At 65.9% G+C, this 56,028-nt stretch carries 50 protein-coding genes and 1 pseudogene (1 of these 51 only partly in view); 21 read left to right on the plus strand and 30 right to left on the minus strand.

The window, feature by feature from the left end; translation table 11 throughout:
* Positions 1-105: 105 nt before the first annotated feature.
* Positions 106-870, minus strand: a complete 765-nt coding sequence (locus AC1DQR_RS01815; protein WP_006160016.1) for an SDR family oxidoreductase — start codon at positions 868-870, stop codon at positions 106-108.
* A gap of 341 nt (positions 871-1,211) precedes the next feature.
* Between AC1DQR_RS01815 and AC1DQR_RS01820 the strand changes: the two genes are divergently transcribed.
* Positions 1,212-1,985 carry a TraB/GumN family protein gene (locus AC1DQR_RS01820; RefSeq protein ID WP_416052516.1) on the plus strand — a complete coding sequence of 258 codons (774 nt, stop codon included), beginning with the start codon at positions 1,212-1,214 and terminating at the stop codon, positions 1,983-1,985.
* Positions 1,986-1,994: 9 nt separating this feature from the next.
* On the opposite strand, the gene AC1DQR_RS01825 is transcribed toward AC1DQR_RS01820, so the two are convergent.
* Entirely contained in the window at positions 1,995-2,852 is an 858-nt protein-coding gene (locus AC1DQR_RS01825; RefSeq protein ID WP_416052517.1) for an arylamine N-acetyltransferase family protein, read from the minus strand.
* A 62-nt stretch (positions 2,853-2,914) separates the two neighbouring features.
* Positions 2,915-3,625, minus strand: coding sequence for a Crp/Fnr family transcriptional regulator (locus AC1DQR_RS01830; RefSeq protein WP_416052518.1), 711 nt, complete (start codon positions 3,623-3,625; stop codon positions 2,915-2,917).
* A 160-nt stretch (positions 3,626-3,785) separates the two neighbouring features.
* On the opposite strand from AC1DQR_RS01830, the gene AC1DQR_RS01835 reads away from it, so the two are divergent.
* On the plus strand, positions 3,786-4,283 hold the full coding sequence (locus AC1DQR_RS01835; RefSeq protein ID WP_309409184.1) for an Mpo1 family 2-hydroxy fatty acid dioxygenase: 498 nt from the start codon (positions 3,786-3,788) through the stop codon (positions 4,281-4,283).
* 19 nt (positions 4,284-4,302) lie between these two features.
* Here the strand turns inward: AC1DQR_RS01835 and AC1DQR_RS01840 are convergent, their stop codons facing one another.
* Entirely contained in the window at positions 4,303-5,202 is a 900-nt protein-coding gene (locus tag AC1DQR_RS01840; protein WP_416052519.1) for a LysR substrate-binding domain-containing protein, read from the minus strand.
* 134 nt (positions 5,203-5,336) lie between these two features.
* On the opposite strand from AC1DQR_RS01840, the gene AC1DQR_RS01845 reads away from it, so the two are divergent.
* A complete protein-coding gene (locus tag AC1DQR_RS01845; RefSeq protein WP_416052520.1) occupies positions 5,337-6,356 on the plus strand; it encodes a DUF1338 domain-containing protein in 1,020 nt (339 codons plus the stop codon).
* Between the two features lie 60 nt (positions 6,357-6,416).
* On the opposite strand, the gene AC1DQR_RS01850 is transcribed toward AC1DQR_RS01845, so the two are convergent.
* Genes AC1DQR_RS01850 through AC1DQR_RS01860 form a run of 3 tightly spaced genes read right to left on the minus strand, consistent with a single transcriptional unit; the run spans position 6,417 to position 8,789 of the window.
* On the minus strand, positions 6,417-7,745 hold the full coding sequence (locus AC1DQR_RS01850; RefSeq protein WP_477132407.1) for a sensor histidine kinase: 1,329 nt from the start codon (positions 7,743-7,745) through the stop codon (positions 6,417-6,419).
* A 3-nt stretch (positions 7,746-7,748) separates the two neighbouring features.
* Entirely contained in the window at positions 7,749-8,450 is a 702-nt protein-coding gene (locus tag AC1DQR_RS01855; RefSeq protein WP_477132408.1) for a response regulator, read from the minus strand.
* 6 nt (positions 8,451-8,456) lie between these two features.
* Positions 8,457-8,789, minus strand: coding sequence for a PepSY domain-containing protein (locus AC1DQR_RS01860; protein WP_416053255.1), 333 nt, complete (start codon positions 8,787-8,789; stop codon positions 8,457-8,459).
* A gap of 201 nt (positions 8,790-8,990) precedes the next feature.
* Between AC1DQR_RS01860 and AC1DQR_RS01865 the strand changes: the two genes are divergently transcribed.
* The 6 genes from AC1DQR_RS01865 to AC1DQR_RS01890 all read left to right on the plus strand — a co-directional run bounded on the left by AC1DQR_RS01865 (position 8,991) and on the right by AC1DQR_RS01890 (position 15,804).
* Positions 8,991-9,233: a hypothetical protein gene (locus tag AC1DQR_RS01865; protein ID WP_416052523.1), complete on the plus strand. Its 243-nt coding sequence runs from the start codon at positions 8,991-8,993 to the stop codon at positions 9,231-9,233.
* Positions 9,234-9,421: 188 nt separating this feature from the next.
* Complete coding sequence (locus AC1DQR_RS01870) at positions 9,422-10,384, plus strand: cyclase family protein (protein ID WP_416052524.1); 963 nt, start codon at positions 9,422-9,424, stop codon at positions 10,382-10,384.
* A gap of 132 nt (positions 10,385-10,516) precedes the next feature.
* Positions 10,517-12,199, plus strand: a complete 1,683-nt coding sequence (locus AC1DQR_RS01875; RefSeq protein ID WP_477132409.1) for a class I adenylate-forming enzyme family protein — start codon at positions 10,517-10,519, stop codon at positions 12,197-12,199.
* A 346-nt stretch (positions 12,200-12,545) separates the two neighbouring features.
* A complete protein-coding gene (locus tag AC1DQR_RS01880) occupies positions 12,546-13,010 on the plus strand; it encodes an HU family DNA-binding protein (RefSeq protein ID WP_150984488.1) in 465 nt (154 codons plus the stop codon).
* A 177-nt stretch (positions 13,011-13,187) separates the two neighbouring features.
* Positions 13,188-14,150 carry an alpha/beta hydrolase fold domain-containing protein gene (locus tag AC1DQR_RS01885; protein ID WP_416052526.1) on the plus strand — a complete coding sequence of 321 codons (963 nt, stop codon included), beginning with the start codon at positions 13,188-13,190 and terminating at the stop codon, positions 14,148-14,150.
* A 64-nt stretch (positions 14,151-14,214) separates the two neighbouring features.
* Positions 14,215-15,804, plus strand: a complete 1,590-nt coding sequence (locus tag AC1DQR_RS01890; protein ID WP_477132410.1) for an FMN-binding glutamate synthase family protein — start codon at positions 14,215-14,217, stop codon at positions 15,802-15,804.
* A 9-nt stretch (positions 15,805-15,813) separates the two neighbouring features.
* Here the strand turns inward: AC1DQR_RS01890 and AC1DQR_RS01895 are convergent, their stop codons facing one another.
* From AC1DQR_RS01895 to AC1DQR_RS01910, 4 genes are all read right to left on the minus strand, one after another.
* Positions 15,814-16,728 (minus strand): helix-turn-helix domain-containing protein, encoded by a 915-nt coding sequence (locus AC1DQR_RS01895; RefSeq protein ID WP_416052528.1) that lies wholly within the window; start codon positions 16,726-16,728, stop codon positions 15,814-15,816.
* A gap of 103 nt (positions 16,729-16,831) precedes the next feature.
* Complete coding sequence (locus tag AC1DQR_RS01900; protein ID WP_477132411.1) at positions 16,832-17,878, minus strand: tripartite tricarboxylate transporter substrate binding protein; 1,047 nt, start codon at positions 17,876-17,878, stop codon at positions 16,832-16,834.
* Positions 17,854-18,885 carry an NADPH:quinone oxidoreductase family protein gene (locus AC1DQR_RS01905; RefSeq protein WP_416053256.1) on the minus strand — a complete coding sequence of 344 codons (1,032 nt, stop codon included), beginning with the start codon at positions 18,883-18,885 and terminating at the stop codon, positions 17,854-17,856. The genes AC1DQR_RS01900 and AC1DQR_RS01905 overlap by 25 nt, the downstream gene beginning before the upstream one ends.
* Positions 18,885-20,153, minus strand: a complete 1,269-nt coding sequence (locus AC1DQR_RS01910; protein WP_416053257.1) for a CaiB/BaiF CoA transferase family protein — start codon at positions 20,151-20,153, stop codon at positions 18,885-18,887. The genes AC1DQR_RS01905 and AC1DQR_RS01910 overlap by 1 nt, the downstream gene beginning before the upstream one ends.
* Before the next feature lie 100 nt (positions 20,154-20,253).
* Between AC1DQR_RS01910 and AC1DQR_RS01915 the strand changes: the two genes are divergently transcribed.
* A complete protein-coding gene (locus AC1DQR_RS01915; RefSeq protein WP_477132412.1) occupies positions 20,254-21,216 on the plus strand; it encodes a LysR family transcriptional regulator in 963 nt (320 codons plus the stop codon).
* 91 nt (positions 21,217-21,307) lie between these two features.
* Here AC1DQR_RS01915 and kdgD read toward each other — a convergent pair whose 3' ends face one another.
* Positions 21,308-22,222 (minus strand): 5-dehydro-4-deoxyglucarate dehydratase, encoded by a 915-nt coding sequence (gene kdgD / locus AC1DQR_RS01920; RefSeq protein ID WP_006160033.1) that lies wholly within the window; start codon positions 22,220-22,222, stop codon positions 21,308-21,310.
* 510 nt (positions 22,223-22,732) lie between these two features.
* On the opposite strand from kdgD, the gene AC1DQR_RS01925 reads away from it, so the two are divergent.
* The 3 genes from AC1DQR_RS01925 to AC1DQR_RS01935 all read left to right on the plus strand — a co-directional run bounded on the left by AC1DQR_RS01925 (position 22,733) and on the right by AC1DQR_RS01935 (position 27,417).
* Positions 22,733-24,088, plus strand: coding sequence for an MFS transporter (locus tag AC1DQR_RS01925; protein ID WP_477132413.1), 1,356 nt, complete (start codon positions 22,733-22,735; stop codon positions 24,086-24,088).
* Between the two features lie 78 nt (positions 24,089-24,166).
* Entirely contained in the window at positions 24,167-25,762 is a 1,596-nt protein-coding gene (gene garD / locus AC1DQR_RS01930) for a galactarate dehydratase (protein WP_416052532.1), read from the plus strand.
* A gap of 272 nt (positions 25,763-26,034) precedes the next feature.
* The gene (locus AC1DQR_RS01935) at positions 26,035-27,417 is read left to right on the plus strand and encodes an FAD-binding oxidoreductase (RefSeq protein WP_416052533.1); all 1,383 of its coding nucleotides are present in this window, start codon (positions 26,035-26,037) and stop codon (positions 27,415-27,417) included.
* Positions 27,418-27,429: 12 nt separating this feature from the next.
* Here AC1DQR_RS01935 and AC1DQR_RS01940 read toward each other — a convergent pair whose 3' ends face one another.
* The 6 genes from AC1DQR_RS01940 to AC1DQR_RS01965 all read right to left on the minus strand — a co-directional run bounded on the left by AC1DQR_RS01940 (position 27,430) and on the right by AC1DQR_RS01965 (position 32,619).
* Entirely contained in the window at positions 27,430-27,951 is a 522-nt protein-coding gene (locus AC1DQR_RS01940) for an OsmC family protein (RefSeq protein WP_416052534.1), read from the minus strand.
* A gap of 92 nt (positions 27,952-28,043) precedes the next feature.
* On the minus strand, positions 28,044-28,970 hold the full coding sequence (locus tag AC1DQR_RS01945; protein ID WP_150984497.1) for a LysR family transcriptional regulator: 927 nt from the start codon (positions 28,968-28,970) through the stop codon (positions 28,044-28,046).
* 8 nt (positions 28,971-28,978) lie between these two features.
* Positions 28,979-29,770, minus strand: a complete 792-nt coding sequence (gene garL, locus AC1DQR_RS01950) for a 2-dehydro-3-deoxyglucarate aldolase (RefSeq protein ID WP_416052535.1) — start codon at positions 29,768-29,770, stop codon at positions 28,979-28,981.
* 143 nt (positions 29,771-29,913) lie between these two features.
* On the minus strand, positions 29,914-30,288 hold the full coding sequence (locus AC1DQR_RS01955) for a 5-carboxymethyl-2-hydroxymuconate Delta-isomerase (protein ID WP_043355096.1): 375 nt from the start codon (positions 30,286-30,288) through the stop codon (positions 29,914-29,916).
* 45 nt (positions 30,289-30,333) lie between these two features.
* Positions 30,334-31,428 carry a malate/lactate/ureidoglycolate dehydrogenase gene (locus AC1DQR_RS01960; protein ID WP_477132414.1) on the minus strand — a complete coding sequence of 365 codons (1,095 nt, stop codon included), beginning with the start codon at positions 31,426-31,428 and terminating at the stop codon, positions 30,334-30,336.
* Between the two features lie 123 nt (positions 31,429-31,551).
* Positions 31,552-32,619, minus strand: a complete 1,068-nt coding sequence (locus AC1DQR_RS01965) for a Bug family tripartite tricarboxylate transporter substrate binding protein (protein ID WP_416052537.1) — start codon at positions 32,617-32,619, stop codon at positions 31,552-31,554.
* 280 nt (positions 32,620-32,899) lie between these two features.
* On the opposite strand from AC1DQR_RS01965, the gene AC1DQR_RS01970 reads away from it, so the two are divergent.
* On the plus strand, positions 32,900-34,603 hold the full coding sequence (locus tag AC1DQR_RS01970; protein ID WP_416052538.1) for a thiamine pyrophosphate-binding protein: 1,704 nt from the start codon (positions 32,900-32,902) through the stop codon (positions 34,601-34,603).
* Positions 34,604-34,658: 55 nt separating this feature from the next.
* Positions 34,659-35,447: pseudogene (locus AC1DQR_RS01975) on the plus strand (FAD-binding oxidoreductase); the annotation flags it as partial.
* A 134-nt stretch (positions 35,448-35,581) separates the two neighbouring features.
* On the opposite strand, the gene AC1DQR_RS01980 reads toward AC1DQR_RS01975, so the two are convergent.
* The 3 genes from AC1DQR_RS01980 to AC1DQR_RS01990 all read right to left on the minus strand — a co-directional run bounded on the left by AC1DQR_RS01980 (position 35,582) and on the right by AC1DQR_RS01990 (position 38,662).
* The gene (locus AC1DQR_RS01980) at positions 35,582-36,154 is read right to left on the minus strand and encodes an MFS transporter (RefSeq protein WP_416052542.1); all 573 of its coding nucleotides are present in this window, start codon (positions 36,152-36,154) and stop codon (positions 35,582-35,584) included.
* A gap of 150 nt (positions 36,155-36,304) precedes the next feature.
* The gene (locus AC1DQR_RS01985) at positions 36,305-37,111 is read right to left on the minus strand and encodes an oxidoreductase (RefSeq protein ID WP_416052543.1); all 807 of its coding nucleotides are present in this window, start codon (positions 37,109-37,111) and stop codon (positions 36,305-36,307) included.
* Positions 37,112-37,201: 90 nt separating this feature from the next.
* Entirely contained in the window at positions 37,202-38,662 is a 1,461-nt protein-coding gene (locus AC1DQR_RS01990; protein WP_477132415.1) for an efflux transporter outer membrane subunit, read from the minus strand.
* An 85-nt stretch (positions 38,663-38,747) separates the two neighbouring features.
* Between AC1DQR_RS01990 and AC1DQR_RS01995 the strand changes: the two genes are divergently transcribed.
* The 5 genes from AC1DQR_RS01995 to AC1DQR_RS02015 all read left to right on the plus strand — a co-directional run bounded on the left by AC1DQR_RS01995 (position 38,748) and on the right by AC1DQR_RS02015 (position 45,377).
* Positions 38,748-39,362: a TetR/AcrR family transcriptional regulator gene (locus AC1DQR_RS01995; protein WP_416052545.1), complete on the plus strand. Its 615-nt coding sequence runs from the start codon at positions 38,748-38,750 to the stop codon at positions 39,360-39,362.
* 87 nt (positions 39,363-39,449) lie between these two features.
* Complete coding sequence (locus AC1DQR_RS02000) at positions 39,450-40,565, plus strand: efflux RND transporter periplasmic adaptor subunit (RefSeq protein ID WP_416052546.1); 1,116 nt, start codon at positions 39,450-39,452, stop codon at positions 40,563-40,565.
* A complete protein-coding gene (locus AC1DQR_RS02005) occupies positions 40,562-43,693 on the plus strand; it encodes an efflux RND transporter permease subunit (RefSeq protein ID WP_416052547.1) in 3,132 nt (1,043 codons plus the stop codon). The genes AC1DQR_RS02000 and AC1DQR_RS02005 overlap by 4 nt, the downstream gene beginning before the upstream one ends.
* Before the next feature lie 148 nt (positions 43,694-43,841).
* The gene (locus AC1DQR_RS02010) at positions 43,842-45,002 is read left to right on the plus strand and encodes a porin (RefSeq protein ID WP_416052548.1); all 1,161 of its coding nucleotides are present in this window, start codon (positions 43,842-43,844) and stop codon (positions 45,000-45,002) included.
* 60 nt (positions 45,003-45,062) lie between these two features.
* On the plus strand, positions 45,063-45,377 hold the full coding sequence (locus tag AC1DQR_RS02015; RefSeq protein WP_477132416.1) for a hypothetical protein: 315 nt from the start codon (positions 45,063-45,065) through the stop codon (positions 45,375-45,377).
* Between the two features lie 160 nt (positions 45,378-45,537).
* Here the strand turns inward: AC1DQR_RS02015 and AC1DQR_RS02020 are convergent, their stop codons facing one another.
* From AC1DQR_RS02020 to AC1DQR_RS02030, 3 genes are all read right to left on the minus strand, one after another.
* Entirely contained in the window at positions 45,538-46,374 is an 837-nt protein-coding gene (locus tag AC1DQR_RS02020; protein WP_416052550.1) for an IclR family transcriptional regulator, read from the minus strand.
* Positions 46,375-46,410: 36 nt separating this feature from the next.
* Positions 46,411-47,955, minus strand: a complete 1,545-nt coding sequence (locus AC1DQR_RS02025; protein ID WP_477132417.1) for a class I adenylate-forming enzyme family protein — start codon at positions 47,953-47,955, stop codon at positions 46,411-46,413.
* Positions 47,956-48,088: 133 nt separating this feature from the next.
* The gene (locus tag AC1DQR_RS02030; protein ID WP_477132418.1) at positions 48,089-49,693 is read right to left on the minus strand and encodes a methyl-accepting chemotaxis protein; all 1,605 of its coding nucleotides are present in this window, start codon (positions 49,691-49,693) and stop codon (positions 48,089-48,091) included.
* A gap of 288 nt (positions 49,694-49,981) precedes the next feature.
* Here AC1DQR_RS02030 and AC1DQR_RS02035 point away from each other — a divergent pair, with 288 nt between their 5' ends.
* A complete protein-coding gene (locus AC1DQR_RS02035) occupies positions 49,982-50,731 on the plus strand; it encodes an EAL domain-containing protein (RefSeq protein WP_416052553.1) in 750 nt (249 codons plus the stop codon).
* On the opposite strand, the gene AC1DQR_RS02040 is transcribed toward AC1DQR_RS02035, so the two are convergent.
* The 6 genes from AC1DQR_RS02040 to AC1DQR_RS02065 all read right to left on the minus strand — a co-directional run.
* Positions 50,718-51,443 carry a response regulator transcription factor gene (locus tag AC1DQR_RS02040; protein ID WP_416052554.1) on the minus strand — a complete coding sequence of 242 codons (726 nt, stop codon included), beginning with the start codon at positions 51,441-51,443 and terminating at the stop codon, positions 50,718-50,720. The two genes, AC1DQR_RS02035 and AC1DQR_RS02040, sit on opposite strands and share 14 nt — an antisense overlap.
* Before the next feature lie 377 nt (positions 51,444-51,820).
* Positions 51,821-52,924: a sterol desaturase family protein gene (locus AC1DQR_RS02045; protein WP_416052555.1), complete on the minus strand. Its 1,104-nt coding sequence runs from the start codon at positions 52,922-52,924 to the stop codon at positions 51,821-51,823.
* The gene (locus AC1DQR_RS02050) at positions 52,921-53,553 is read right to left on the minus strand and encodes a phosphatase PAP2 family protein (RefSeq protein ID WP_416052556.1); all 633 of its coding nucleotides are present in this window, start codon (positions 53,551-53,553) and stop codon (positions 52,921-52,923) included. Before AC1DQR_RS02050 ends, AC1DQR_RS02045 begins: the two co-directional genes overlap by 4 nt.
* An 8-nt stretch (positions 53,554-53,561) precedes the next feature.
* Positions 53,562-54,860: a F390 synthetase-related protein gene (locus AC1DQR_RS02055; RefSeq protein ID WP_416052557.1), complete on the minus strand. Its 1,299-nt coding sequence runs from the start codon at positions 54,858-54,860 to the stop codon at positions 53,562-53,564.
* Positions 54,860-55,666, minus strand: a complete 807-nt coding sequence (locus AC1DQR_RS02060; protein ID WP_477132419.1) for an MBL fold metallo-hydrolase — start codon at positions 55,664-55,666, stop codon at positions 54,860-54,862. Before AC1DQR_RS02060 ends, AC1DQR_RS02055 begins: the two co-directional genes overlap by 1 nt.
* Positions 55,644-56,028 carry the 3' portion of an NAD-dependent epimerase/dehydratase family protein gene (locus tag AC1DQR_RS02065; protein ID WP_416052559.1) on the minus strand. It continues 632 nt past the right edge of the window, so 385 of the gene's 1,017 nt are visible here — the last part of the coding sequence; its start codon lies beyond the right edge, outside the window; the stop codon is at positions 55,644-55,646. Before AC1DQR_RS02065 ends, AC1DQR_RS02060 begins: the two co-directional genes overlap by 23 nt.

Genomic DNA, 56,028 nt, shown 5'->3' on the forward strand with positions numbered 1-56,028 from the left:
GCAATGCATGCGGGCACGAAGTGCCCCGGCTCAGGCCTCAGGCATCGGGCTTTGCGCCCTGGCCCTGGAGCGAGCCCGGAACGGGAACAGCAGGTGCGCGGCGGCTCAGATCGTGACGCCGCCGTCCACCACCATGGCCTGGCCGGTCATGAAGGTGCTGGCCGAGGAGGCCAGGAACACCGCGGCGCCGGCAATCTCCACCGGCTCGCCGATGCGGCGCAGGGGCGCGCCTTGCGTCGACAGCTTGTAGCGCTCCGGATCCTCCCAGAGCGCCTTGGCGAAATCGGTGCGGATCAGGCCAGGGGCGATGCAGTTCACGCGCACATTGCTCGGGCCGAACTCCACCGCCAGGTTGCGCGCCAGCTGGAAGTCGGCCGCCTTCGACACGTTGTACACGCCAATGGTGGGCGAGCCGCGCAGGCCGCCGATGGAAGACACGATGATGATCGAACCGTCCTTGCGCTCAAGCATCTGCGGGGCCACCATCTGGATCAGCCAGTGGTTGGAGATGACGTTGTTGTCCAGCACCTTGCGGAACTGTTCGTCGGTCACGCCGCTCATCGGGCCGTAATAGGGGTTGGACGCCGCGTTGCAAACCAGTACGTCGATCTTGCCGAACGTGCTGTTGGTTTGGTCGACCAGGCGCTGCAGGTCTTCCTTGGAGGAGATATTTGCGGGCACGGCAATCGCGGTGCCGGCGCCATGCTTGGCATTGATGGCATCGACGACTTCCTGGCAGGCCTCGGCCTTGCGCGAGGAAATCACCACTTTGGCTCCTTGCACCGCCATCTGCTCAGCGATGGCGCGGCCGATGCCGCGTGAAGAGCCGGTGACGACGGCAACCTTGCCGGTCAGGTCGAACAATGACATGCGTGTCTCCTGGTGTCCTGGCCCTCGCGGGGCGGGGCCAGATGATCTTTAAAAGGCGCTGGTGCATCTGCATCTTGGCAGCACGGCCCGGCGAGTTCTGCACAGCGGTTCATGCAGGGGCTTGTCAGTACCATAGTGCTACCGGCCGGTACATTATGGTTGGGAGGCATGGCTCAGTCCACAAGCAAATCGGCAGCCGGCCCGGCTTATCAGAGAATTTTCTGTTGGCAATGCATTCGGTGCATGACGTCGGCAAGACAGCGGCATGATGTCCGCACCCACAAACGGCGAACAGGTCGTAACAGGCTGCAACAGGCCACAAAGGACGAGGAAAGCGTTTCATGCTTTGGCAAATCAAGGATACCGAGGTCTACCTGCTGGGGGCGATCCACGTGCTGGATGCGCCCTTGCCGGCACTGGTGCCGGCCGCGGAGCGCGCCTACCGCGCTTCGGCGCGGGTGGTCTTCGAGGTGGCGCTGGACCAGGCACCGGACTTCGCGCCGGCGTATTTCCCGCAAGGCGATAGTCTCAGCCGCCATCTGCAGCCGGCCACGCTTGCGCAGGTGCGGGCGCTTTGGCTGGATTTCGGGTTGCCCGGCCCGGAACTGGAGCGGCTGCGCCCCGTGTTCGCCGCGATGCATCTGCAGTTCGCGGTGGCCGCCAGGCACGGCATCCTGGCACAGCATGGTGTCGATCGGTTCTTGTGGGCGCGCGCCGCTGTCGATGGACGGGCAACGGATGCGCTGGAAGATGGCACCGAGGCGCTGCGGATGTTGCAGTGCGTGCCGCTGGCCGAGCAGGTGTCGATGCTGGCATTCTTTGCCGAGCAGCCGGAACTGGCCGCAGCGGAGCCGGCGGATATGGTGCGCTGGTGGCGGCAAGGCCAGGCCGGGCCGTTTGGCGCGCTGCTGGCGCAGCGCCGCGCACAATGGCCGGACACGCTGGCGGTCCTGGTCGACGCACGCAACCAGCAGTGGATGCCGAAAATCCAGGCGCTGGTCGCGGATCGCGTGCCAACCCTGATCGTGGCCGGTGCCCTGCACATGGTGGGCGACGCGGGGCTGCCGGCGCTGCTTGGGGCCGCCGGGCTCGAACTGCTGCCCGAACCCTGGTGAAGCGAACGCCTATCTGTTGCTGCGCGCCTTGATCAGCGCGGGCAATAGCTGGGCTAATTGCGCCTCGCTGGCAAGATCCAGCGCCAGCCCGAAGCGATCCCTCAGCGCTTGGACAATGGCAGCCGGCGTCTCCAGTTGCTGGCGCTGCACGCTGCCATCTACCGCGCGCACGGCAAAGTCGCCGTTGATCAGCGTCAGCCGGGTGTCGCCTTGCGAGCGCGCCAGGGTCAGGGCGTTGCGGAACAGGCTGTCGGGATGGGTGGAGGTGAACCAGTTGCGCGGCTCGAAATCGATCGCCTGCTGCGGCGATAGATCGAACTGGTAGAGCTTGAACCATGCGCTTGCGGTCTTGACCTCCAGGTCGTACACGTGAAAGGCCGCACCTGTCGCCTCCACGCAGGACAAGCGGTACGGGAACGACGGATCGGCTTGCTCCGCCTGCGGCAGCGCCATGGCGCGATACGGGGTAGGGCCGCCAAAGCCCACGTCCACGATATAGCTCTGATGCGCGGCCTCCACGCGCAGCAGCATGTGCGATTGCATGGTGGGCACGTCTTCCGGCACGTTCCAGCGCACCCGCGCAGCCAGCGGCGTGACCACGTAGCCAAGCGCACGCAGCGCGGCGGCAAGCAACGTGTTTTGCTCGAAGCAGTAGCCGCCGCGCGCGTTGGTGACCAGCTTGTCGAACACCGCGTCCAGGCCGATCTTGATCGGGCGCTGCAGCAACACGTCGACGTTTTCAAAGGGAATCCGCGCCAGTTGTGCCGCGATCAGGCTGTCGAGCGTGGCGAGGTCCGCCTGGCTCGGCAGCGGGTGGCCGATGCGGCTGAGATAGGCTTGCAGGCGGGTGTCATCTAGATAGGTCATGGCGATGGATGTTTGGTTTGCGCTGCCAGCGCAGGCTGAAGGGATCGGGCAGGGCGGCACTGTCAGGTCAGCGCCAGCAAGGCCGGCAGGTCGATCAACTCGATGTCGGCATAGTGCAGCCGCAACAGCCCGCGCGCTTCGAGCTCGCGCAGGGCCTGGTTGACGGTCTGGCGCGACAGCCCGAGCATCTGCCCGAGTTGTTCCTGCGGGATATGCACGGAGCGGCGCTCGAGCCCGGGCAGGTCGCCGTAGGCCTGGGCAATGGCCACCAGCCGGCGGCCGGTGCGCGCCAGCGGCGGCAGCAACTGCGCCTCTTCGACATAATGAAAGGCCTCACGCGTCTTGGCGGCGAGCAGCTTGCCGAACTCGCGCCACCATTCAGGATGCGCCGACAGCATCGCGTAGAGCTTGTCGCGCTGCAGGTGCAGCACGGTGGCCGCGCTGGTGGCATGGGCGTCGTGGGTGCGCGCCAGCCCGTCGAACAGGCAAATCTCGCCAAACCAGCTGCCCGGCCCCAGCAGGCCGATCAAGGCGGCCTTGCCGGACTCGCTGTGGGTGTCGATCTGCACCGTGCCGGCAGTCACGCCGTAGATGCCGTCAAAGGCGTTGCCGCGGGTAAACAGCATCTGGCCGGCCGCCAGCTTGCGCGTGGCCGCGTCCCGCAGCAGGGTGTCTTGCATGGCCGCCGGCAAGGCGCCAAACCAGCTCCCGCCGCGCAAGGCGCGCAGAGGATCCAGGGCCGGATCCTGCTGGCCACGGGTTGCCAGGCGCATGATGGTCTCCTTGATCGATGCTCTTGCCGACTGTCAAAAACCGGACAGACGGGCTTTTTGCTGGCTATTAATATACGGCCACAACGCGTAGCCACAGTACGCGACGACAAATACGCGGACACAAATACGCGGCTACAACGACGCCCCGGCAGGAGACCCTGTGAAGACACTGATCGACCACCTGGCTAACTACGCAGCCTATCACCGCGACGCGCGCAATGTGTTCAGCCATTTCATCGGCATTCCCATGATTGTGCTGGCCGTGACCACACTGCTGGCCCGACCGGCCATGCCGCTTGACGCCGGCCCGGCGTACCTGACGCCGGCGATGGTCGTTTATGGTCTGTCCTGCCTGTTCTATCTGCGCCTGTCGGCGGGATTCGGGCTGGCGATGACGGTGATCCTGGCTGGCTTCGTCTACGCCGGCGGCGCCATCGCTGCGCTGTCCACCGGCGCATGGCTGGCTTGGGGCATCGGCCTGTTCGTGGCGGGCTGGCTTATCCAGTTCATCGGGCACTACTACGAAGGCCGCAAGCCTGCATTTGTGGATGACCTGGCCGGGCTTCTGGTCGGGCCGCTCTTTCTGGTGGCCGAAGTGGCTTTCGCCATGGGCCTGGCGCGGGACACCCGCGAGGCCGTCAGCGCCCATGCGCATTGACCTTCGGCGCGCCCGGCAGCTAGGCGCCGTGTTCCAGCAGCCAGTCGCGCAGTTGCAAAACCTTGTCGTCGGGAGGCAGGCCGCGCCGGTGGACGAAGTAATAGGCCTTGCGATTGTCGGTCTCCGCCGGCAGCGTGGCTAGCGGCACCACCAGCCGCCCCTGCGCCAGTTCCTCGGTGATCAGAATGCGTGGAATCAGCGCCACGCCGATGCCGGCTGCGGCCGCCTGCGCCAGCATGGTGTAGAGATCATAGCGTGGGCCGCGCAAGGCCTGCGCCGGCAGTGCCGCGCCCGCTGCGGCGAGCCAGTCGCTCCATGCGCGCAAGCGGGTGTTCAGGTGCAGCAGCGGCAATTCCAGCAACTGATCCAGGTCCAGGCGCTTGCGGCGCCCGAGCAGGGCGGGGCTGCACACCGGCACCGATGGGCCTTCCTGCAGGATCCGCTCGCCCTGCGTGCCCGGCCACAGCCCTTCGCCGTAATAGATGGCCGCGTCGAACGCGGTATCACTGAGCTCGAATGCCTCGGTGCGCGCCGAGAGATGCAGCGTGAGATCGGGCAGGGCGCGTGCCAGTAGCGGCAGGCGCGGGATCAGCCACTGGCTGGCAAAGGTGGGTCCGATGGCCAACTCGATGGCGCGCCCGCGCGGGCGCTGGGCCATCACATCCAGCGTCACCTGCTCGATCTGGTCGAGCCGTTCCCGCACTTCTTCGGCATAGGTCCCGCCAGCCGGCGTCAGCACGATGCGCTTGCGGATACGGTGGAACAGCGGCACGCCAAGCCGCGCTTCCAGCCCTGCGATCTGCCTGCAAACCGCGCTCTCCGTCACCGCCAGCTCGTCCGCGGCGCGGGTAAAGCTGCCCAGGCGCGCCGCGGCCTCGAACATCTGGAGTGCCGTGAGGCTGGGTATGCCCTTGCGCATAGTGCGTTTTTGGAAGGAAGTTGGTGCGAAGTTATCAATTGTACGAACTCTGCCGCAGTCGCACAATAAGCCCCATCCGGAGGCCGTCGGCCCCCGCCATCCCCCGAAAACAAACACATTTCAGCGTATTGACCATGACGAAGCCGAATCTGCAACGCCTCCTCGAGACTGTTTGTGGCGAAACCCAGGCAGCCGAGTTGCTGCAATTGATGAATGTTTCCCCGCAACTACTGTCTTCTACTAGCGAACAGGCCAGCCGTGCCGAAGTGGCGCAGGCGCTCAATATGGTGCTGTTCGCCGGCATTCTCGAGCGCGTGCCGACCGGCATGGCTTATACCCGCGACGTGATCCAGGCGGGGGGGCAAGTGGTGTTCGACCACGGCGCGCTGCGCACGGTGAAGTGGGATTGCGGCAGCCTGCCCTCGGGCGAGATCGCGTTCACCCGTATCCTGGGCCCGCTGGGATACCGCCTCAACGGCACCTATCCGCTCGAGCGCATCGGCATGACCGGCCGCTCCTACGCGCATGCCGACCTGCCTGACGACATCGCCCAGTACTTCCTGAGCGAGCTGCATCCCGAGCGTTTCAGTGCCGATTTCCAGTCCGCCGTGTCGCGCGTGGTGTCGAAGTCCGTCGATCCGCTCGGCGACGATGCCGTCGCGCAACTGGCCCTGCTCGAGCGCGATGCGAGCCTGCCGATGGCCGAGGCGGCGCGCCTGGTGCCGCAACTGGCGGCCTGCTTTGCCCGTCAACATGCCGAGCCGGCGCTGGCCGACTATGAATTGCTGCTGAAGGAATCGGCCGAAATGGCCTGGATTTCCACCGAGGGCAATGCCTTCAACCACGCCACCGACCGCGTGGCGGATGTGCGTGCCGTGGCGGACGCGCAGCGCAGCCTGGGCCGCCCGATCAAGGACTCGGTGGAAGTATCGCGCTCCGGGCGGGTCCTGCAGACGGCATTCAAGGCCGATCCGGTGGAGCGCGGGTTTGTCGGCGCCGACGGCGTCGTGGTCAAGCGCAGCGTGCCGGGCTCGTTCTACGAGTTCATCACGCGCGATTTCGTGCCCGCGACGGAGGCAGCTGGCGGCACGTTGGATCTGTCGTTCGATGCCGGCAATGCGCAAGGCATCTTCAAGATGACGGCGGCCTGCTAACGCGGGCAATGCGGTAGCAGGAGAAAGTGAAGGGGCCGGCTCGTCCGGCTTTTTCTTTGTTTACGGCTGGCCAGCCGGCAGGCGCAGGCGAGCCAGCAATCCACCCAGTTCACTGTTGCCTAGCTCCAGCCCCCCCTCATAAAGGGCGGCCATCTCGCTGACGATGGCCAGGCCCAGTCCGCTGCCGGCAGCGGACTCATCCAGCCGCCCATAGCGTGCCGTGGCCAGTTCGCGGGCCTCGGCCTGCATGCCCGGCCCGTCGTCTTCGACCGTGACCTCAAGCATGCCGCCGCGCTCCGCGAGCTTGACGCGAACGCGCGAGCGTGCCCATTGGCAGGCGTTGTCGAGCAGGTTGCCGAGGATCTCGATCAGGTCCTGGCGGTCGCCGGCGAAGTGCCCGTCGCCATCCACCTGGATATCGATCTCGCGGCCGCTGTGCAGGCGGGTCAGCGCGCGTGCCAGTTCGCCGGCCGCGGGGCCGGCGTCGATGCGCGCCCCGTGCGTGCTCGCTGCTCCTGCCGCCCGTGCGCGCGCCAGGTGGCGGTCCACCTGCCGGCGCATGGCCTCGACCTGGCTGGCGGCGGCGCGGGCCGCCTCGCCGGGCAGGTGCTCGGCTTCGTTGGCGAGGATGGCCAGGGGCGTCTTGACGGCGTGCGCGAGGTCGGCGGCCTGGCGCCGCGAGCGCTCCAGCGCACTGGCGTTACGCGCCAGCAAGGTATTGATCTCGGTGACCAGCGGCACCACCTCGGACGGCCACGTGCCTCCCAGACGGCTCTCGCGGCGTGCCTGCAGGGTAGCGAGCGCCTGGCGCAGCCGCGCCAGCGGCGCGAGGCCGAACTTCACCTGGGCCGCCACCGCCAGCAGCAGGCCCGCGCCCAGCGCCGTGAGCGACCAGCCCAGCAGCCGGTTGAAGGCCTGGCGCGCCGCGCGCAGCTCGGTGCGATCCAGCGCCACCGACAGCATCACCGGCGTATCGGCCGACGCCAGCACGATGGGGCGCGACACCACCAGCAGCGATTGCCCGTTGGGCCCGGGCCGGATCTCGGCATGGCTGCCCGCTACATTGTTGCCCACCGTGGCGGGCATCTCGGCATCCCAGAGCGAGCGCGAGCGCAGCGTGGCGCCCGGTGCCTGCGCCTGCCAGTAGGCGCCGGAGTAGGGGAGTTCAAAGCGCGGGTCGGCCGGGGCGCGGGTCAGGGCGAGCTTGCCGTCGGCGCCCCAGTCCAGGGCGGCGGCGAGGCTGGTGAGCTGATTGTCGAGCTGGCGCACGTAGGTGTCGTTGACGTGGCGCGCGAACAGCGTGGAGAGCAGCCAGCCGGTGCCACCGAGCGCGGCGGCCAGCCAGATGGCCGCGACCCCTAGCAGGCGGATGGCTAATGACTGGCGCATGGGTCAGTTGGCTGCGTTTATGGTGGGTGCGGGGGCCTCGGGAGACGCCGGCGGGCGCAGGCGGTAGCCCTGTCCGCGCACGGTCTCGATGACGTCCACGCCGAGTTTGCGCCGCAGCCGTCCGATGAAGACTTCGATGGTGTTGCTGTCGCGGTCGAAATCCTGCGCATAGATGTGCTCGGTCAGCACGGCCTTGCTGATGATCGCGCCCGGGTGGTGCATCAGGTAATCCAGCACCTTGAACTCATGGGCGGTCAGCACCACCGCGGCGCCGTCGACGGTCGCCACGCCCGTGCGCGCGTTCAGGCGCACCGGGCCGCAGGCCAGCTCGGGCGCGGACATGCCATGGGCGCGGCGGATCAGCGCGCGGATGCGGGCCAGCAACTCCTCCATGCGAAAGGGCTTGGCGAGATAGTCGTCGGCCCCGGCATCGATGCCTTCCACCTTGTCGGTCCAGCTGTCGCGCGCGGTCAGGATCAGCACCGGCAGGTTCACCTGCGCCGCGCGCCAGCGGCGCAGCACGGAGAGCCCGTCGAGCCCCGGCAGGCCAAGGTCGAGCACCACGGCATCGTAGGGCTCTTCTGCGCCCAGGTGCCAGGCATCGATGCCGTGCGCGGCGGTATCGACCGCGTACCCCGCGCTGACCATGCTGGCGTGGATCTGAGCGGCCAGCATGGCCTCGTCTTCTACCAGGAGGATGCGCATGGGGGATCAGGGTTTCTTGCGGGCTTGTTCAAGATCGCGCCCTTTGGCCTTGAGAAGGGTGGCGGTCCTGGCGTCGTACTCGAGCTTGGCCACCGAGCCGCTTGCCAGCAGCAGCTTGACTTCGTACTGCCAGACGCCATCGTCGCGGTCGAGCTTGACGCCGATCACGTCGCCCGTGTATTGCGCCGACACCGCCTCCAGGATGCGCGTGAGCGGCAGGATCTCGCCCGACTGGACGGCGGCGCGGGCGCGGTCGGCGTCCTTGTCGGCATGGGCGGGCGCCGGGGCCGCCAGCAGCAGCGGCAAGGCGGCTAGCAGCGGCAGCAGAGCGCGAGGCAGGGATGAGGTGCGGAACGAAGGCAATGGCGTGAGCGAGCGGGGCAATACGGTTGTGAACAAGCCTTGAAGGAACGAAGCAGTCTGCCGTGCCTTGCCTGAACGCAAGCTGAATGGCGCGCTCAGCATGGGTTCAGGCAGGGATCACCACAATGGGCGCCATTGCATTGATCGTCATCGTCACAGTTTTCCAGGAGTCTGGCCATGCAAGGTGTGCGCATCTCGAATGATAGCCCTTCCGAAATCCACCGCCGCGCCACGCGCGACGGGATCGCGCTGGCCGCGGCGGTGATCGTCGTCCTGCTGGGCGTTGTGTCCCTGTTCTGGGCGCAGGTCGACGCTCGGGCCGTGCTGCATGAATGGAAGCACATGGACAGCGGCCTGTCCATGATCGTGCTCGGGGCACTGGTGCTCGGGCCGCTGCTGGCCTTCGGGCTGGACGATTGAAGCTGGCCCCTGAAACCCTCGGCGGGTTTTCCATGCCTGGACATGCGCCTGCGGCTGGTCCTACACTCGATCCACAACAAAACGCACGACCGTTCTTATTTATGTTCTCCACGCATGGTCGACCATGCGCCACGGACATGACCGGCACAGTGCGATCCCTCAGGGTCAATCCAAAAAGGAGACATGGCATGGAATCGAAGAACGTCCCGCTGGTAGCCGAGTTGTTGCGCGATGCACCGAAGAACTGGGGCAAATGGGGGCCGGATGACGAGGTCGGGTCGCTGAACTATCTCACCCCGGCCCAGGTGCTGCGCGGCGTGGCTTCCGTGCGCTCCGGCAAGACCTTCACCTTGCAGATCCAGATGGGAAACCCCGCCGGCGACCCGGTCTGGCCCGGGCGTTCGCAGGCGCGCCGCCTCAACGTGATGGACAAGGGCCATTATCTCTGCGGCAAGGGCCCGAAGTTCCCCGGCGAGGCCGAGTACGCCGACGACATGATGATCATGTACCTGCAGGGCTCGACCCAGTATGACGCCCTGGGCCATGTCTGGTACGGTGATCAGCTATGGAACGGCTACGACGCCAAATCCACCATCGGCGGCCTGGAAAAAGCCAGCATCCTGCCGATCGCGGAGCGCGGCGTGGTCGGGCGCGGCGTGCTGATCGACATGGCGCGCCACCGCGGCAAGGACGTGCTCGCCCCGGGCGAGACCTTCACTCACCTCGACTTGCTCGCCGCCGCCGAGATGCAAGGTGTGCGCATCGAGAAGCACGACATCCTGGTGATCCGCACCGGCTGGATCGGCTCCTTCTACAAGCGCGACCAGGCTGAGTTTTATCGTGAGTTCGTCGAGCCGGGCCTGACCTACAGCCCGGAACTGGTCGAGTGGTTCCATCGCATGGAGATCCCCAACCTCGTCACCGACACGATTGCCAACGAGGTGACCGTGGACCCGGTCTCAGGCGTTGCCTTGCCGCTGCACAACGCGCTGATGCGCAACCTGGGTGTCACCCTGACCGAGATCGCCCAGCTGGACCCGCTCGCCGCGGACTGCGCGGACGATCAGCAGTGGACCTTCCTGTATACGGCAGCACCGCTCAAGGTAGTGAACGGCAGCGGCGCACCGGTCAACCCGGTGGTCATCAAGTAAGCCAGGCAAAAAGCCTGCCCTCGGCGCCGTCCGGTGGAGAAGCCTCAATGGCCTCTTGCACCGTACGGCGCCAGCTTCGTTTCGACCAAGCGCTATGCTTGACACTACCCGCCGTGCCTATCGAGGTGCCTCATGACGCCCTATGAAGAGAAGCCCTGGCTCTCCAGCTACAACGCCGGCCAGCCGCACACCATCACCCCGCAATTTACCGACGCATTGTCCATTTTCCGGGCCGCCGCGGACCGCGCGCCGGCCAGTCCGGCAATTCACTACTTCGACGCCACGCTCAGCTATGCCGAGGTGGATGCGCTCTCGGACGCGCTGGCGGTAGCGCTATCATCGCGCGGCTGCACGCGTGGCGAGCGGGTTGCGCTGTACCTGCAGAACGTGCCGCAGTTTGTCATCGGGCTGGTTGCCGCGTGGAAGCTCGGCGCCATCGCGGTGCCGGTCAACCCGATGAACCGCGCACGCGGACTGCGCCTGGTGCTGGCCGACTCTGGCGCGAAAGTGCTGATCTGCCACGAATCGCTCTACGCCGATGTGGTGAGCGGCCTGTTCGACGCCGAGCGGCGCGGCCAGGGCGACGCTGCCGCGCCCCTTGCGCTGCCTGCGGTGATCACCACGTCCGAGCTGGACTTCCAGACACGTGCCGATCCGCGCCTGTTTGCCGCGACCCGGCGCCAGCCCGCCGAGGGCGTGCCCGATCTGCTGGCGCTGGTGCAAGAGTACCTGGGCCAGCGCCCAGCGCCGGTCAAGCTCGCGGCAGACGATATCGCGATGCTGGTGTACACCTCCGGCACCACCGGCGTGCCCAAGGGCGCGATGAACACCCATGGCAATGTTGCTTTCAATGCGCAGGTGTACCGCGACTGGATCGGCTTGGCGCAGGGCGGCCCGATCCTGGGCGTGGCGCCGCTGTTCCATATCACCGGACTGGTGGGCCATGTGGCTGCGGCGTTCATCTGCGCCGCGCCGCTGGTGCTGGCCTGCCGTTTCGAGCCGGGCGTGGTTCTGGAGGCCATCCGCGACCGGCGGGTCGAGTTCACCATTGGCTCGATCACGGTCTTCATCGCGCTGATGAACCATCCCGAGGCGACGCGCGCGCATTTCGCCACGCTGCGCAAGATCTACTCGGGCGGCGCACCGATCCCGCCGAGCGTGGTGGAGCAGTTCCGCGCCAAGTTTGGGCACTATATCCATAACGGCTACGGCCTGACCGAGACCAACTCGCCCACCCACGTGGTGCCGCTGGGCCGGGAGGCGCCGGTGGACCCGGCCTCCGGCACGCTGGCGATCGGCGTTCCCGCCTTCAACGTTGACTCCTTCATCGGCGACGATGCGGGCGCGCCGGTGCCGGTGGGCGAGGTCGGCGAGATCATTTCGCGCGGGCCGATGATCGTGCCGGGCTACTGGAACAAGCCGGAAGAGACGGCAAAGGCCATGGCGGGCGGCTATTTCCACACCGGCGATGTTGGCTTCATGGACGCGCAAGGCTGGTTCTACCTCGTCGACCGCAAGAAGGACATGATCGTCGCCGCCGGCTACAAGGTCTGGCCGCGCGAGGTGGAAGACGTCTTGTATACGCATCCCGCGGTGCGCGAGGCGGCCGTGGTGGGCATCCCCGACGCCTATCGCGGCGAGACGGTGAAGGCCGTGGTCAGCCTGAAACCGCAGGCGAGCGTCACGCCGGAAGCGCTGCTGGCCTGGTGCAAGGAGCGCATGGCAGCCTATAAATACCCGCGCGTGGTGGAGATCATCGACGAGTTGCCGAAGACGGTCACGGGCAAGATCCTGCGGCGAGAACTGCGCGGCTGAGGGGGCCGTGCGCGCAAGAAGGCGGCTGAAATCGTCGGTGCGCGCGCGGCATCCGGCGTGGCAAAAAAGACAAAATCACGCGTTTACCCCTTGTATATAGAGTCCGCGGACGCATCCACTGCTGCGTCCGCGCGACACAACGGCAGGCTGCGCGAGACAAAACCTCAAAAAACCCCGGGGAAAACCCCGGTTTTTACACTCGCACACACGAAAACCCCTTGACGTCCCGTTGTTTCCGCTATGATTCAGTCGATGCCGCACGCCGATAGTCGATCGACGAAGCGTCGAGCGACATCGGATGCCACATCCCGTGCGACATCATTCTGTTCAACTCATATTTATCGATATGGCGACCAAAGCGAATCCGACCGCGAAGACTGCAACCAAGACCGCTGCCAAGAAGGCACCGGCAACCAAAGCCGCTCCTGTAAAGGCTGCTGCCAAGAAGGCCGCGCCGGCCAAGAAGGCTGCTCCGGCTGCCGCGGTGACCCCGCGCCCGCTGAAGGACACCTTCAACAAGTCGAGCCTGGTCGCTCACCTGGTAGCACAGACCCAGCTGGACGCCAAGGCCGTGAAGACGGTGCTGGCCCATCTGGAAAACACCATCGTCAGCGCGCTGCACAAGAAGGGCGCCGGCGAATTCACGCTGCCCGGCCTGATGAAGGTCACGGCTCAGCAAGTACCGGCCAAGAAGAAGCGCTTTGGCAAGGACCCGTTCTCCGGTGAAGAGCGTTGGTTCCCGGCCAAGCCGGCCAGCGTCAAGGTCAAGGTACGCCCGCTGAAGAAGCTGAAGGACGCAGCTGCCGCCTGATAGGGGCCCTGTTTCCAGCTTGAAAAGGAGCCGCTAGCCGGCTCCTTTTTTGTATCCGGCGAATGTGCAGCCGTGCCCGTAGCTCCAGCTTTTCCTGCTTTCCCCGCTGTTTTGGCAGTTTCCGTAGTTCCTCAGCCGGCCGCCAATGAAGCCGGCGCACCATTCCGGGAGATCGTCATGCCTAGCATCCAGTGCCGCCTGTGGCGGCTTGCCTTGCGCCTGGTCCGGCGCAAACAGCGTTTTTCCAGCGCGCAGGCGCTGCACGAGGAAATTCGCCGCCGCCGCAAGATCGGCCGCGCGAATCCCACGGCGCGCTTGCTGGCGCGCCATGCGGTGAGCATGGAACCTGTGGCCGGCGTCGAGGTCTACACCGTGCGCCCGCGGGGCAACGACAGCGGCAGGCAAATCCTCTATCTCCATGGCGGCGGCTACGTCTTCGATATCGTCAGCCAGCATTGGGACTTTATCGGCAAGCTGGTGGACGCGCTCGGCGCCACGGTGACCGTGCCGATCTATCCGCTGGCGCCCGAGCATACCCATCGTGAGGTCTTTGCCGGACTGCTGCCGCTCTACGACCAGTTGGTCCGCGGCAATCCACCCGCCAGCCTGACCGTCATGGGCGACTCCGCCGGTGGCGGCATGGCGCTCGCGCTGACGCAGGTGGCCCGGGATACGGGACGCGCGCTGCCTGGCCGCCTGGTCTTGCTGTCGCCGTTCCTGGATGCCACCGGCAGCAATCCCGCTATCGATGTGCTCGAACCGCTTGACCCGATGTTGTCGAAGCTCGGCGGCATCGAGTGCGGGCGCGTCTATGCCGGCGGCGATCCCGTCACGCTTGCGCAGGTCAGCCCCATCTACGGCAGCCTGCGCGGTTTGCCTCCGGTGACGCTCTTCATCGGCACCCACGACGTCCTGCTGCCAGACTGCCGCGCTTATCGCGCGCTTGCGCAGGAACAGGGCTTGCCGCTGCGCTATTACGAATACGAGGGCATGTTCCACGTGTGGATGCTGTTGCCAATGCCGGAATCCAATGCTGCCTTCGCGCAGATCGTCGCCGCGGTGGAGGCCGATGAAGCCCCGCAGCGGCCGCCGGAGGCGCGCGCCGGGCAGGGCGCTGCAACCGGGTATCAGCCGATGTAGCAAGGAACGGCGATAATCGCGGGGTTGCCGGCCAGGTGCCGGCCCAAAGTAGTTAGGAGTCCCCATGCTTTCTCGTCGTTACGGCGCGGTCTGGCTGACCGCGCTTGCTTTGCTGGTCCTTGCGGCGCTTGCCACCGGTCACTGGCTTTCCCCCGCATGGCTGGCTGTGCCCGTTGTGCTGCTGCTGGTTGGCTTGCATGACATCGGCCAGTCGCGCCACTCCATCCTGCGCAACTATCCGATCTGGGGCCACCTGCGCTTCTTCTTCGAGTTCATCCGCCCGGAGATCCGCCAGTATTTCATCGAGGACGACACCAACGAGATGCCGTTCTCGCGCCAGCAGCGCAGCCTGGTTTACCAGCGTGCCAAGAACGAGGTCGACAGCCGGCCCTTCGGCACCGAGATCGATGTGCGGCTGGCGGGCCACGAGTGGATCAGCCACTCGCTTGCGCCGACCCGCATCCCCTCCGCTGACTTTCGCATTACCGTTGGCGAGGGCCGTGCGCAGCCTTACTCGCTGTCGATCTTCAACGTCTCGGCCATGAGCTTTGGCGCGTTGTCCGGCAATGCGATCCGCTCGCTCAATCGTGGCGCCAAGCTCGGCGGTTTTATCCACGATACCGGCGAAGGCTCCATCTCGCCGTATCACCGTGCCGAAGGCGGCGACCTGATCTGGGAGGTGGCCTCCGGCTACTTTGGCTGCCGCCGCCCGGACGGTGGCTTCGATCCCGACAAGTTCGCCGAGCAGGCGCGCTCGCCGCAGGTCAAGATGATCGAGGTCAAGCTCTCGCAAGGCGCCAAGCCGGGCCACGGCGGCGTGCTGCCGGCGGCCAAGGTGACGCCGGAGATTGCCGCCACGCGCGGCATCGCCATGGGCGAGGACTGCATCTCGCCGGCCACGCACAGCGAGTTCTCCACGCCGCTGGGCCTGCTGCAGTTCGTCGACCGGCTGCGCACGCTGTCCGGCGGCAAGCCGACCGGGTTCAAGCTTTGCATCGGGCACCCGTGGGAGTTCTTCGGCATCGTCAAGGCCATGCTGGAATCCGGCATCCTGCCGGACTTCATCGTGGTGGATGGTGCCGAAGGCGGCACCGGCGCGGCGCCGCTGGAGTTTGTCGACCATATCGGCGTACCGCTGCAGGAAGGGCTGCTGCTGGTGCACAACACGCTGGTGGGCGTGAACCTGCGCGACAAGATCCGCGTTGGTGCGAGTGGCAAGATCATCACCGCCTTTGACGTGGCGCGCACGCTGGCCACCGGCGCCGACTGGTGCAACTCGGCGCGCGGCTTCATGTTTGCGCTCGGGTGCGTGCAGGCGCAGAAGTGCCATACCGACCGCTGCCCCGTGGGCGTGGCCACGCAGGATCCGGTGCGCCAGCGCGCCGTCGTGGTGCCTGACAAAGCGGATCGCGTAGCCAGCTTCCACCGCCAGACGCTGCATGCGCTGCTGGAAATCCTGCAGGCAGCTGGCCTGAATCATCCGGGCGATCTCAAGCCGCACCATATCGTGCGGCGCATCTCGCCCAATGAAGTGCGGCTGATGTCCGAGCTGCTCAAGTTCCTCACGCCGGGGGACCTGATCAACGGGAATTTCCGCTACCAGCTGTACGAGAAGTACTGGCCGCTGGCGCGCTCCGACAGTTTCTCGTTGTAAAGCACTGCGCTAGCGCGCGGCTTGGGGCGCCGGCAGGCGGGCGCGCCCATGCTGCCGGAATGCACTGGGCGTCTGCCCAACATGCTTCGCAAAGAAGCGCGCGAAATACGCGGCGTCCGCAAAGCCCAGCGTTGAGGCGATCTGCTTGATGTCGAGATCGCTATAGAGCAGGTCGCGCTGCGCCTCCACGATCAGGCGCGAATGGATCAACTGCAGCGCGCTCCTGCCGGCAAGCTGCTGGCAGATCCGGTTGAGCTGGGTGGACGAGATGCCGAGCGTGCCGGCATAGCCCGCCAGATCCTGGTGGTTCCGAAAACGCGCTTCTACCAGTTGCTGGAACTGCTGAAAATGGCGTGCGGTCCTGCCTGCCGGCTGCGCACCGGTTGCACCCGCGCCGCAAGCGCGCCGGGCAATGCCCACCAGCAACAAGGACAGCAGCGCCGACAAGGCAGCACCGCGCCACAGCGATACTGTGTTCATTTCCGCACGGAACAGTTCCAGCGCCCCGGCAAGCACGGTGGCGTCATCGCGCTCGCTGCCGGCCGGGTCACCGAACGGGTCATGGTAGGGCCGCTCGAACAGCGGTAGCGCATCCGGCACGCCAGCCAGCAGCGTGTGCAGGTAGTGGTCGGTCATGGTAATGACGATGCCATCCACGTCCGGCGTGAACCGAAAACCATGGACGCAACGCGGCGGCACCGTTACCACGGTGCGTGCGCCCAAGGGGTACTCGCGGTCGTCGAGCAGCGCGCGGCCGCCGCCCTGGTGCACGTAGAGCACCTGGAAGAAGCGTTCGTGGCGGTGTGGCTTGATTTCCCAGTCGTTGACGCCGCTGCGCTCCGGGATCGACTCGAAATGCAGCTGTTCCAGCAGGGGCTCATTGGAGTTGACCCCATAGAGGGAGTAGGTCGGGACGGTTTTCATGGGACGGGGGCGGGCACCGGGGTGGCAATTGTCCCGCCGGGGGACCGGATCTGTCCATCGGTGCTGCCGCTTGCCACGGCAGCGCACCGATGGCCACCGATGGCTATTGATCCGCCTTGGCGCCCGACTTGCGCACGATCTCGGCCCACTTCTTGCCCTCTGCCGCGGTATAGCGCGCGAACTCTGCGGGGGAGGAACCTACCGGTTCGGCGCCCATGTCGGCGTACTGGCGCTGCACGTCGGGCTGGCGCAGTGCCTGCGCGGCGTGGGCCGCGAGTTTCTCCACGATCGGCGCGGGCGTGCCGCGCGGCGCCCACAAGCCGTACCAGGTGCTGATATTGAAGCCGGGCAAGCCCGACTCCGCCACCGTGGGCACGTCCGGCAGGGCACGCGCGCGCTTGAGCGTGGTGACGGCGACGGCGCGCAGCTTGCCGGCCTTGATGAACGGCATGGCCGATGGCATGGAATCGAACATCAACTGGATCTGGCCGCCCATCAGGTCGGTCAGCGCGGGCGAGCTGCCCTTGTACGGCACGTGCTGCATCGAGACATTGGCGGCGAACTTGAACGATTCGCCCGCCAGTTGCTGGGCCGACGCATTGCCGGCCGAGCCGAAGTTGATGCTGCCGCCTTTGGCCTTGGCATAGGCGATCAGGTCCTGCACAGTCTTGACCGGCGAATCGTTGTTGACCACCAGCACCAGCGGCACATCGGCCAGTTGCGTGACGGGCACAAAGTCGCGGAAGGCGTCGTAGCGCATCTTGGGATAGATGCTCGGGTTGATCACATGCAGCGAGGCATTGGCCAGGATGGTGTAGCCATCGGGCGCAGCCTTGGCGACCATTTCCGCACCGATCATCCCGCTGGCGCCTGGCTTGTTGTCGATCACCACTGTCTGGCCAAGCGTGTCGCCCATCTTGACGGCGACCACGCGCGCCAGCAGGTCGGTGGGGCCGCCCGGCGGGTAAGGCAGCACCATGCGGATCGGGCGCTGCGGGAAATCGTCGGCGGCACGGGCCGGCGACGTGCCTAAGGCAGCAAGGGCGGTGGTTGCCAACGTTGCCAGCAAGGCAAGGCGCAACGCGGACCGTCGATGCTTGGTGTGCTGTGTACTGTGTTGCGTGTTCAGGACCCTGAATCGACTTGGCATGCGTTAGTCTCCTTGATTTTTATTGCGACTTTGCCGATGACCTGCCTGGCTTCCAACGCGTCCAGCGCCTCGGCCAGCCCGTTCATCGGGTACACCTTCGACACGGTCGGTCGGATCTTTCCTTCGCTGGCCCAGCCGCACAGTGTGTTCATGACGGCCTGTAATGCGTGGGCATGCTGTGCCCGCTCGTTGGCGGGCGTCCAGCCGATGTAGCGGCCTACGAAAAATCCATGCAGCGTCAGGTTCTTTACCAGCAGCAGATTCAGCGGCGCTTGCGGGATGCGGCCGCTGGCAAAGCCGATGCTGAGAATCCGCGCGTTGGCGGCCGCGGCGCGCAGCGCCTGGTCGAACAGGTCGCCGCCTACCGGGTCCACCACCACGTCGGCACCGCGCCCCCCGCTCACGCGCTTGACGGCGGCGGCCAGGTCTTCCGGCGCGAGCGCATGTTGGGCGCCGCGCCGCAGGGCCTGTGCGCGTTTCACTTCGGTGCTGGCGCAAGCAATCACCTGCGCGCCCAGCTGGTGGGCGATTTCCACGGCAGCCAGCCCCACGCCGGCGCCGGCGCCAAGCACCAGCACCGTGTCGCCGGGCTGCACGGCGCAGCGCCACAGCAGGCCGCAGTAAGCGGTGCCGTAGGAGAGTGGGATCGGCAGGGCTTGCAGCGCGTCGAGCGTATCGGGAATGGGGTAGACGGTGTACTCGGGCAGCGTGACTTCTTCGGCAAAGCAGCCCCAGTCGGCAATGGCAACCACGCGGTCGCCAGGGCGCAGGCGGGTTACGGCGGCGCCGCAAGCCACTACGCGGCCGACCGCCTCGGTGCCCGGCACGAACGGCAGCGGCGGCTTGGTCTGATAGCGGCCTGCCACCATCAGGCCTGTGGCGTGGCTTACGCTTGCGTACTCCACGGCCAGCGTGACGGCGTGCGGATCCGCCAATGCCGGGCGCGGGATGCTGGCAAGGCGGACGTCTTGCGCTTTGCCGAAATGCTCGCAGAGCAGGGCCCGCATCATGCCCTGGCTCCCGCGGCGGCGTTGCCCGCCAGGGGGCTGGCCTGCCTGACCACGCCCATCTCCAGCCATTGCGCGAGCTTGTCCGGGGTGACGCCGTACTCACGCAGCACGGCTTCGGTGTGTTCACCGACACGCGGCGCGGCGGTGGCTGCCCGCCGCATGCCCTTGGCGGGGATGCCGGCAAACGGCAAGGCACCCAGCCCCGCCTGCTCGACCATCTGGAAGGTCCCCTGCGGCGCCGCTAGCGGGTGGTCGAGCACTTGCTGGTAGTTGCGCACCGGCGCATGAAGGATGTCATGCGCCTGCAGCGTGCCGAGCCAGTGCGCCGTGCTTTTGCCGGCAAGCACCGCCGCCACGGCGTCCTGCAGCCAGGCCGCGTGCGCCATGCGGCTGGCGTTGTCCGCAAAGCGCGCATCTTGCGCCCAGCCAGGGCGATCCAGCGCGCGGCAGAGCCTGCCGAATTGCGCGTTGTTGAGCGCCAGCAAGGTGAGGCTGCCATCGCTGGTGGCAAAGACGCCATTTGGCGCGCTCACCGGCCCGGCGGCCACAGCGCCCTGGATGGCGTATTCGAGGATATTGTTGGCCTGCAGCGCCACGCAGGCGTCGAACAGGCTCAGCTCGACATGCGCGCCGGCACCGCTGCGAAAGCGCCTGCACAAGGCAGCGGCGGCGGCCTGCGCCGCGTACAGGCCGGTGGCCGCGTCCGCCAGCAGCATGCCGATGCGTCGCGGCGAGCCGTCCGCCATGCGGTTGGTGTGCATGAGGCCGCTATCGGCCTGCATCACCGAGTCCGAGGCCGGGTGGTCGGCATAGGGGCCGTCCGCGCCGTAGCCGCTGATGGACACATAGACCAGCGCCGGATTGCGCGCGGACAGCGCTGCGTAGCCAACGCCAAGGCGCTCGGCAACCTGCGGCCGGAAGTTCTGCACCACGATATCCGCCCGCAGCGCGAGGTCGAACAACAACGCCTTGCCGGCATCGGTGGCCGCATCGATGCAGACGCCACGCTTGCCGGCGTTGTACGCGATCGACAGCGCACTGTGCTCGCCACGTACCACGCCAACATGCCGGCCCCAGTCGCCAGCCGGCGGATCGACCTTGATGACGTCGGCGCCTTGCTGCCAGAGGATATGCGCGCAGTAGGGGCCTGCGATGCCCTGGCTGATATCCAGGATGCGCAGGCCGGAGAAGGGCAGGTCGTCGACAGCTTCGGATGAAGGCGGGGTATGCGAAGGTAGCGCGGATTGCAGGTCGGTCTGGGGCATCGGCAGGGATCTGGGAGTCGTCATGTCGCGTCGGATGCCCTATGCTAGGGCGTACTCCTGGCCGTGACAATCCGCCGGCCTGTGCCACCCGTGTTGACTCATGATTGACAATAATCCCAGCTTCGACCTGAACCTGATCCGGCTGTTCGTCACGCTGGTGGAATCCAGAACGCTCACGGCCGCCGCCGCGCGCGGTGGCATGACCCGCTCCAATGTCTCGCGCCGGCTCAAGGCGCTGGAGCAGCATATGGGCGCGCAACTGATGCGGCGCACCACTCGCCATGTGGAGCTGACCGAGGCCGGGCGGCTGCTGTATGCGCACGGCGTGCGCATGCTGGATGAGCTGCAAGCGGCGGGCACTTCCATCGACAGTCTCGGCCAGACCGTGCGCGGCGATGTGCGGATCCGCCTGCCCACAGGACTCGGGCACCTGTACCTGGCGCAGGTGTTACTGGAGTTCGCCCGGCAATACCCGGCCATCTCCCTGCGCGTGCTGATCAATGACTATATCGGTGACCTGATCTCCGCCGAGGTGGATGTGGCGTTGAAGATCACCTCCCTGCCGCCGGAGGATCATGTGGCGCGCAAGATTTGCGCGGTAGGCTGGTGCCTGTGCGCATCGCCCGCGTTCCTGGCGGAGCACGGGCCGGTCAGCCGCGTGGAGGATCTTGCCCACTGCGACCTGATCGCGCCGGCGTCGCTGGGTCGGCGCTTCGATCTCAAGCTGAAGCTGGCCGGCACGCCGCTGATCCTGCGGGTCGCCCCGCGCATCCAGTCCGGCGACTATCCCTTCCTGTTCGAGTCGATGATGACAGGACTCGGCGTTGCCTTGCTGCCGCGCTACGCCGTGTGGCAGCAGATCGGGCGTGGCGAAGTGGTGGAGGTGCTCCCCGAGTACGAGCCCGAAGGCGTGGGCGACAGCATTTACATGCTGACCGCGCCGAATCGGTTTCCCACGCTGGCCACCCGCACGCTGATGGACTTCATCCGCGCGCGGCTGGAGAGCCAGGCGGGGAACTGGGGCGGGCATAAGGCGGGCGCGGAGGTTGACGCCGCGCGATAGTTTGGCGGCGTTGGCGTGACGTCATTGGCGCGAGCAGCGCAGGCCTGCGCCAGCCGCGCCTGCGGCGGTTGGCTGGGCAAGCCCGTCTGGTTTACTGCGGCCCCAGCTTCTTGATCAGCGCATCCAGCATCGCCAGTTCCTGCTCGTCCAGGTCCGTCAGCGGCGCGCGGACCGGGCCGGCGTCATGCCCGACCAGCTTGGCGCCGGCCTTGACGATGCTCACCGCGTAGCCTGCGCGGCGGTTGCGGATGTCCAGGTACGGCAGGAAGAACTCGTCGATCAGGCGGTTGGTGGTGGCGTGGTCGTCAGCGGCAATCGCGCGGTAGAAGTCCATCGCCGTCTTGGGGATGAAGTTGAACACGGCCGACGAATACACGGGCACGCCCAGCGCCTTGTAGGCCGCGGCATAGACTTCCGCGGTGGGCAGGCCGCCCAGGTAGGACAGGCGGTCGCCCAGCTTGCGGCGGATGCGGACCATACCTTCGATCTCGCCCACGCCGTCCTTGAAGCCGATCAGGTTGGGGCAGCGGTCGGCCAGGCGTTCGAGCATGTCCGCGTTGATGCGGGAATTGCCGCGGTTGTACACGATCACGCCGATGTGGACCGACTTGCAGACTTCTTCGATATGGTTGGCAATGCCGTCCTGGCAGGCTTCGGTCAGGTAGTGCGGCAACAGCAGGATGCCCTTGGCGCCCAGGCGCTGGGCTTCCTTGGCGTAGGCGATGGCCATGCGGGTCGGGCCGCCGGCGCCGGCCAGGATGGGCACCTTGCCTGCGCAGGTTTCCACTGCGGTGCGGATGACATTGGCGTAGTCGTCCGGCGTCAGCGAGAAGAACTCACCGGTGCCACCGGCGGCGAACAGGGCGGTGGCGCCGTAGGGGGCCAGCCATTCCAGGCGCTCTACATAGGTCTCGGGGCGGAAGTTGCCTTGCGCGTCGAAGTCGGTCACGGGGAAGGAAAGCAGGCCTTCCGAGACGATCTGCTTGAGTTCTTGAGGTGTGGTCATGATGGCTGGTCCTGATACCCGCAAGGGCGGTGTTGGTTCAGTGGTTCTTGTGCATGACTTTTGTCCGCACAATTTTGAGATACGTCATCGTACAACTAGAGATTTGAATGCGCAAGTACTTTTGTTTTGGCAAAGGGATTCGGCCTTCGGCCTTGCCAGCGACCGTCAATATGAAGAGACGGGGTAGGGGGTAAAGCGGTTCGCGCACGGAATGGAACGCGTAGGGCAGAATCTCATGAATTCGCCTTGAAAGCTGGCTGAAAGCTTGGAGCGTCGCATCTTCCAGTCGGCGCACCCGGACCAACCGCGCCGCTGCAACGTCTAATGCACGCCCGCCAAAGCGGTTGTCTTGGTGCTAGGGTAAACACTCAATGTTGCCGATGAAATCGGATGCCTATAATTCAAGTTATACGATGACATATCACGTAAGCGGACAAGTAGGCGAGATGGCCGCGTGCCGTACCACGTAAGGTGACGCCCATCTCCAATCCGGCTCGTGCAGGAGACACCATGAATCTCAGCAATACCATCAGCGTGGCCGGCGAGGCCACCCGTCGCAGCCATGTCCGTTACTGGATCCTGCTGATGATCTTCGTGGTGACAACGGTGAACTATGCCGACCGCGCCACGCTTTCGATTACCGGCCCGGCGATGCGCTCGGAGTTCGGCTTCGATGCCGTGCAGATGGGGTTTATCTTCTCGGCCTTCAGCTGGGCCTATGTGATGGCGCAGATCCCGGGTGGCTGGCTGCTGGACCGCTTTGGCGCGCGCCGCATCTATGCCTGCAGCATTTTCCTGTGGTCGTTCTTTACCCTGCTGCAGGGCTTTATCGGCGTATTCGCCACCGTTGGCGCGGCCGTGACCACGCTGTTCGTGCTGCGTTTTGCCGTGGGCCTGGCCGAGTCGCCGGCGTTTCCGGCCAATGCCAAGGTCGTGGCCAGCTGGTTTCCCACGGCCGAGCGCGGCACGGCCTCGGCCATCTTCAATTCCGCGCAGTATTTTGCCGCGGTGCTGTTTACGCCCCTGATGGCCTGGCTGACCCACGCGCTGGGCTGGCACCACGTCTATCTGTGGATGGGCGCGCTGGGCATGGTGCTGGCCGGCCTCTGGCTCAAGGTGGTGCGTAGCCCGGCGAGCCATCCGGGCGTGAATCGCGCCGAGCTTGACTACATCAAGCAGGGCGGCGGCATGATCGAGATGAGCGGCGACGCTGGCAGGAAGGACAAGGAAGCCTCCGGCACGCGCTGGTTCTACGTGCGCCAGCTGCTCTCCAACCGGATGTTGCTGGGCGTGTACCTGGGCCAGTACTGCATCAACGTGCTGACGTACTTCTTCCTGACGTGGTTTCCCGTGTACCTGGTGCAGGCCCGTGGCATGTCGATCCTGAAGGCGGGGTTTGTCGCGTCGCTGCCGGCGATCTGCGGATTCCTGGGCGGCGTGCTGGGCGGCGTGATTTCCGACGGGTTCCTGCGCCGCGGCTACTCGCTGACGGTGGCGCGCAAGGTGCCGATCGTCGCCGGCATGCTGCTGTCGGTCAGCATGATTGCCTGCAACTACGTGGATAGCGAGTGGCTGGTGGTGGGCTTCATGGCACTGGCCTTTTTCGGCAAGGGCATCGGTGCGCTGGGCTGGGCCGTGGTGGCGGATACGGCACCGAAGGAAGTGATTGGCCTGGCCGGCAGCATTTTTAACATGTTCGGAAATATCGCGGGCATCGTCACGCCTATCGTGATCGGATATATCCTTGGCACCACCGGTTCTTTCAATGGCGCGCTGGTCTTTGTCGGCGCCAACGCGCTGGTGACGGTGATCAGCTACCTGGTGATCGTCAAGGAAATCAAGCGCGTCGAGCTCAAGCATCCCTGAAAGCCCTGAATTGAGTGGTGCCTGCTGCGCAGGTGCCGCCCCGGCGCAGCGGCCAAGTGTTTCGCAAGGAAAAAAGACATGTCGGTGATCGATATCAAAGTAGAACAGCCAGGCGGTTCGCAGCCGGCTGCGCAGGTGCAGGGCACTGCGCTGTACATCCGCATCCACGAACTGGATAACGTGGCGATCGTCGCCAACGATGGCGGCCTGCCCGAGGGCACGGTGTTTCCCTGCGGGCTGACGCTGCGCGAGCGGGTGCCGCAGGGCCACAAGGTGGCGCTGGTGGACCTGGCGGCTGGCGATGCCGTGGTGCGCTACAACGTGGTGATCGGCTACGCGCTGCGCGACCTGCCCAAGGGCAGCTGGGTCAACGAGCGCGTGATCGAGATGCCGGTGGCGCCCGGGCTGGACAATCTGCCTGTCGGCACGCGCGTGGCGGAACCGCTGCCACCGCTGGAAGGCTATAGTTTCGAGGGCTTTCGCAACCCGGACGGCTCGGTCGGCACCCGCAACATCCTCGCCATCACCACTACCGTGCAGTGCGTGTCGGGCGTGGTGGAGCACGCGGTGCGGCGCATCAGGGCCGAGCTGCTGCCGCAGTATCCCAATGTGGACGACGTGGTGGGGCTGGAGCACACCTACGGCTGCGGCGTGGCCATCGATGCGCCGGACGCGATCGTGCCGATCCGCACGCTGCGCAATATCGCGCTGAACCCGAATTTCGGCGGCACCGCCATGATGGTGAGCCTGGGTTGCGAGAAGCTGCAGCCGGAGCGCCTGCTGCCGGCCGGCAGCTTGCCCGGCGGCCTGGATGTTGGCGTGGTGTGCCTGCAGGACGACGAGCACGTCGGCTTCGAGAGCATGATCGATTCCATCATGGCAATGGCGCATACCCACCTGGCCAAGCTGGACCAGCGCCGCCGCGAAACCTGCCCGGCCTCGGAGCTGGTGGTGGGCGTGCAGTGCGGCGGCAGCGATGCTTTTTCGGGTGTGACCGCCAATCCCGCCGTGGGGTTTGCCACCGACCTGCTGGTGCGCGCCGGCGCCACGGTGATGTTCTCGGAAGTCACGGAAGTGCGCGATGGCATCGACCAGCTCACCGCGCGCGCCGCCACGCCGGAAGTGGCGCAGGCCATGATCCGCGAGATGGACTGGTATGACCGCTACCTGGAAAAGGGCCGGGTCGACCGCAGCGCCAACACCACGCCCGGCAACAAGAAGGGCGGCCTGTCCAATATTGTCGAGAAGGCCATGGGCTCGATCGTCAAGTCGGGTAGCACGGCCATCACCGGCGTGCTCTCCCCTGGCGAAAAGCTCAAGCAAAAGGGCCTGATCTATGCGGCCACGCCTGCCAGCGACTTTATCTGCGGCACCCTGCAATTGGCCGCCGGCATGAACCTGCACGTGTTCACCACCGGTCGCGGCACGCCGTATGGCCTGGCCGAAGTGCCGGTGATCAAGGTGGCAACGCGTAGCGATCTGGCTCGCCGCTGGCACGACCTGATGGACGTGAATGCGGGCCGCATCGCCACCGGCGAGGCCACCATCGAGGATGTGGGCTGGGAGTTGTTCCGGTTGATGCTGGATGTGGCGAGCGGGCGCAAGAAGACCTGGGCCGAGCACCATAAGCTGCACAATTCGCTGGTGCTGTTCAACCCGGCGCCGGTGACCTGACCCGATAGCCCGGCCAGCGCGGCCAAGAAAATCGATGCGGCGATACGCGGCCGGGACCAGTGTCCCGGCCGCTTTACATTCGCCGGGGGCCAACCTTAAATGAGGAAGGATTCGGCCCTTCTCCTGGCTACCACGCCTGTGGCCTTCCCCCTTCAGTTCGCCATGCCATCCTCTGCCCGACATGACGCCGGAGACGGATCAAGCCTTGCTTGGTGGCGCGCGGCCAGCGCCGCGGCCGAACCCCTATCCGGGATTCCGTCGCGAGGTGCATCATGGCCGATTTGTCGAGTGAGCTGGTCAATGGGTTGAAGTCGAAACTGAGAGGCCAGGTGCTGCAACCTGGCGAGCCGGGCTATGAGCAGGCGCGGCAAGTCTGGAACGCCATGATCGACCGCCGTCCCGCGCTGATCGTCAAAAGCGCCGGCGCGGCCGATGTCATCGATACGGTCACGTTCGCGCGGGACAACGGCGTGCCGCTGTCGGTACGCGCCGGCGGTCACAACATCGGCGGCCTGGCGCTTTGCGATGACGGCGTTACGCTGGACCTGTCGGGCATGAAATCGGTGCGGATCGACCCCACCGCGCTGCGCGCCTATGTGGAGCCCGGTGCCACGCTGGGTGATTTCGACCACGAGGCGCAGGCCTTCGGGCTTGCCACGCCGCTTGGCATCAACTCCACCACCGGCGTGGCCGGACTCACCCTGGGCGGCGGCTTTGGCTGGATCAGCCGCAAGTACGGTACCACCGTGGATAACCTGGTCAGCGCCCAGGTGGTGACAGCCGATGGCAAGCTGGTGCACGCCAGCGCCACCGAGCATCCCGATCTGTTCTGGGCCATTCGCGGCGGCGGCGGCAACTTCGGCGTGGTCACCATGTTCGAGTTCGCCCTGCGGCCAGTCGGCCCGGAAATCTATGGTGGCCTGATCGTCTATCCGCTGGAGCAGGGCGTGGCCGTGTTGCAAGCCCTGCGCGACCGCCTAGACGGCATGCCCGACGAGCTGACCGTGTGGGCCGTGATGCGGCTCGCGCCGCCGCTGCCGTTCCTGCCGCCGCAGACCCATGGCAAGCCCATCGTGGCCCTGGCCATCTGCTACATCGGGCCGCCAGCCAACGGCCTGCAACTGGTCGAGCCATTGCGCCATCTTGGCACGCCCTACGGCGAGCATGTCGGGCCCATGCCGTTTACTGCGTGGCAGCAGGCGTTCGATCCTCTGCTCACGCCGGGGGCGCGCAACTACTGGAAATCGCACAACTTCGCCGGGCTGGATGATGGCCTGCTCACGTTGCTGGTGGATTACGTCAACAAGCTGCCCTCGCCGCACACCGAGATCTTCATCGGCGCCATGGGCGGCCAGACCAACCGGGTCGCGGCAGACGCCATGGCTTACCCCAATCGCGATGCCAACTACGTCATGAACGTGCACGGACGCTGGACCGAGCCGGCTGACGACGCCGCCTGCATCGCCTGGTCGCGCGAGGTGTTCCAGGCCGCGGCACCGTACGCGCTTGGCTCGGTATACGTGAATTTCCTGACACAGGAAGAGGGCGATCGCGTCGGCGCCGCGTACGGGCCGAACCATGCCCGGCTGGTCGAGGTCAAGCGGCGGTACGACCCCAACAACCTGTTCCGCCACAACCAGAACATCAAGCCCTGAGCGCCTGGCGTGCTATGCCGCCGGCCCCGTGCCGGCGGCATGGGTCACGTCGATCTTCGTACCCCAGCGGAGCGTCTGGTACACCACGCAATAGCGCTCGGTCAGCCGCAGCAGCGATTCGATCTGGTCGGCCTGCGCGTCGGTATCCAGTTCAAAGCGCATCCGGATCGCGCGCAAGCCCACGGCGGCGTCCTTGCTCACGCCAAGCGTGCCGCGAAAATCGAGGTCGCCTTCCACCAGCACGCGCGCGTCGCGCAGCGCGATGCCCAGTGCGGTAGCCACCGCATTCAGCGTGACGCCAGCGCAGGCGGCCAGGGCCTCCAGCAGCATGTCGCCGGAGCAGGCGCTCAGGCCGGTGCCGCCGGTGGCAGGATGCAGGCCCGCTTCGACCATGGCCTTGCCGGTTTCGACGTGGCAGGTAACCCCCTCGCCCAGGCGGCTCGATGCACGCAAGGTGATCAAGGCAGCCTCGGGGTGTTCTCGGTACTTTTCCTTGAGCGGGGCCTGGAGGGTGCGGAGTTGGTCGGCGTGCACGGGCGTTCTCCCAAGCGTTGGCTTCAGGCATCGAGCCTAGGCGGCGGTTGCAAAACCTTCAAGGCGGCAACAGGCAGCCGGAATCCGAGGTGTCAAATCAACCGCGCCCCCGGCCACGCCCCCGACATCACGATATTGCGCACAGACTGCCGCACCGTTTGCATGATGTCCCACAATTCCGGCACCGGTGTGCGGTTACGCGCGGTGGCAAGCGCCACCTGCCGCGTCACGACCGGATCCACCAGCCGGGCGGAATGCAGCCGGCCTTGCGCTACGCGATCCGCGACCGCGGCAAACGGCAGCAGGGTGGCGCCGCAGCCGTCTTCCACCAGGCGCATCGACACGGTATTGGACGCGTCGCATTCCAGCGCCAGTTGCAGGCTGGCGCCCGCGCGGGCAGCGAGCGATTCGGCAAGCACGCGCAGGCCATGTCCCGTGCTGGGCAGGATCAGCGGCACTTCGCCAAGGCGGCGCACGGGAAAGGTCGGGCCGAGGTGGCTCCAGGATGCCGGCGTGACCAGGGTCAGGTCTTCTTCCAGCAGGATGTCGACCTTCAGCGCCCCTTGCTGCTCGGGCAGGTAGAGCAGGGCTACGTCGATCTCGCCAGCCGCCAGCCAGGCGAGCACGGGGCTGGCCAGTCCTTCGACGAAGCGCACCTTGGTCGCCGGGAAGCGTTGCTTGAGCGCGGTGCCGATGCTGGCGAAAGCGGTGTTGGCGATGGTGGGCTGCGCCGCGATCACCAGTTGCGCAGGGCCTTGCGCCGACGAAGCGCGGATGGCTTCGCGGGCTTCGGCGAGCGTGGCCGCTACCTGCCGCGCATAGACAATCAACGTCTGGCCGGCTTCGGTCAGCACCACGCCGCGCCCGCTGCGGTGGAACAGGCGCGTGTCCAGCGCGGCTTCCAGCCGAGCGATCTGGCGGCTTACGGTGGACTGATCCGCGCCCATTTCGAGCGCGGCGCGCGAGATACTCTGCGTGTTGGCGACGCAGACGAAGCACGCCAGGTCCTCGGAGTTCATCGCAGCGCTTAGCTGGCGAAACGATCGCGCAGCGCCTGCGTCGCGGTACGGAAGAGACTCTGGTCCACGCCCACCGCCACGAAGCTCGCGCCCATGTCCAGGTAGCGGCGCGCGTCGGCTTCTACCGGTGTCAGCGTGCCTACGGCCTTGCCGGCGCGCCTGGCGGCCTCGAAGATGCGCGCCACCTGCGCCTGCACTTCGGGATGGTTGGGGTTGCCGAGGTGGCCGTAAGCGGCCGCGAGGTCGTTCGGGCCGATAAAGATGCCGTCGACCCCATCGACCGCGCAGATCTCGTCGGCCGCGTCCACGCCTTTGCGGCTTTCGATCTGCACCAGCACGCAGATATTGTCATTGATCTGGCTGAAGTACTCCGGCACCGTGCCATAGCGGTTGCTGCGCTGGACCGACGACACGCCACGCATGCCCGCTGGCGGGTAACGGGTGGCGCTCACCGCGCGCCCGGCCTGCTCCGCGCTCTCCACAAAGGGAATCAGGAAATTGTAGAAGCCGATGTCCAGCAGGCGCTTGATCAACACCGGATCGTTGGCGGGCGGGCGCACTACCGGCGCGCTCACGCTGCCTTGCAGCGCCATCAGCTGCGGGATGAAGGTCAGCACGTCGTTGGGCGAATGCTCTGCGTCGAGCAGCAGCCAGTCGAAGCCGGCCAGGCCGAGGATCTCGGTGGTGGTGGCGTTGCCCAGCGAGCACCAGCACCCGATCACGCGCTTGTGCGCCAGCACGTCGGCACGAAAGCGGTTGGGCAGGGGCGAAGGCAAGGTTGAATTCGGGAGGGAGGACATGACGATGGTGTTCCTGTTTTCAGTCTGGAAGGCGAATGGGTCAGCCGGTGACCCCGGTCTGCCAGGGCGGTGTGGCCCCGCATTCAGCCTTTGACCGGCTGCGGGGCCAGCGCTGATGCCAGATGGCTTGCTGGGCTGGCGGGTCAGTGCGAACCGCTGACGATCTGCTTGGTGAAGCTGGCGCGTTCCATCTCCACCACCTCCACGCTGACCTGCACGCTGTCTTCCGCGTTGGCCGGGCGCACCGCGTCGGCAATGACCTCGCAGATCGCCTGGCTCAGTGCCTGGCGCACGGCCAGGTCGCGGCCGTCCAGGATGTGCAGGCGCGCATGGACGAAAGCGCGCTCGCGCGCTTCGGTGCCCTGGCGGTAGGAGGTCAGCGTGATGCAGCGCGACTTGATGTCCGGCTCGCCGAACTGGCCGGAGGCCAGCAGCGCGGCATTGGCCTCGTCCAGCAGTTCTTCCTGCGAGCAGGTGAGGCGGGTGTTTTCGGTAATTTCAATGATGAGGTGGGGCATGGTCGCTAGGCCTGAAGGTTTCGGTGAGTCGCCGGAGCGGGGGGATCAGTCCACCGCCAGCCGCGACAGCGGGCCGGGCCACTTGCCGCGTGCTGCCTGCACGCGCGCCGCGGCGTCGTCAAGCTGGGCCAGCGTGCCGCTGTCCACCGGCATGAATTCGGCGCGGGCGCGGCGCCAGGCGCGTTCCGGCTCGCCGGGCAGCAGGATGGCATCGGTGCCGGGCTGCAGGTGCGATGAGCGCAGCCAGTCGACGAAGGCCTGCACTTCATGGCCAAAGGTGGTGCTGCTGCCCAGGCGCTCGGGGTCGAACACGATGGCCAGCATGTTGTTCCAGACCGCGTGCTCGTGGGTCAGGGTTTCCGGGCGGAGGGTGTGGCCACCGGTGACCGCCGCGCCCAGCAGTTCGCACATCACCGCCAGCACGTAGCCCTTGTGCTCGCCGAAGGGGCGCAGCGCGCCCTGCGCCTCGCCAGCGGGCGGGAACATCACGGCCGGGTCGTCGGTAGGGTGGCCTTCGGTGTCGAGCAGGCAGCCCGGGGGCACCGTCACGCCCTTGTTGTTGGCCACGCGCACCTTGCCCAGCGCGATCGCGCTGGTGGCGAAATCCATCACCAGCGGTTCGCCGCCGGCCACCGGCACGCCGATGGTGAACGGGTTGGTGCCATAGCGCGCCTCATAGCCGCCATGCGGGGCCACGATCGGCTTGGATAGGACATTGACGAAGTGGATGGAGATCATGCCGGCAGCGGTAGCCTGCTCGGCCCAGTGCCCGACCCGGCCCAGGTGGTGCGAGGCGCGCAGCCCCAGCACGCATACGCCGTGCTCGCGCGCGCGCTCGATGGCCAGGCCCATGGCTTCCTCGGTCACCGCCTGGCCCATGCCGCGATTGCCATCCAGGCTGAGGATGCCGCCAGCCTCGTGCACCACGCTCACGCGCTGGTTCAGTTGAAGCTGCTCGCCTTGCCAGGACATCACGTACTTCGGGATCATGCCGACCCCGTGCGAGTCGTGGCCAGACAGGTTGGCGCCGACGAGGTGGTCGGCGGTCAGGCGGGCCTCGCGGGCATCGGAGCCGGCGGCGAGCCAGAGATCGACCACCCATTGATGGAGGGCGGGAGTCGGGATGCGGTGTTCACTCATGAGCTTGGGGTTCGAAAGAGGAGGGGAGATCGGTGGAGAGATCGATGGGACAAGGCGGCCCCCATGATAAGCCGCCGGGCCCGGCTTGGGTACCCGGCAAGCCATGCGAGTCATGCACCGGCGTCATTCCGGCCGGATGTTGGCGCTCTTGATCAGCTGCGCCCACTTGGCCACTTCGCTCTTCTGGAACGCGCCCAGTTCGGCCGGGCCGGCGCCGGACGGCTCGATCCCGAGCGAGGCCAGCCGGGCGCGCATGTCGGGCTCCTGGATGATCTTGCCGATGTCCGCGGCAAGGCGGTTGACGATGGGTGCAGGCGTGCCAGCGGGGGCAAACACGGCTTGCCAGGAAACGATCTCGTAGCCTTGCAGCTTCGGGCCACCGGCTTCTGCCACGGTCGGCACGTCCGGCAGTTCGCGGGCGCGCCTGGCGGCCGTGGTGGCCAGCGCGCGGAACTTGCCGGACTGGATCATCGGCATGGCGGCCACGCTGTTCTCGAACAAGACATCAACCTGGTTGCCCAGCAAAGCTTGCACGGCCGGGCTGCTGCCCTTGAACGGCACGTGGAGCAGCTTGACGCCCGCCATGCTGGAGAACAGCTCGCCGGCCAGGTGCTGCGAGGTGCCGTTGCCGGCCGAGCCGAAGGAGACCGCGCCAGGCTTGGCCTTGGCGGCGGCGATCACGTCCTGCACGGTCTTCCACGGGCTGTTGGCGTTGACCACCAGCAGGTTGGGCAGGGTGCCGATCAGGGCCACGGGCTGGAAGTTCTTGATCGGGTCGTAAGGCATCTTCGGATACAGGCTCACATTGATCGAGTGCGAGCTGATGGTGCCGCCGACCAGGGTGTAACCGTCCGGCGCGGCCTTGGCCACATAGTCGGAGCCGATATTGCCGCCCGCGCCGGCGCGGTTCTCCACCACCACCGGCTGGCCGATCATCTGCGACAGGCGCTGGCCAATCAGGCGGCCGAGCACGTCGGTGGTGCCGCCCGCGGCAAAGGGCACCACGTAGTTGACCGGCTTGGTCGGCCAGACGTCCTGCGCATGCGCCGGCTGCGTGCCAACGGTGGCCAGCGCGCAGGCGAGCAGGCCAAAGGCGAGGCGAGATTGGGAGGCGGGATGGAAAGCGGGATGGGACTGATGGGCCGGCCGGCTGGCCCGCAAGGCCCGCAGGCGCAGAAGCTGCAGAAGCATGTCTTGGTCTCCATTGTATTTTTGTCTGGGCCATCGTCCTTTGCGCTGCGTGACGCGGCCGCTATGCTCTGGCAAGCGGCGCGTGTGGCAGGGTGGGATCGCCTGGCAACAGGCTACACGCGTGCCGTGGGAGTAGCCTTGCGTTTTACGCATAACAGAAATGCGCCTGAAGCCAGGCGCCCAAAGCATTCGCGACGTAACAATCGCTCCATTCCTGGAGGTTCCGGATCGCTCCCGTTCCGGCTCCGGCCTGATTGCACTGCACCATTTTCTTTCTGCCATGACCAGCCAATCCGTTGCAGCTACCGTGCCTTCCACTTCCTCCTCCGCCAAGCCGGCGGCGCGCTCCGGCGGCCGGGTCCTGGTGGACGCGCTGCGCATCCACGGCGCGGAGCGTATCTTCTGCGTGCCGGGTGAGAGCTTCCTGGATGTCCTCGACGCGCTGCACGACCAGCCCGCCATTGACCTGATCGTCTGCAAGCACGAAGGCGCCGCGGCCAACATGGCCGAGGCCGACGGCAAGCTCACGGGCCGCCCGGGCGTCTGCTTCGTCACGCGCGGCCCGGGCGCCACGCACGCCAGCATCGGCGTGCATATCGCAGCGCAGGATTCCACGCCGATGCTGCTCTTTGTTGGGCAGATCGCTCGCGGCCACAAGGGCCGGGAGGCCTTCCAGGAGGTCGACTACGGCGCCATGTTCGGCTCCATCGCCAAGTGGGTGGTGGAGATCGAGGATCCGGCTCGTATCCCTGAGCTGGTGGCACGCGCGTTCCAGTGCGCCACCTCGGGCCGGCCCGGCCCGGTGGTGATTTCCCTGCCCGAAGACGTCCTGGACGGCCTGTGCGAGGTGGCCGATACCGGCCGCTATCGCCCGGTGGCGGCGGCACCGCGCGCGGCCGATGCCGACGCGCTCGCTGCCGCGCTGGCCGGGGCCGAGCGCCCGCTGGTGATTGCCGGCGGCGCCAACTGGAGTGCGCAGGCGGCGGCCGATTTTGCGGCCTTCGTGCAGCGCTGGAACCTGCCGGTGGCCTGTGCGTTCCGCCGCCAGGACGTATTCGATAATCGCGATCCGCACTACGTTGGGCACCTCAGCCTGGGCGTCAACCCGGCGTTGGCCGAGCGCGTGCGCACGGCCGACGTGATCCTGGCCTTCGGCACGCGGCTGGGCGATATCGCGACCGACGGCTACACCTTGCTGGAGGCCCCGCAGCCGCGCCAGCGCCTGTTCCACCTGCACGCCGACAGCGCCGAGCTGGGCCGCGTCTACCAGCCCGAGCTGGCTATCCATGCGGGCATCGAGCCCGGCGCCGCCATGCTGGCCGCGCTCACGCCGCCGGCGGCGGTGCGCTGGGGCGACTGGACCAGCGCCGCGCGCGCCGCGCATGGCGTCTTCGTGGCCCCGGCCAAGCCGCACCCGCAGCTCACCGGCGTGGACATGGGCGCGGTGGTCGCGCACCTGGACCGGGTCTTGCCCGACGACGCTGTGCTGACCAACGGCGCCGGCAACTACACGGTCTGGCTGCATCGCTACTACGCCTATCGCCAGCCGCGCACCGAGCTGGCCCCCACCTGCGGCGCCATGGGCTACGGCCTGCCTGCGGCGGTTGCCGCCAAGCTGCGCGACCCGCAGCGCACCGTGGTGTGCTTCGCCGGCGACGGCTGCTTCCTGATGTACCCGCAGGAAGTGGCTACGGCCGCGCAGTACAGCGCCAACCTGATCGTGGTGGTAGTCAACAACGGCATGTACGGCACCATCCGCATGCACCAGGAAAAGCGCTATCCCGGGCGCGTCAGCGGCACGGACATCCCGAGCCCGGATTTTGTGGCGATGGCGCAGTCGTGCGGGGCCTGGGCGGAGCGCGTGACGCAGACGGAAGATTTCGCCGCGGCCTTTGCGCGCGCGCAGGCCGCGGGCAAGCCCGCCGTGCTGGAGCTGGTCACGGACCCGCGCCAGATCACCCCGGCGATGCGGATCGCCGACTGACCGAAGAAGACAAAAAGCAAAAAGCAAAAAACAAAAAACAAGACAGGAGACACCGATGACCGATGCCACGCTGGCCGACTTGCGCAACCAGTTTGCCGGCCGCTTGCTGAGCGCCGCCGATGACACGGCGCCGTTTCTCACCGACTGGCGCCGCAGCTGGACCGGCCGCGCCCTGGCGGTGGCGCAGCCCGATAGCACGGCCGACGTGGCGGCCATCGTGCGCTGGTGCGCGGCGCGCCAGGTGCCGCTGGTGCCGCAGGGCGGCAATACGGGCATGGTGGGCGGCGCCATCCCGGACGTCGGCGGCCGCGCGCTGGTGCTGTCCACGGCGCGGTTGAACCGCATCCGCGAGATCGATCCGATCAACAACACGCTCACCGCGGAGGCAGGCTGCATCCTGGCCGCCGTGCAGCAAGCGGCGCAGGAAGCGGGGCGCTTGTACCCGCTGTCGCTCGGCGCGGAGGGCAGTTGCACCATCGGCGGCAATCTCGCCAGCAACGCGGGCGGGGTGCAGGTGCTGCGCTACGGCAACACGCGCGAGCTGTGCCTGGGGCTGGAAGTGGTGACGCCCGACGGCGAGATCTGGGACGGCCTGCGCGGCCTGCGCAAGGACAACACCGGCTACGACCTCAAGCAGCTCTTTATCGGCGCGGAGGGCACGTTGGGCGTGATCACCGCCGCCACCCTCAAGTTGTTCCCGCGTCCGGCGGCGCGCATGACGGCGCTGGCCGCGGTGAGCGATCCGCATGCGGCACTGCGCCTGCTGGAACTGGCCCAGCGCCGGCTGGCCGCCACGCTGACGGCGTTCGAGTTGATGAGCGGCGTGTGCGTGGCACTCGATGGATCAAGCGGAGGCACACGCCACTGCAGGTCCAGCAGGTAATCCCCCAACCGGTTGATGTGCTCATGCCGGTACGGCGATAGCGCGGGGCAACGTGTCGACGGGCAGGCACAGGACTGCGGTCAGCAGCGCCAAGCTCATATGGCACAGGTAAAACGCATTGAAGTCGGCACGTTGCAAACTGGCGCTTCCGACACCAGCAAGAACCACACTGCGCTGGTCGCGTAGAGCACGCTGCCCGCCACCAACAATGGGCGGTGGCCATGCCGACTAGCGATCCGGCCTGAGAGGGTGGCCACCGGAATCACCCGAAGCGGCCCCGGGGTGATGGCAAGGCCCGCCAATGGCAGCGAGTAATGCCAGATCGACTTCATGTAGAAAAAGAAGCCGAAGAACATCATCGAAAACGCGATGCCGAAACTCAACGTTGCGAGATTGACGTAACGGTAAGTCGGGTTGCGAAACAACCCCAAGTCCACCAGCGGTGCGGTCGAAACGCGAGCCCACGCCACAAATCCGATGATGCTCAAAAGCCCGATACCGGCAATACCGAGCAGTTCGTGACGCGACCATCCAGGCGATTCTGATTGCACAATGGACAGCGCCAAAGCACCCGTTCCGACGATCAGTAGGCCCATTCCGAACAGATCAAGCGGGCGGTTCGTGGTGTGCTGTTTTGTCTCGGTGCGCAATGTCGCACCGCGCCACATGGCAGCCAGGCCTAGGGGCACGTTCAGTTGATCTGTGCATTGGGTAAAGCCGGAGCAATCGTTGCAGAGGCCGCGGTTGCTGAGCTATCTGGATTTGTCATGAGGCTCTTCAGATGATGTGTGCGTCGGATCTGATTGGGATAAAGCGCCTCAAGAAAGCCCGAACGTTTTCCGCAGACTTGCATCGACCGGGCCTGCCGGCATGAAACGGCGCAGCTTGCTCAGCAGGGAGGCCTCGCCTTTGGGTGTGCGGCGCATTTGCCACGTACCAAAGGCGGCATCGACGATCGTGCTCGCGACGCCATCGGGATCCGGTGCTTTTTGTACACTTTCTTGAATCGCCTGCGAAACGACGCTGCGCTCGTCGTCGTAGGCAGTTACCTTGGAAACCGCATGAGGGGCATTGATGTCCAGACTAGTCTTGGTAAATGAGGGTTCGACAAGCACCACACGGATGCCGAACTTGCGCACCTCGTGGTCCAACGTCTCGGACATCCCTTCCACAGCGTGTTTGGATGCCGAATATAGGCCCATGTATGGCGCCGGCAGAAAGCCGAGCACGGAGCTGATGTTGATGATTCTTCCCGAACGTTGCGCACGCATGTGTGGCAATACGGCTCGTGTGGTGCGCAAGATGCCAAACACGTTGGTGTCAAACAGTGCCTGCCCTTCGGCGATCGAGGTTTCTTCGGTCGCTCCGAGCAGCGTCACGCCGGCACTGTTGACCAGCACGTCGATGCGCTTGGCCTGCGCGATGATGGCCTGGATACCCCGTTGAACAGAGGCTTCATCGCGGATATCCATCTCAACCAATTCAACGCCCGGTAGCGGCTGCGCTTTCGCGAGGCTGCGCACGGTGCCGAATACCTGGCAGCCCCGCAACACAAACTTCGCCGCGGTGGCACGGCCGATGCCCGAGGACACGCCTGTAATGACGACAACTTTGGAATTCGACATGGCAGTTTCTTTCGATATGAGTGGTTCGGTGCTGCGGTAAAGGTTCGAGCGATGAGCCGTGCTGAATGCGCAGCCTCCTCCGCAGAGTGCCTATTTGCTAGCAACGGCGGTCGATTCGTTGGGCTGCCACCCACCGCCCAGCGCCTTGAAAGCCGCGACGGCGGCGCGCGCGGATTCGGATTGCGCCTGGGCGCGCGCGTCTGATGCGCGCAAAAGGCTTTCGTCGGCTTGCAGGACTTCAATCAGGCTGACGACACCCCTCTGGTAGGCGGCAAACGAAGCATTTCGCGCGCGGCCGAGCGAATCCACGCCTTGCGTGAGCACGGCCGCTTGCTCCTCGCGCTTGACCAGAGCCGAGAAGGCGTCTTCCACGTCTTCCGTGGCGCGCAGCACGGCGAGCCGGTACGCGGCGAGCATCTCCGCCTCTTGCCCCTTGGCCTGATCGATCTGCGCGTTGATACGGCCGAAGTCGAACAGGCGCCAGCGCAGGCCGAGCACGCCGGCGAATTGACTGGCACCGCTGCCGAACAGACTGCCGGCGCCCACCGATGTGGCGCTGCCCAGCAGGCCGCTGAGCGAGAACTTCGGGTAGTACTCCGCAATGGCGGCACCGATGCGCGCGTTGGAAGCCGCTAGGCGACGCTCGGCAACGATGAGGTCAGGGCGGCGCCTCAGCAATTCGCCCGGCGATCCGCTGATCGCAATTTGCGGAGCGGCCGGGATGTCGCCGCCTTGCGCAAGCTCCGCCCGGTGCGTGCCCGGCAGCGTGCCGAGCATCACATCCAGCGCGTTCATCGCCGCATCGAGGCCAGCCTCAAGCTGTGGGATGGAAGCGCGAACCTGAGCGAGTGCGCTTTCGGCCTGCCGGACTTGAAGCTCGGCCGCCAGTCCCTTGCCGTACAGCAGGTTGATGGTGGAGAGCAATTCTGCTTGGGTCTGTACCTGGTGGCGGGCCACTTTCAAGCGCGTCTGTAAGCCGCGGATGGTGATGTAGATATCGGCAGTCTGTGCGGCCACGGCCAGCCGTGTGGCGACTGCGCCCGCCTGGGAGGCCTGGTAGTCGGCAAGTGCCCCTTCGCGGCCACGGCGCAGGCCGCCGAATACGTCCAACTCCCAGCTTGCGCTGACATCGGCCTCAAAAGCGTTGCCGTAGCGGTCGAAGCCGGGCCGCGAATTCAAGACGCGGCCCAAAGGGGTTTCGACGGACTGGTACGCACGCGCGGCCTGGCCCGTGACATTGCCGGAGGGCAGCAACGCAGCATTGGCAGCGCCAAGCCCCGCATGGGCTTGCGCGACGCGGGCGAAGGCCTGTGCAAGGTCCAGGTTTTGTTCCAGCGCGAGCTGCACGTACCGCGTAAGTTGCGGATCGCCAAAGCCAGCCCACCACGCAGGCAGGTCGGCTTCGGCATTGGCTGTCCGCTGCTCCACTGCTGTCTGGCCCTGGAATTGTCGGGGAACCGGCACATCGGGCTTCACATAATCGGGGCCGACGGCACAACCGGTCGCCAGGCTGGCAGCGAAGAGGGCCATAAGGGAGTGTTTTGGCAACATGGATGTCTTTCATCGGTTTTTAGTGACTATAGTACAAAATAGTCACACGTTGTTCAACTATCGCGACTCGCGTAAGCTGGAGCCTATGAAGAGCACCCCCTACCCCGTTTCTGCCCGTGGCCCGGCGGACCATGACGTGCGAGACCAGATCGTTGCCGCCGCCACTGAGCACTTCAGCCGCTATGGCTACGAGAAGACCGCCGTTTCCGATCTGGCCAAGGCCATTGGTTTTTCCAAGGCCTACATCTACAAGTTCTTCGAGTCCAAGCAGGCCATTGGCGAGATGATCTGCGCCAACTGCCTGCGTGACATCGAGGCCGACGTGAATGCCGCCCTGGCCGACGCCGACTCCCCGCCGGAGAAGCTCCGGCGCATATTCAAAGCCTTGACTGAGGCCAGCCTTCGGTTGTTTTCCCACGACCGCAAGCTGTACGAGATCGCGGCCTCGGCAGCGACTGAACGCTGGCAAGCGGTGATCGCCTATGAGGACCGCATCCAGAGGTTGTTGCGCGATGTGCTGCAGGAGGGCCGGGAGACCGGAGACTTCGAGCGCAAGACGCCGTTGGACGAGGCCACGACGGCCATCTACCTGGTCATGCGCCCGTACATGAATCCGTTGCTTCTGCAGTACAGCTTTGACTACACGGAAAGTGCGCCCGGGCTGCTCTCCAGCCTCGTGCTTCGGAGTCTTTCCCCCTGACGCGCAGATTTTCTGTTTGTGACCATTGACTAAAATAGTCACAGGAACCAGAATGAAAGCCCAGATCATCTTGTCGATGGGGCTTTCATGCTTTCTCGTTGCTTTGTTACCTCTATCGTTATTGGTGCGTTGCCGCTCGCTTTGAGCGCTTGCGGCGAAAAGGCCCCTGCCGATCCGCGCACCGAGGCACCGTTGGTGCGTGCCGCGTTCGTTCAGCCCGTCGCTTCCGCGTCGCGTTCATTCACGGGGGTCGTCGCTGCCCGGGTGCAGAGTGATCTCGGGTTCCGCGTGCCCGGCAAGGTGTTGGCGCGGCTTGTGGATGCCGGGCAGACCGTCAAGCGCGGGCAACCGCTCATGCGCATCGACCCTGTCGATCTGAAGCTCGCCGCGCACGCACAGCAAGAAGCCGTGAGCGCCGCGCGAGCGCGCGCGCACCAGACGGCGGAAGACGAAGCCCGCTACCGCGATCTGCGCGGAACGGGCGCCATTTCCGCCTCAGCCTATGACCAAGCCAAGGCTGCGGCGGACGCCGCCAAAGCCCAGCTGAGCGCAGCGGAAGCGCAGGCCGATGTTGCGCGTAACGCCAGCCGTTACGCAGAGCTTGTTGCCGATGGTGAAGGCGTGGTCATGGAGACGCTGGCCGAGCCCGGCCAGGTCGTCAACGCAGGGCAAGCCGTCGTACGGCTGGCCCACGCTGGCCGCCGTGAAGCGGTGGTCCAGTTGCCGGAAACGTTGCGGCCGGCGATCGACTCTGTCGCACAAGCCACGCTTTTCGGTAAGGAAAGCGCCGGTGTACCTGCCAAGCTGCGGCAACTGTCGGATGCTGCCGATCGGCTTACCCGCACGTTCGAAGCGCGCTATGTGCTGGATGGGGAACTGGCCAATGCGCCGCTGGGCGCCACCGTGACGATCCAGATTCCCGATCGGCTTGCCACCGTGCAAGGCGATCTGCAGGTGCCGCTTGGTGCCGTGTTCGATGCCGGCAAAGGCCCGGGCGTGTGGGTCATCCAAGGTGATCCCGCGAAGGTGTCGTGGCGATCCGTCACCATCGTGCGCCTCGGTGACGAAAGCGCTCGAGTTGCTGGCCAAGTCAAGCAAGGGGAGCGGATCGTCGCGCTTGGCGCACAACTGCTGCGTGAAGGACAGCAAGTCCGTGTGGCAGGGCAAGGTGCCAGCACTGCCATCGCGGGGGTGCGCCTGTGAGCCAAAGTCGTTTCAATCTATCGGCGCTCGCCGTGCGCGAGCGCGCCATCACGTTGTTCCTAATCTGCCTGATCTCTCTGGCGGGTCTCATTTCCTTCTTCAAGCTGGGCCGCGCGGAAGACCCGGCGTTTACGGTCAAGGTGATGACCATCATCACCGCGTGGCCCGGCGCGACGGCGCAGGAAATGCAAGACCAGGTGGCCGAGAAGATCGAAAAGCGCATGCAGGAGCTGCGCTGGTATGACCGCACGGAAACGTACACGCGGCCCGGCCTGGCGTTCACCACGCTGACCCTGCTCGACAGCACGCCACCGTCGGAAGTACAGGAGGAGTTCTACCAAGCGCGCAAGAAAGTCAGCGACGAGGTGGCCAACCTCCCGCCCGGCGTGATCGGGCCGATGGTCAACGACGAGTATGCGGACGTGACCTTTGCGTTGTTTGCGCTCAAGGCGCAGGGCGAACCGCAACGTGCGCTCGTGCGAGATGCGGAGACGCTGCGTCAGCGCTTGCTGCACGTGCCCGGCGTGAAGAAGGTCAACATCATCGGCGAGCAGTCGGAGCGCATCTATGTCGAGTTCTCCCATGACCGGCTGGCGACGCTGGGCGTGAGTCCGCAAGAAGTGTTTGCCGCGCTCAACAGCCAGAATGCCCTGACGGCAGCCGGCTCGGTAGAGACGAAAGGGCCGCAGGTATTCATCCGTCTGGACGGCGCGTTCGACGAGCTGCAGAAGATTCGGGATACGCCGGTTGTATCGCAGGGCCGAACGTTGAAGCTGTCGGACATTGCCACGGTCAAGCGCGGCTACGAGGATCCTGCCACATTCATGGTGCGCAATGGTGGCCAGCCTGCCTTGCTGCTGGGCATCGTCATGCGCGAAGGCTGGAACGGGCTGGACCTGGGCAAGGCGCTCGACAAGGAGGTGGGCGCCATCAACGCTGACATGCCGCTCGGCATGAGCTTGACCAAGGTGACCGACCAGGCAGTCAACATCGCCGCTGCCGTCGATGAGTTCATGCTCAAGTTCTTCGCCGCGCTGCTGGTGGTCATGCTGGTGAGCTTCGTCAGCATGGGCTGGCGCGCGGGCCTGGTGGTGGCCGCGGCCGTGCCGTTGACACTGGCGGTCGTCTTTGTGGTGATGGCTGCGACAGGCAAGAACTTCGACCGCATCACACTTGGATCTTTGATTCTGGCGCTGGGCCTGCTGGTGGATGACGCCATCATCGCCATCGAAATGATGGTAGTGAAGATGGAGGAGGGCTACAGCCGCATCGCCGCTTCGGGCTATGCGTGGAGCCATACTGCGGCGCCCATGCTATCGGGCACGCTGGTGACCGCCGTCGGTTTCATGCCCAATGGCTTTGCGCGATCCACCGCCGGTGAATACACCAGCAACATGTTCTGGATCGTCGGCATTGCGCTGATCACGTCCTGGGTGGTCGCAGTGGTGTTCACGCCTTACCTAGGCGTAAAGATGCTGCCCGACTTCAAGAAGGTCGAAGGCGGCCACGATGCGATTTACGACACCCTGCGTTACAACCGCTTCCGTGCGCTGCTCGGGCGTGTGATTGCGCGCAAATGGCTGGTCGCGGGTTCGGTCGTCGGGCTCTTTGCCTTGGCCATTCTCGGTATGGCGGTGGTCAAGAAGCAGTTCTTCCCAATTTCGGATCGGCCTGAAGTGCTGGTCGAGGTGCAGATGCCCTATGGAACATCGATCAACCAGACCAGCGCGGCCACCGCAAAGCTGGAAGCTTGGCTCGCCAAACAGAAGGAAGCCAAGATTGTGACGGCTTACGTTGGCCAGGGTGCGCCGCGCTTTTATCTGGCGATGGGGCCGGAACTACCGGATCCGTCGTTCGCCAAGATCGTGATCCGCACCGACAGCCAGGAAGAGCGTGACGCGTTGAAGCAGCGCCTGCGCCAGACGATTGCCGACGGCCTCGCCCCCGAGGCGCGCGTACGGGTCACGCAGCTCGTGTTCGGTCCGTACTCTGCGTTCCCGGTTGCCTATCGCGTGACCGGCCCCGATGCGCAGACGTTGCGCCGCATCGCGGCCGATGTTCGGCAAGTCATGGACGCCAGCCCGATGATGCGCACGGTCAATACCGATTGGGGGATGCGCGTACCGACGCTGCACTTCACCTTGCAGCAGGACCGCTTGCAGGCCGTGGGGCTGACCTCCAGCGCCGTCGCGCAACAACTGCAATTCCTGCTCAACGGTATTCCGGTGACGGCGGTGCGCGAGGACATCCGCACGGTGCAGGTGACCGCCCGCTCGGCCGGCGACATCCGACTGGATCCGGCCAAGATCGGCGACTTCACGCTGGCAGGCGCCAACGGGCAACGCATTCCGCTCTCGCAGGTGGGCAAGATCGATGTGCGCATGGAAGAGCCCATCATTCGGCGGCGCGATCGCATGCCGACGATCACGGTGCGAGGCGATATTGCCGATGGCCTGCAACCGCCCGACGTGTCGACAGCCGTCAGCGCGCAGCTTCAGCCAATTATCGAGAAACTGCCCAACGGATACCGCATTGAACAAGCGGGTTCCATTGAAGAATCGGGCAAGGCGACGAAGGCCATGCTGCCGCTGTTCCCGATCATGCTGGCCATCACACTGTTGATCCTCATCTTCCAGGTGCGGTCCATTCCGGCGATGGTCATGGTGTTCCTGACCAGCCCCCTCGGCTTGATTGGTGTGGTGCCAACGCTGATTCTGTTCGGGCAGCCGTTCGGCATCAACGCGCTGGTTGGCCTGATTGCGTTGTCGGGCATCTTGATGCGCAACACGCTGATCCTGATCGGGCAGATTCAGCACAACAAAGACGAAGGGTTGGATCCGTTCAGGGCCGTTGTGGAAGCCACCGTCCAGCGTGCGCGACCAGTGATTCTCACCGCGTTGGCCGCCATCCTGGCCTTCATTCCGCTGACCCATTCGGTGTTCTGGGGCGCACTCGCTTACACGCTCATCGGCGGGACATTTGCCGGGACGATTTTGACCCTGGTGTTCCTGCCGGCCATGTACTCGATCTGGTTCAGGATTCGGCCAGGCAACGCGGCCGATGCACAGCGCGATCGACACGAGACCACCGCGCAGCCCGCCGGAAAACTGGTGCCCGAGTCATATTGAATTGCAAGGGCATGTTCCTGCCACATTTCCCTTGATTCCAATCAACTTGCATTAAAGCGTCTTCTAGACGGGACATTGGGTGCATGGCCTCCACCCAAGGCGTGCTGCTGTGCGAGAGGTCATAAAAATCGTGGTGAGGAGACAAAATATGAAGGTAAATCCAATTCTTCTGGGCTACTTGAGCCTATTTTCTGGCATGACCTGGGCTCAGTCTAACGTTATTCTGTATGGCGTTGCAGATATGAGCATGGAATACGCAAATCACGTCGGTACGGTGCCATTGGCAAGCAATGGGTTCAATAGTGGGGCCGGAAAAAACGTCTATCGAATGGATTCTGGTGGTCTGTCCGGATCGCGCTGGGGGATTCGCGGAACAGAGGATATTGGTGGAGGCCTGCAGTCCATTTTTGTCCTGGAAAGCGGCGTGAGTCTCGATAACGGTACTCAGATGCAGGGTCGACTTTTTGGCCGCCAAGCGTTCGTTGGATTACAAAGTAGCGCCCTTGGAAAATTCACATTCGGGCGTCAATACACATCGCTGTTCGATTCCATTGCAAACTTTTCACCAACGATCTACGCAACGCAATACTCGCCAACCGTACTTCTTCTTGGGCCTGCCTATCGAGAAGACAACACGGCGAAATATAGCGGTGCTTTCGGTCCCTTCACAATCGGTGCCCATTGGTCCTTTGGAACAGGTCTCGCGTTACCCGCCACCGCGCCAAGCACAATCCCGCTCACAGGAACCGGCGAGGTTCCGGGGCAATTTCACAGAGACTCTGCGTATGGCGTTGGAGTGAATTATTTTGGCGGAAATTTTGGAGCCGCGCTAGCCTTTGACGAATTCAATCCGAGCATGGCGAACGGGACGGGAGGTTTCAAGAAACTCGCGGTTGCCGGAAGCTATGCTGCGGGGCCTGCAAAGCTAATGGCCGGGTACCGCTGGGGAAAGAATAAAGATGGGGCTGGAAGTGAAATCCTGCGAGACGATTTCTATTGGATCGGCGCAAACTACAAGTTGACACCGAGTGTGGATTTCACTTTGGAGTACGCGTACGACAAGATTCACCGAAGAGTAGGTGAATCGCAAATGGGAAACCCATGGCAAGTAACGGCAATCGCCAATTATTCATTCTCCAAGCGTACAAGTGCCTACGTCGTAACTTCTTTCGCAAAGAACGCGGGACTCAATCTTGATAATAGCGCCGTAAATTATGCCAACAGTCTGGGGACAGGGAATAGCTACGCCCTCGGTGCAGGCGAGACGTCCATGCTTGGGGTAGGGCTTGGACTTCGCCACACGTTTTGAGCGGCGTTATGAGATGCCTAACAAGAATATTCAGATGGTATTTTCCTCAAGGAGCGAAAAATGATTACCAAATCGGTAATTTTTGGTGGGTTCGCCGTCGCGGTGCTAGTGGCCTCGAGCTTCACAACGGTTGCGCCCGCGCGAAGCAAGGGCGAAAAGAGACGCTCTTGGGTGGACGCTGCGCTCCACGTCAAGTTCGACGCCAAAGGCAATGCGGCGAAGTGGGGCCCCTTCGATCCGTTCAGCGACGGCACGCGAACTGGCACGCCCGATCCACATGTGGACACCGCGAAGTTCAAGGTGCTCGACACGTTCGGTACTGGCTTCGACATGTCATCGACCGGCAGCGAGTCGCTAAGTAACAGGTTGACCTGAACACGTTGCTTCCGATGTTGGGCCCTGCGTAAGCAGCGGCAAACTTTTGCACCCGCCTGCCCATGTTACCTCCGTGCTCTCTCGACCTTGGGGCAGGCGGTCTTTTTTTAATATCCGATTGCTTCTCAACTCTTTTTTTACAAATCCCGGCCAATCGCTCCTAGCGATCCTGCGCGCGCAGCGCCGCTTCGATGCCGCGAATGCTCTCGAGCAGGCGCGGGCGCACCGTCTCAAGCAATAGCGCGGCCGGCACGATGGCGGTGGGCCCGCTGCACGACAATGTCATCGGCGGCAGCGCCGGGCCGGGCCGGAACGCGGCGGCGATCGAGTTGATGTCCGGCAGCCATTCGCCAAACGACGTGGTGCAGCCCTGGCGCTCCACCTCCGCGCGGCTGCGCTCCACAATGGCCTGCGCACTGGGGGCGTCCATCCCTTCCTGTTGCCGGAAGGCGGCCAGTGCTTGCCGTTGTTCCACGGCGGGCAACGCTTGCAGGTAGGCACGCCCCGCGGCCGAGGTCAGCCCGGAAATGCGCGTGCCGACCGCCACCCGCAACGTCAGGTATGACTCCGACTGGCAGTTCTCAAAGATCAGCATCTGCGCCCGATCACGCACGATCAGCGACGTCACGCCCTGGGACAGGTCGGCCAGCTCCTGCATGAACGGACGCACCACCGCCAGCACATCCACGCCATGCTGTGCCGCCGGCGCGAGGGCCAGCGCCGAGCTGCCGAGCTGGTACTTGGCCTGCTCCGGGTCCAGCCGCAGGTAGCCCAGCTCGGTCAAGGTATGCGTGAGGCGCGACACCGTGGATTTAGGCAGGCCGCAGCGCTGCGCCAGCTCGGCATTGCCCAGCCGCGTCTCAAAGCTGCGGAAACTCGCCAGCACGTCGAGGCCCCGCGCCAGCGCGGTCACGAAATGCCGGTCTTCCTTGTGCTGCTGCATGTGCTGCTGCACTTGCGCTTCGTGCGGTGGATCTTCGGTCTGCGGTTCGGACATGCGTGGCCTCGGCTGGCTTGGGGCTGAGCTTGCGTCTCAGCCTGCGCTGGCCAGCAGCTCGCGCAGCTTGGCCTTGAGTATCTTGCCGGACGGTGCGGCCGGCAGGTGGGCCACGATCCTGACCTCCGCCGGCATCTTGTAGGGCGACAGCTGCTCACGCAGGAAGGCGCGCAGCGCGGCCTGGTCCAGCGTCATGCCCTCGCGCACCTCCACAAAGGCGATCACTTCCTCGTTGCCTTCTACCGCGCGTCCCACCACCGCCGACTGCAGCACGGCCGGGTAGGCGTTGATCGATTGCTCGACTTCCTCCGGGTACACGTTGAAGCCGGAGTGGATGATGATTTCCTTGGAGCGCCCCACGATGGAGACCGCGCCGTCGGCATCGATGCGCGCCAGGTCTCCGGTGTGCAGCCAGCCGTCGGCGTCGATCACCTGCGCGGTCAGGTCGGCTCGGCGGTAGTAGCCCTTCATCACGTTGGGGCCGCGCACCAGCAGCTCGCCGCTGCCATCGGGCAGGGGCGAGCCCAGGCGGATCTCCACGTCAGGCACCACCGGGCCCACCGAGCAATCCGTGCGCGGCGATTCCACCCGGGTCTGGCAGACCGTGGGCGAGGTCTCGGTCATGCCATAGCCGTTGTGCAGGATGATGCCGAAGCTCGCTTCAAACGCCGCCTTGAGCGTGGCGGTGAGCGGCGCGCCGCCAGATTGCGCCATGCGCAGCGCGGGCGCTTGCAGCGGCGTTGCCTGGGCGCGGCTCCATTCGATCAGCTTGGCATACATGGCGGGCACGCCATGCAGCACGGTGAGCCGCTCCGCGACCAGCGCGTGCGCCAGCTTCTCGGGGCGGAAACGCGGTTCGTAGAATACCGTGGCGCCGTTCGAGAGCGGGCCCACCAGCAGCACGGACAGGCCGTAGACATGCGAGATCGGCAGCACGCCGTAGACCCGGTCGCCCGGCTGCACGCGCGCCTGCATGCGGTTGGAGCGCCCGATGAACATCAGGTTGGCGTGCGTCAACATCACGGCCTTGGCGGCGCCGGTGGTGCCAGTGGTGTAGATCAGCGCGGCTACCTGGTCGCGCGCCGCTGCGTCCACCGGCTCAGCCACGGCGGCTGCATTGAGCGCGCCCAGCAGCAGCTTGCCCGCATGCGGCCACTCGGCCGGTTGCGCGCCGCGCGCCAGGCCGTGCTCGCGTGCTTCAGGATGGGCGTTGTCGAGGTAGAGCGCGATGCGCGCGCCCGAGTGTTCGATGATGTTGTCGATCTCGCGGGCGGACAGGCGGGCATTGACCGGCACGGCCCATGCGTCCAGCGCGCTGAGCGCCAGGATCAGTACCGCACAGCCTACGCTGTTCTCGGTCACCAGCACCACGCGATCGCCGCCCCGCACGCCGGCGCCAGCCAGTGCGCGGGCGGTTTCGGCAATGGCGCCGTCCAGCTCGCCGTAGCGCAAGGACCGCTCCGCGTCCATCAGGGCCACGCGTTCGGGGTGGCTCTGGACCCAGGGGCCGATGATCTGGTGCAAGCGGGAAAATGAAGGGGCAGCCGGTGCGTGCGCGGCGGGCGTGGGGGTGCTACTCATCACAGTCTCCAGATAAGGCGTCCGGCGTGGGCCGCCGGATTTTTCGATGGCGGAATACTCCCACCGATCGCCTTATGCGTCAACTGCACTGTGGAATCCATGTTCTGCATAGCAGAACATGGATCATTCAGCGTCAGAACCGGAAGCGCGCGACCCCAGCCGACAGGCCTGCCGCTTGCTCATCCAGGCTGGCCGCCTGCGCCGTAACGACTTCGACCAGCTCGGCGTTCTGCCGGCTGGTCTGGTCGAGCTGGGCCACCGCCTCGCCCACCGAGCGGATGCCGCGCGCCTGTTCGTCCGCCACCCCGCACAGCCGCTCGGCCAACTGGTGGCTCTGGCCTACCGCCTGCTCGATGCCGCTCATGGCGCTGACCACTTGCCCGCTAAGCCGTGCCCCACGGGCGATCTCCGAGCTGGCCTGGCCAATGGTGGTGCGAATCTCGCGCGCGGAGTTGGCGCTGCGCTGCGCCAGCCCGCGCACCTCCTGCGCCACCACGGCGAAGCCGCGCCCGGCCTCGCCCGCGCGGGCCGCTTCCACGGCGGCGTTGAGCGCAAGGATATTGGTCTGGAAGGCAATGCTCTCGATCACTTCGACCATTTCCGCGATATTGCGCGAGTGCTGGTTCACCGTGTCCATGGCGCCGCTCATCTCGTTCACCACCGCCATGCCGGCGTCGGTGGCTTCACGTGCCTGGCGCGCCATGGCGCTGGATTCGGTGGCCTGGGCGTGGGCTTGGCCGACCAGCGCGGTGAGGCGGGCGACGCTGTCGGCGGCGGCGGCCAGCGCGGCCGCCTGCTGCGCGGTGCGGCGCGACAGATCGTGGTTGCCGCTGGCGATGCCTTCGCTGGCCGCGGCGATCTCGGCGGCGGAGAGCTGGATCCCTTCCAGCACGCCGGCGAGCTGGTCGCGCATGCGCGCCAGCAGGCTCATCAGGCTGTGGTCATCTCCGGCGCGCACGCGCACGGGTTGCTGCAGGTCGCCCGAGGCGATGCGGCTGGCCACCTTGGCCGCGTCCGCCGGCTCGCCGCCCAGCTCCGAATGCAGCAGGCGCGAGGCAAACCAGGCTAGCGCGGCCGCCGCTGCAAGGCTCGCCACCAGCATGCCAACCATCACGGTCTGGGCGCGCAACTGGCTGGCCGTCACGGTGGCTACCGTATCGGCGGCCTGCCGCTCCTGCTGCTTGCGCGTGACCTCGACCAGGTCGGCCAGCTTCTGTAATTGCTCGCCAAGAAAATGGCCGTCGACCGAAACGGCGCTGTCGAACTGCAGGGCATCGAGCGGCTGCTTGCGCAGCAACGTGACATAGTCACGCAGCATCGCCGCGGCGCTGTCGCGCTCGGTTTGCAGCGCGGCGGCCTGGGCGGGTGCGGCCGTGCGCACGGTGCCAAGGGCCTGGTCGAGGCGGGCGAGTGCGCTGTCGATGTCGGCGGTTGCGCCGTCGCGCTCGGTGCTGCTGGTCGCCATGGTCAGGGCAAGCTGGGCGCGGCCCAGCCGGGCCAGCGCCGATTGCGCGCGCTCCGCCGCGATGGCGCCCTGCATATCGCGTTGATAGAGCGTATCTGTCATCTGCTTGACCGAGACGAGGCTGAAAATGCCCGTCAGCCCCACCACGGCGCCGAACACATAGACCAGCGCAAATGCCGCGCACATGCGCGCGCTGAGGGGAAGCCGGCCCAGCCAGGCGGGCATGCGCCGGCCGGCACGGCGTGGAAGGCGAAGGTTGATGGCTTGCAACACGGTTGAGACTCCGATGGGCCACGCGGCCCATATGCTGACCCTGGGGGGCCGCCATCTCGCGCGCCAGCTTGCAGCGCCGGCTTACCGCGGGTGACGGCATGACTTTGTTATGGTTTGCATGCTCGCTTCAACCTGTGACGCATCAATGACATCCCGCCATTGCGCAGGGGTAATCGGCTTTGTCATCCGGGTGACACATGGCTGACATGAAATAGAGGGCGAGTCACATTGGCTCACCAGCTTCTTGCGCCTGGCGCCGCGCCTCCCCACGTCACGTTCACTCCGTCCATGCAGATTGCCTACCCCCTGGGCGGCGCGCCCGTGCCGCGGCTACGCTTGCCGCCGCTCCACGCCGTCTTCCAGCCTATTGTGGTGTTCGGGACCGGCCAGGTGCTGGGCTACGAGGCGCTGGTCAGGGGGCCCGCCGAGTCGCCGCTGGCCATGCCGGATGCCTTGTTCCGCCTGGCCCGTGACGAGGCCGAGACCATCGAGCTGGAGCTGCGGGCGGCGCGCACCGGGCTGTCCGCGTGCCTGGCGAATGGCTTGCGCGGCAAGCTGTTCCTCAACTTCAGCGCCATGGCGCTGCGCCACCTGCTGGCCAACGGCGGGAGTGCCATGCGAGCCCTGGTGGCGAACAGCATCGCGCCGGATCGGGTCGTGATCGAGGTGACCGAGCAGACCCCCATCGAGGACGCGGAGCGCTTTGGGCACGCCATGGCCGTGCTCCGCGAGCTGGGCATGCAGTATGCGCTGGACGACTTCGGCACCGGCCACGCCAATCTCGACCGGCTGGTCCACCTCGCGCCGCACTACACCAAGCTGGACAAGTCGCTGGTGCGTGGCATCGGTAACTGCTCGCGCCGGCTTGAAGTCGTGCGCACGGTGCTGGCCCTGGTCAAGGCACTGGGCGGCGAGGTGATCGCCGAAGGCATCGAGGACGCCGATGAGCTGGCGGTGCTGCGCGATCTCGGCGTGCCCTTCGGGCAGGGCTACTACCTCGGCAGGCCGGCGCCGCACCCGGTGCTCAGCCAGTGCTGAGCGGGCCGGGCCGAGGCAGCCGCGTGCCGGTCTCATCCAGGCGATACCCCTTGCCATACACCATCGTGATGACCAGCCCATTGCGGGGGTGGAGTTCCAGTGCCCTGCGCAGGCGCGATACCAGGCTCGCCAGGGCGCGGGACAACGGTGGCAGCGAATAGCCCCAGATTGCGCGTTCGATATGGGCATGGGACAAGACCCGGCCGACGCTGCCAAACAGCAACGCTGCCAGCTCGAACGCCTTGGGGGGCAGCGTGAGCCGGCGTCCCTGGAACACGACCTCGTGCGCCAGGCAGTCCAGTGAATAGATCCCGACCGCCAGGTCCGGGCTCGGTGTTTGCCGGCGCAAGGCGGCGCGGCGCTGCAGCGCGTGCAGTCGGGCCACCAGCTCGCGCGCGCGCAGCGGGCGGATCATGTAGTCGTCGGCGCCCGCCTGCAGGGTATTGACGACCGAGTCTTCGTCGCGCTGGCGGGAAACCACCATCACCGGCACTTCGCTGCGCCAGGCGCCGCGCACCGCGCGCACGGCTTCCACGGCAGGCATGTCGGTAAGCTCGTGGTCGATCAGCAGGACGTCGTAGCCGGCTTGGTCAATGTCACGGAAAAGCTCCGCGCTTGCGGGGTAGGTGTGGCAAGGCACGCCGGCGCGAGCGAGGGCGTCTGCAATGGCCTTGGCCTGCAGCGACAGATCCGCTAGCAGTGCGATTTTCATAGGAATTGTCCAACTGGCATGAATGCGGTTCGCAGGGCCGGTGCGCGCATCGGCTGCCCGCAAGGCGACTCAGGCAGGATAGCCCGCGGTGCGAGGGATATCACTTGGAACAATCTGCAAGGACGGGCAGAAGATTCCCAAAGCAGACGGGGAGCCAATCCAGAAGGCGACCGGTATCGCACCGGGCCACAGTCGATTGTTGCGGCACACGTACACATTTTGTCCACGATTGCCGGATCGTGTTATCCACAGCTTGTGTGGATAACCGAGCTTGACGTGCCGCGCTTGGCCAATGGTGGCGGTTATGTATCGGACTGCCTAAATTTTGAACAGGAAGGCGGGTGACGCCTCGCCGGCGATGGTGGACGCAGACAAATTCAGCGCGACAGCGTGCGAGGCAACAAGCGCGGCAGGGTGGCGACGCCGTGCAGCAGCAGCCCGAGGTACAGGCACGCGCCCGGCCAGTCAGGAGCGGGCTCCGGCAGCGGCCCGGCCAGCGCCAGCGCGCCCGCCAGCAAGACCCAGGCGGCCGCGCCCCAGCGTCGGCCGTCGCTCATGGCGCCCAGGGCGATGGTGGCGGCAAAGATCAGGCCGAACAGCAGCGCCTGCCGCTGCCCTTGCCACGCCCCATCGCGGTGAATGTAGTGGATCACGATGCCGAACAGCAGCAGCCCGCCGAGGCCGATGAGCAGATCCGGCACATGGAACCCAGGGCGCGGCGCACGATGCTTGCAGGTGCCGCCGACAAGGCGCAGCAACGGCAGGTTGCTTGCCAGCAAGGGGTTGTCGCTGCGTGGTGTCCCGGGCACGCCATAGTCCAGCGGCACGTCAGCCAGCCTTGGCTGGAAGGTGCCGAACAGCTTGTCCCACCAGAGGAAGGTGCCGCCGAAATTCCGGTCGAGGTAGCACGGCGCGGTGCCATGATGCACGCGGTGATGCGCCGGCGTGACCAGGAAGCGATCCAGGATGCCGGAGCTGCCCACCAGGCCGTTGTGGTTGTAGAACTGCACCGCGTAGTGGATCGACGAGACCACCACGAAGATCTCCAGCGGCAAGCCCGCCACAGCCAGCCCGATCACGAACGGCAGGTTGGTGAGCGACGAGTACCAGGAGTTGCGGATGCCCAGCGACAGGTTGAAGTGCTCGCCCTGATGATGAACCACGTGCACCGCCCACAGCAGGGGTATCTTGTGATGCAACCGGTGCATCCAGTAGAAGCAGAAATCCCACGCGACAAAGCCGAACGCCCACTGCCAGGCGAGCGGCCATGCGTCTACCCAATGCAGGTTGGCGACCCGCAGCACCAGCCCGAAGGCCGCGATCTCCAGACCGCGGAAGAACCACATCAAGATGTGCCCGGACCCCAGGTTGAAGACCACCTCGCGCCAGGGAATGGACTCTCCCCGGCGATACTTGCGGATCAGCAACTCAGCCACCACGCACAGCAGCATGGCGATCAGGGGGAGTGCGAATGCGTTCATTGCGAAGGTCCTTGGATAAGGGTCACCGCGGACACCTTGGGGCGCGCCAGCCAGGTGGCCACCGTGCCCGCGGCCAGGCCCACCAGCAGGCCGGCGGCCAGGTCCAGCGAGACATGCTGGCGTGTCTGCACCACCGAGTAGCAGATCGCCAGCCCCCAGCCGATCGCACTGGCGCTGCGCAGCTTGCGGCGCGAGTCGAGCAGCGCCCAGACGCTTAGCAGCGTCAGCGCGCCATGCAAAGAGGGCAGGCAGTTCTGCCGCGAGTCGCCGGCGATCAGCCAGCTCAGCACCGTGCTGCTCAGCCCGTCGCCCGGCAGGCTCGGATAGGCCAGCGTGGTAGGCCATGCCAGGAAGACGGCACCACAGGCAAGCGCTGCACACTGCATCGCCGTGCGCAGCCACCGCAACCGTTGCGGCGGGGCCAGCGCAAAGCTGACCGGTATCAAGGCGAAGAACGACAGGTAAAGCCAGATGCCGGCAGCATCGAAGGGGATCAGGCGATCCAGCGCGCTTTCGGGCAACAGCGCCGGTGCGCTTTGCAGCAGGCTGGTGCTGCCGTAGACCAGGCCGACGCTGCCCCAGCCCAGCAGCATCTGCCGGCAGCGCCACCATGCTCCGGCGCTTTGCATGCGGTGCGTCATGGGCCTTGGGTGGCTTCGCGCAGCCGGACAATGCGGCGGCGCTTGGTGGTGAAATCCGCCGGGGGCGCGGCATCGTTGTGCCACGCGATATCCGCCACGGCCACGCCAAGCCCCTCCAGCACTGTTTCCAGCCGCGCGCGGCAAGCCGTGTGCACCGCGACGCCGCCTTCGGCATACAGGCTAAGCGTGCGGTCGCCGGTCTGGCGCAGGCGGTAGTCGGCGGCGAGCGGCAGGGCCTGCGCCAAGGCGCGCGATAGCACGTCGGCAAAGACCTGCACCGGCTCGCCGAGGCGGCCCGGCAGCACCAGCATGTCGTCGCAGCGGCCTTCGATGCGGGCCAGCGCCAGCGCAGGGCTGCCGCACGGGCACGCATCCGCGCGCCGCACCAGCACGTCGTCCAGCCGGTAGCGCACGATGGGCTGGGTAGTGCGGGTGAAGTCGGTCACGATGGGCACGAAGCGCTCATGGCCCTGGTCCAGCCATTCCGGCTCGATGTGGACGAACTCCTCGTTCAGGTGCAGCGTGCCATGCGCGCAGGTGACGCCGAGAAAGCCCTCGGTGGCCTGGTAGACCTCGCCGGGCTCGCCGAACACGTTGGCCAGCAAGGCGCGGTCCTGCGCTTCCAGTACTTCGGCAACCGAGACGACCCGCGCCGGACGCAGTGCCGTGCGCCCGGCCTGGCGCGCCAGCGCAAGGCTGCGCAGCACCTGCGCGGGTGCCACGACAATGGTGGGCGCATAGCGCTCCAGCCGCGCAAGATGATCCTCGAACGGGGTGAACAGGTCGAAGAACGCGAACGAGAGCCAGGGGTTGCGCACCGCCGTGTACAGGTTGCTGTTGGCACGAAGGAACAGCGCCACGCGCTCGCCCGCCAGCAGCCCGCGCGGCAGCAACCTGGCCAGCAGCGTGCCGGCCCATTGCGCCTGCTCCTGCCGGCTCACGACAAATGCGCCACGCCCGCCCGAGGTGCCCGAGGACAGCCCCACGCTAAATCCTTGCAGCGTAGGGCTGAAGTCCCGCGAGGCCTCGGCCTGGCGGGCACAGTCAAGGACGTCTTCAAGGCGCAGCCCGGCCGTGTTGATGCGGTCGAAATTAGCCATCATCACAGCCTTGTCCATGCGCGGCCAGTCTTGCATCGGCAGGGACAGCAGGGGGGCAAAGTACGGGCTGCGCGCCAGCACGCGCAGGCGGAAGCGCGCCATCTGGCGGGCCTGGTGCGCCTCCAGTTCGGCGCGGCTGGCAAAACGCAGCCTGCGCGCGCGCCAGTAGGCGCCGAGCATGCGGGGCAACTGCATCAGAGGGCGCCTTCGTGGGTCAGGCGGATCTGCACCTGGCCATTGCGATGCAAGGCGTGCAGTTGCCTGAGTGTGGCCTGGTAGGTGCGCGGGTCTTCCATGATCAGGTTGGCGATGGACGACGGACCGATCAGTTCGCGGTAGCTGGTGGGCGACCATGCCGCGTCGGACGCCAGCAACACCCACCCGTCGCTCGTTTGCACGAAGGCGCCCAGGTGGCCGGCGGCGTGGCCCGGCAACGCCACCAGGAAAACGTCTCCGCCACTGTCCGGCAAGGCATAGCCCTCATGGAACGGCGTGAGCGCGACGGGCAGCGGCTGGCGCGCAAAGGCTTCGACAAAACCCACGCGCTGCTCGAAATCCTCGGGCATCAGCCCCGGCACGAAGCCCCGGCGCAACGCGCCGATGCCGCGCAGCGGCCGCGTGGCTTGCCACCCGGCGCGGGAGCAGTAGAAGCGCGTGCCGGGAAAATCCCGCAGTCCAGCGATATGGTCCCCGTGGAAGTGCGACAGGATCACGCCGGCGAGGTCGCGTGCGCCGATGCCCGCCGCGCGCAGCTGGCTTGCTGCCGCCTCGCTGCTGTCGAAATGCACCGGCGTGACCATGCGGTACAGCGCGAACAGCCCGCTGCGTGTGTGATCTAGAAAGTGCGTGGCATAGCCCGTATCCCAGAGCCAGTGCTTGCCGCCTGCCTCGATCAGGTACGCCCGCGCCGGGAAGCGGCAGACCGACAGGCCCGCGCCCTTGAGCGCCATGCAGGCGCGGTGCGTGCAGAAGCCCGCCTCAAAGGTGGTGATACTGGCCATGGTCTCGCATCCATTGCGCCGTCAGGCGAATTCCCTCATCCATCGTATAGGCGGGCCGATAGCCCAGCGCCGCGATGGCCTGCGTGTTGTCGAGCGTCATATCGTAGTGCAGCACGCCCATGCCATAACGCGTGAAGGCCGGCTCGCGCCGGCTCAGGGCCGACCAGGCCTCCATGCCGCGCGCCACGCCGTCGGCCAGCGCATAGGGCAGGCGGCGCAGGCGCGGCGGCTGGCCCAGCTCGTCGCCGAGCAGTTGGCCGAGAACCTGGCACAAGCGGCGCGGTTCGTGATTGGTGATGTTGTAGGCATGGCCGGACGCCACCTGCGCGCTCGTGCTGGCGAGCTGCATGGCGTGGACCACG

Source organism: Cupriavidus sp. 05L411 (assembly GCF_056398045.1).

Excerpts from the sequence above, each read along its gene's own strand:
- AC1DQR_RS01885 (WP_416052526.1), top strand. The coding sequence starts at position 13,188 with ATGCCTAGCATCCAGTGCCGCCTGTGGCGGCTTGCCTTGCGCCTGGTC.
- AC1DQR_RS01875 (WP_477132409.1), top strand. The coding sequence starts at position 10,517 with ATGACGCCCTATGAAGAGAAGCCCTGGCTCTCCAGCTACAACGCCGGC.
- AC1DQR_RS01900 (WP_477132411.1), bottom strand. The coding sequence starts at position 17,878 with ATGCCAAGTCGATTCAGGGTCCTGAACACGCAACACAGTACACAGCAC.
- AC1DQR_RS01855 (WP_477132408.1), bottom strand. The coding sequence starts at position 8,450 with ATGCGCATCCTCCTGGTAGAAGACGAGGCCATGCTGGCCGCTCAGATC.
- AC1DQR_RS01825 (WP_416052517.1), bottom strand. The coding sequence starts at position 2,852 with ATGACCTATCTAGATGACACCCGCCTGCAAGCCTATCTCAGCCGCATC.
- AC1DQR_RS01880 (WP_150984488.1), top strand. The coding sequence starts at position 12,546 with ATGGCGACCAAAGCGAATCCGACCGCGAAGACTGCAACCAAGACCGCT.
- AC1DQR_RS01960 (WP_477132414.1), bottom strand. The coding sequence starts at position 31,428 with ATGAGTGAACACCGCATCCCGACTCCCGCCCTCCATCAATGGGTGGTC.
- AC1DQR_RS02035 (WP_416052553.1), top strand. The coding sequence starts at position 49,982 with ATGCAGATTGCCTACCCCCTGGGCGGCGCGCCCGTGCCGCGGCTACGC.
- AC1DQR_RS01815 (WP_006160016.1), bottom strand. The coding sequence starts at position 870 with ATGTCATTGTTCGACCTGACCGGCAAGGTTGCCGTCGTCACCGGCTCT.
- AC1DQR_RS01830 (WP_416052518.1), bottom strand. The coding sequence starts at position 3,625 with ATGCGCCTGGCAACCCGTGGCCAGCAGGATCCGGCCCTGGATCCTCTG.
- AC1DQR_RS01965 (WP_416052537.1), bottom strand. The coding sequence starts at position 32,619 with ATGCTTCTGCAGCTTCTGCGCCTGCGGGCCTTGCGGGCCAGCCGGCCG.
- AC1DQR_RS02015 (WP_477132416.1), top strand. The coding sequence starts at position 45,063 with ATGATTACCAAATCGGTAATTTTTGGTGGGTTCGCCGTCGCGGTGCTA.
- AC1DQR_RS02045 (WP_416052555.1), bottom strand. The coding sequence starts at position 52,924 with ATGAACGCATTCGCACTCCCCCTGATCGCCATGCTGCTGTGCGTGGTG.
- garD (WP_416052532.1), top strand. The coding sequence starts at position 24,167 with ATGTCGGTGATCGATATCAAAGTAGAACAGCCAGGCGGTTCGCAGCCG.
- AC1DQR_RS01840 (WP_416052519.1), bottom strand. The coding sequence starts at position 5,202 with ATGCGCAAGGGCATACCCAGCCTCACGGCACTCCAGATGTTCGAGGCC.
- AC1DQR_RS01850 (WP_477132407.1), bottom strand. The coding sequence starts at position 7,745 with ATGCGCCAGTCATTAGCCATCCGCCTGCTAGGGGTCGCGGCCATCTGG.
- AC1DQR_RS02000 (WP_416052546.1), top strand. The coding sequence starts at position 39,450 with ATGCTTTCTCGTTGCTTTGTTACCTCTATCGTTATTGGTGCGTTGCCG.
- AC1DQR_RS01905 (WP_416053256.1), bottom strand. The coding sequence starts at position 18,885 with ATGCGGGCCCTGCTCTGCGAGCATTTCGGCAAAGCGCAAGACGTCCGC.
- AC1DQR_RS01935 (WP_416052533.1), top strand. The coding sequence starts at position 26,035 with ATGGCCGATTTGTCGAGTGAGCTGGTCAATGGGTTGAAGTCGAAACTG.
- AC1DQR_RS01955 (WP_043355096.1), bottom strand. The coding sequence starts at position 30,288 with ATGCCCCACCTCATCATTGAAATTACCGAAAACACCCGCCTCACCTGC.
- AC1DQR_RS01945 (WP_150984497.1), bottom strand. The coding sequence starts at position 28,970 with ATGAACTCCGAGGACCTGGCGTGCTTCGTCTGCGTCGCCAACACGCAG.
- AC1DQR_RS01870 (WP_416052524.1), top strand. The coding sequence starts at position 9,422 with ATGGAATCGAAGAACGTCCCGCTGGTAGCCGAGTTGTTGCGCGATGCA.
- AC1DQR_RS02060 (WP_477132419.1), bottom strand. The coding sequence starts at position 55,666 with ATGGCCAGTATCACCACCTTTGAGGCGGGCTTCTGCACGCACCGCGCC.
- AC1DQR_RS01995 (WP_416052545.1), top strand. The coding sequence starts at position 38,748 with ATGAAGAGCACCCCCTACCCCGTTTCTGCCCGTGGCCCGGCGGACCAT.
- AC1DQR_RS02025 (WP_477132417.1), bottom strand. The coding sequence starts at position 47,955 with ATGAGTAGCACCCCCACGCCCGCCGCGCACGCACCGGCTGCCCCTTCA.
- AC1DQR_RS01890 (WP_477132410.1), top strand. The coding sequence starts at position 14,215 with ATGCTTTCTCGTCGTTACGGCGCGGTCTGGCTGACCGCGCTTGCTTTG.
- AC1DQR_RS01845 (WP_416052520.1), top strand. The coding sequence starts at position 5,337 with ATGACGAAGCCGAATCTGCAACGCCTCCTCGAGACTGTTTGTGGCGAA.
- AC1DQR_RS01970 (WP_416052538.1), top strand. The coding sequence starts at position 32,900 with ATGACCAGCCAATCCGTTGCAGCTACCGTGCCTTCCACTTCCTCCTCC.
- AC1DQR_RS02010 (WP_416052548.1), top strand. The coding sequence starts at position 43,842 with ATGAAGGTAAATCCAATTCTTCTGGGCTACTTGAGCCTATTTTCTGGC.
- AC1DQR_RS01990 (WP_477132415.1), bottom strand. The coding sequence starts at position 38,662 with ATGTTGCCAAAACACTCCCTTATGGCCCTCTTCGCTGCCAGCCTGGCG.
- AC1DQR_RS01820 (WP_416052516.1), top strand. The coding sequence starts at position 1,212 with ATGCTTTGGCAAATCAAGGATACCGAGGTCTACCTGCTGGGGGCGATC.
- AC1DQR_RS02040 (WP_416052554.1), bottom strand. The coding sequence starts at position 51,443 with ATGAAAATCGCACTGCTAGCGGATCTGTCGCTGCAGGCCAAGGCCATT.
- AC1DQR_RS01915 (WP_477132412.1), top strand. The coding sequence starts at position 20,254 with ATGATTGACAATAATCCCAGCTTCGACCTGAACCTGATCCGGCTGTTC.
- AC1DQR_RS01980 (WP_416052542.1), bottom strand. The coding sequence starts at position 36,154 with ATGTGGCGCGGTGCGACATTGCGCACCGAGACAAAACAGCACACCACG.
- kdgD (WP_006160033.1), bottom strand. The coding sequence starts at position 22,222 with ATGACCACACCTCAAGAACTCAAGCAGATCGTCTCGGAAGGCCTGCTT.
- AC1DQR_RS02050 (WP_416052556.1), bottom strand. The coding sequence starts at position 53,553 with ATGCAAAGCGCCGGAGCATGGTGGCGCTGCCGGCAGATGCTGCTGGGC.
- AC1DQR_RS01985 (WP_416052543.1), bottom strand. The coding sequence starts at position 37,111 with ATGTCGAATTCCAAAGTTGTCGTCATTACAGGCGTGTCCTCGGGCATC.
- AC1DQR_RS01910 (WP_416053257.1), bottom strand. The coding sequence starts at position 20,153 with ATGCCCCAGACCGACCTGCAATCCGCGCTACCTTCGCATACCCCGCCT.
- AC1DQR_RS01925 (WP_477132413.1), top strand. The coding sequence starts at position 22,733 with ATGAATCTCAGCAATACCATCAGCGTGGCCGGCGAGGCCACCCGTCGC.
- garL (WP_416052535.1), bottom strand. The coding sequence starts at position 29,770 with ATGTCCTCCCTCCCGAATTCAACCTTGCCTTCGCCCCTGCCCAACCGC.
- AC1DQR_RS01865 (WP_416052523.1), top strand. The coding sequence starts at position 8,991 with ATGCAAGGTGTGCGCATCTCGAATGATAGCCCTTCCGAAATCCACCGC.
- AC1DQR_RS02020 (WP_416052550.1), bottom strand. The coding sequence starts at position 46,374 with ATGTCCGAACCGCAGACCGAAGATCCACCGCACGAAGCGCAAGTGCAG.
- AC1DQR_RS01895 (WP_416052528.1), bottom strand. The coding sequence starts at position 16,728 with ATGAAAACCGTCCCGACCTACTCCCTCTATGGGGTCAACTCCAATGAG.
- AC1DQR_RS02055 (WP_416052557.1), bottom strand. The coding sequence starts at position 54,860 with ATGCAGTTGCCCCGCATGCTCGGCGCCTACTGGCGCGCGCGCAGGCTG.